The organism is Verrucosispora sp. WMMA2044, assembly GCF_027497155.1.
Lineage (GTDB): Bacteria > Actinomycetota > Actinomycetes > Mycobacteriales > Micromonosporaceae > Micromonospora > Micromonospora palythoicola.
Genome location: NZ_CP114913.1, coordinates 6,028,966 through 6,085,923 on the forward strand (window position 1 = coordinate 6,028,966; position 56,958 = coordinate 6,085,923).

51 protein-coding genes and 1 pseudogene (2 of these 52 cut by a window edge) are annotated in these 56,958 nt (G+C 71.9%); 33 read left to right on the forward strand and 19 right to left on the reverse strand.

The window, feature by feature from the left end; all coding sequences use genetic code 11:
* From dacB to O3597_RS27315, 4 genes and pseudogenes are all read left to right on the forward strand, one after another.
* Positions 1–1,078, forward strand: the 3' portion of a protein-coding gene (gene dacB / locus O3597_RS27300) for a D-alanyl-D-alanine carboxypeptidase/D-alanyl-D-alanine-endopeptidase (protein ID WP_281604648.1). It extends 344 nt beyond the left edge of the window; the window shows 1,078 of its 1,422 coding nt (coding positions 345–1,422); the start codon falls outside the window, past its left edge; its stop codon occupies positions 1,076–1,078.
* A 147-nt stretch (positions 1,079–1,225) separates the two neighbouring features.
* On the forward strand, positions 1,226–2,293 hold the full coding sequence (locus O3597_RS27305) for a zinc-dependent metalloprotease (RefSeq protein WP_164448638.1): 1,068 nt from the start codon (positions 1,226–1,228) through the stop codon (positions 2,291–2,293).
* A gap of 16 nt (positions 2,294–2,309) precedes the next feature.
* Positions 2,310–3,284 (forward strand): annotated as a pseudogene (gene tilS / locus O3597_RS27310) (tRNA lysidine(34) synthetase TilS); the annotation flags it as partial.
* Positions 3,285–3,364: 80 nt separating this feature from the next.
* Positions 3,365–4,999 carry a gamma-glutamyltransferase family protein gene (locus O3597_RS27315; RefSeq protein WP_281602826.1) on the forward strand — a complete coding sequence of 545 codons (1,635 nt, stop codon included), beginning with the start codon at positions 3,365–3,367 and terminating at the stop codon, positions 4,997–4,999.
* Positions 5,000–5,023: 24 nt separating this feature from the next.
* Here the strand turns inward: O3597_RS27315 and O3597_RS27320 are convergent, their stop codons facing one another.
* Positions 5,024–5,986, reverse strand: a complete 963-nt coding sequence (locus O3597_RS27320; protein ID WP_164448637.1) for a helix-turn-helix domain-containing protein — start codon at positions 5,984–5,986, stop codon at positions 5,024–5,026.
* A 389-nt stretch (positions 5,987–6,375) separates the two neighbouring features.
* Here O3597_RS27320 and hpt point away from each other — a divergent pair, with 389 nt between their 5' ends.
* The 3 genes from hpt to folE all read left to right on the forward strand — a co-directional run bounded on the left by hpt (position 6,376) and on the right by folE (position 9,996).
* Entirely contained in the window at positions 6,376–6,951 is a 576-nt protein-coding gene (gene hpt, locus O3597_RS27325) for a hypoxanthine phosphoribosyltransferase (protein ID WP_164448636.1), read from the forward strand.
* Positions 6,952–7,276: 325 nt separating this feature from the next.
* Positions 7,277–9,295, forward strand: coding sequence for an ATP-dependent zinc metalloprotease FtsH (gene ftsH / locus O3597_RS27330; protein ID WP_281602827.1), 2,019 nt, complete (start codon positions 7,277–7,279; stop codon positions 9,293–9,295).
* A gap of 38 nt (positions 9,296–9,333) precedes the next feature.
* On the forward strand, positions 9,334–9,996 hold the full coding sequence (gene folE, locus O3597_RS27335; protein WP_281604649.1) for a GTP cyclohydrolase I FolE: 663 nt from the start codon (positions 9,334–9,336) through the stop codon (positions 9,994–9,996).
* Positions 9,997–10,007: 11 nt separating this feature from the next.
* On the opposite strand, the gene O3597_RS27340 is transcribed toward folE, so the two are convergent.
* Complete coding sequence (locus tag O3597_RS27340) at positions 10,008–10,718, reverse strand: hypothetical protein (protein ID WP_281602828.1); 711 nt, start codon at positions 10,716–10,718, stop codon at positions 10,008–10,010.
* Positions 10,715–13,267 (reverse strand): FtsK/SpoIIIE domain-containing protein, encoded by a 2,553-nt coding sequence (locus O3597_RS27345; RefSeq protein ID WP_281602829.1) that lies wholly within the window; start codon positions 13,265–13,267, stop codon positions 10,715–10,717. Before O3597_RS27345 ends, O3597_RS27340 begins: the two co-directional genes overlap by 4 nt.
* A gap of 198 nt (positions 13,268–13,465) precedes the next feature.
* Here O3597_RS27345 and O3597_RS27350 point away from each other — a divergent pair, with 198 nt between their 5' ends.
* On the forward strand, positions 13,466–14,020 hold the full coding sequence (locus tag O3597_RS27350) for a hypothetical protein (protein WP_281604650.1): 555 nt from the start codon (positions 13,466–13,468) through the stop codon (positions 14,018–14,020).
* Positions 14,021–14,022: 2 nt separating this feature from the next.
* Here O3597_RS27350 and O3597_RS27355 read toward each other — a convergent pair whose 3' ends face one another.
* The 7 genes from O3597_RS27355 to O3597_RS27385 are packed head-to-tail and all read right to left on the reverse strand — an operon-like array spanning position 14,023 to position 22,343.
* Positions 14,023–14,616, reverse strand: coding sequence for a hypothetical protein (locus O3597_RS27355; protein ID WP_164448633.1), 594 nt, complete (start codon positions 14,614–14,616; stop codon positions 14,023–14,025).
* A gap of 13 nt (positions 14,617–14,629) precedes the next feature.
* Positions 14,630–15,796 carry a M23 family metallopeptidase gene (locus O3597_RS27360; RefSeq protein ID WP_164448632.1) on the reverse strand — a complete coding sequence of 389 codons (1,167 nt, stop codon included), beginning with the start codon at positions 15,794–15,796 and terminating at the stop codon, positions 14,630–14,632.
* Positions 15,789–16,349, reverse strand: coding sequence for a hypothetical protein (locus O3597_RS27365; protein ID WP_164448631.1), 561 nt, complete (start codon positions 16,347–16,349; stop codon positions 15,789–15,791). Before O3597_RS27365 ends, O3597_RS27360 begins: the two co-directional genes overlap by 8 nt.
* Complete coding sequence (locus tag O3597_RS27370; protein ID WP_281602830.1) at positions 16,346–18,286, reverse strand: MFS transporter; 1,941 nt, start codon at positions 18,284–18,286, stop codon at positions 16,346–16,348. The genes O3597_RS27365 and O3597_RS27370 overlap by 4 nt, the downstream gene beginning before the upstream one ends.
* Before the next feature lie 2 nt (positions 18,287–18,288).
* Complete coding sequence (locus tag O3597_RS27375; RefSeq protein ID WP_281602831.1) at positions 18,289–21,600, reverse strand: ATP-binding protein; 3,312 nt, start codon at positions 21,598–21,600, stop codon at positions 18,289–18,291.
* Between the two features lie 49 nt (positions 21,601–21,649).
* A complete protein-coding gene (locus tag O3597_RS27380) occupies positions 21,650–22,012 on the reverse strand; it encodes a hypothetical protein (RefSeq protein WP_164448629.1) in 363 nt (120 codons plus the stop codon).
* A 13-nt stretch (positions 22,013–22,025) separates the two neighbouring features.
* The gene (locus O3597_RS27385) at positions 22,026–22,343 is read right to left on the reverse strand and encodes a hypothetical protein (protein ID WP_164448628.1); all 318 of its coding nucleotides are present in this window, start codon (positions 22,341–22,343) and stop codon (positions 22,026–22,028) included.
* A 343-nt stretch (positions 22,344–22,686) separates the two neighbouring features.
* Here O3597_RS27385 and folP point away from each other — a divergent pair, with 343 nt between their 5' ends.
* From folP to O3597_RS27420, 7 genes are all read left to right on the forward strand, one after another.
* The gene (gene folP / locus O3597_RS27390; RefSeq protein WP_281602832.1) at positions 22,687–23,628 is read left to right on the forward strand and encodes a dihydropteroate synthase; all 942 of its coding nucleotides are present in this window, start codon (positions 22,687–22,689) and stop codon (positions 23,626–23,628) included.
* Positions 23,625–23,990: a dihydroneopterin aldolase gene (folB, locus tag O3597_RS27395; protein ID WP_164448627.1), complete on the forward strand. Its 366-nt coding sequence runs from the start codon at positions 23,625–23,627 to the stop codon at positions 23,988–23,990. Before folP ends, folB begins: the two co-directional genes overlap by 4 nt.
* Positions 23,987–24,514 (forward strand): 2-amino-4-hydroxy-6-hydroxymethyldihydropteridine diphosphokinase, encoded by a 528-nt coding sequence (folK, locus tag O3597_RS27400; RefSeq protein WP_164448626.1) that lies wholly within the window; start codon positions 23,987–23,989, stop codon positions 24,512–24,514. The genes folB and folK overlap by 4 nt, the downstream gene beginning before the upstream one ends.
* A 109-nt stretch (positions 24,515–24,623) precedes the next feature.
* A complete protein-coding gene (locus tag O3597_RS27405) occupies positions 24,624–25,109 on the forward strand; it encodes a DUF3180 domain-containing protein (RefSeq protein ID WP_208020961.1) in 486 nt (161 codons plus the stop codon).
* Positions 25,110–25,308: 199 nt separating this feature from the next.
* A complete protein-coding gene (locus O3597_RS27410) occupies positions 25,309–26,517 on the forward strand; it encodes an ABC transporter permease (RefSeq protein ID WP_281602833.1) in 1,209 nt (402 codons plus the stop codon).
* A 55-nt stretch (positions 26,518–26,572) separates the two neighbouring features.
* Positions 26,573–26,878 carry a hypothetical protein gene (locus O3597_RS27415; protein ID WP_093409856.1) on the forward strand — a complete coding sequence of 102 codons (306 nt, stop codon included), beginning with the start codon at positions 26,573–26,575 and terminating at the stop codon, positions 26,876–26,878.
* Between the two features lie 75 nt (positions 26,879–26,953).
* Positions 26,954–27,445: a hypothetical protein gene (locus O3597_RS27420; protein ID WP_164448623.1), complete on the forward strand. Its 492-nt coding sequence runs from the start codon at positions 26,954–26,956 to the stop codon at positions 27,443–27,445.
* 108 nt (positions 27,446–27,553) lie between these two features.
* Here O3597_RS27420 and O3597_RS27425 read toward each other — a convergent pair whose 3' ends face one another.
* Complete coding sequence (locus O3597_RS27425; protein ID WP_281602834.1) at positions 27,554–28,549, reverse strand: ABC transporter ATP-binding protein; 996 nt, start codon at positions 28,547–28,549, stop codon at positions 27,554–27,556.
* 2 nt (positions 28,550–28,551) lie between these two features.
* On the opposite strand from O3597_RS27425, the gene O3597_RS27430 reads away from it, so the two are divergent.
* The 4 genes from O3597_RS27430 (at position 28,552) to O3597_RS27445 (ending at position 33,001) form a co-directional block, all read left to right on the forward strand.
* On the forward strand, positions 28,552–29,238 hold the full coding sequence (locus tag O3597_RS27430; RefSeq protein ID WP_164448621.1) for an ABC transporter permease: 687 nt from the start codon (positions 28,552–28,554) through the stop codon (positions 29,236–29,238).
* Complete coding sequence (locus tag O3597_RS27435) at positions 29,235–29,969, forward strand: ABC transporter permease (protein ID WP_281602835.1); 735 nt, start codon at positions 29,235–29,237, stop codon at positions 29,967–29,969. The genes O3597_RS27430 and O3597_RS27435 overlap by 4 nt, the downstream gene beginning before the upstream one ends.
* A gap of 244 nt (positions 29,970–30,213) precedes the next feature.
* Positions 30,214–31,215 (forward strand): glycine betaine ABC transporter substrate-binding protein, encoded by a 1,002-nt coding sequence (locus O3597_RS27440; protein ID WP_281602836.1) that lies wholly within the window; start codon positions 30,214–30,216, stop codon positions 31,213–31,215.
* Between the two features lie 160 nt (positions 31,216–31,375).
* The gene (locus O3597_RS27445) at positions 31,376–33,001 is read left to right on the forward strand and encodes a hypothetical protein (protein ID WP_281602837.1); all 1,626 of its coding nucleotides are present in this window, start codon (positions 31,376–31,378) and stop codon (positions 32,999–33,001) included.
* A 44-nt stretch (positions 33,002–33,045) separates the two neighbouring features.
* On the opposite strand, the gene O3597_RS27450 is transcribed toward O3597_RS27445, so the two are convergent.
* Together O3597_RS27450 and O3597_RS27455 are read right to left on the reverse strand one after the other, a co-directional pair.
* On the reverse strand, positions 33,046–34,227 hold the full coding sequence (locus O3597_RS27450) for an NADH-quinone oxidoreductase subunit D (protein WP_281602838.1): 1,182 nt from the start codon (positions 34,225–34,227) through the stop codon (positions 33,046–33,048).
* A gap of 37 nt (positions 34,228–34,264) precedes the next feature.
* Positions 34,265–35,641 (reverse strand): SAM-dependent methyltransferase, encoded by a 1,377-nt coding sequence (locus O3597_RS27455; protein WP_281602839.1) that lies wholly within the window; start codon positions 35,639–35,641, stop codon positions 34,265–34,267.
* A gap of 109 nt (positions 35,642–35,750) precedes the next feature.
* Between O3597_RS27455 and O3597_RS27460 the strand changes: the two genes are divergently transcribed.
* From O3597_RS27460 to O3597_RS27490, 7 genes are all read left to right on the forward strand, one after another.
* On the forward strand, positions 35,751–36,713 hold the full coding sequence (locus O3597_RS27460; RefSeq protein ID WP_281602840.1) for a Rossmann-like and DUF2520 domain-containing protein: 963 nt from the start codon (positions 35,751–35,753) through the stop codon (positions 36,711–36,713).
* A gap of 38 nt (positions 36,714–36,751) precedes the next feature.
* The gene (gene panC, locus O3597_RS27465; protein WP_281604651.1) at positions 36,752–37,600 is read left to right on the forward strand and encodes a pantoate--beta-alanine ligase; all 849 of its coding nucleotides are present in this window, start codon (positions 36,752–36,754) and stop codon (positions 37,598–37,600) included.
* Positions 37,601–37,628: 28 nt separating this feature from the next.
* On the forward strand, positions 37,629–38,048 hold the full coding sequence (gene panD, locus O3597_RS27470) for an aspartate 1-decarboxylase (protein WP_164448617.1): 420 nt from the start codon (positions 37,629–37,631) through the stop codon (positions 38,046–38,048).
* Positions 38,049–38,234: 186 nt separating this feature from the next.
* The gene (locus O3597_RS27475; RefSeq protein ID WP_164448616.1) at positions 38,235–39,131 is read left to right on the forward strand and encodes a septum formation family protein; all 897 of its coding nucleotides are present in this window, start codon (positions 38,235–38,237) and stop codon (positions 39,129–39,131) included.
* Positions 39,132–39,192: 61 nt separating this feature from the next.
* Entirely contained in the window at positions 39,193–40,887 is a 1,695-nt protein-coding gene (locus tag O3597_RS27480) for an L-aspartate oxidase (protein WP_281602841.1), read from the forward strand.
* Positions 40,884–41,780, forward strand: coding sequence for a carboxylating nicotinate-nucleotide diphosphorylase (gene nadC / locus O3597_RS27485; RefSeq protein ID WP_281602842.1), 897 nt, complete (start codon positions 40,884–40,886; stop codon positions 41,778–41,780). Before O3597_RS27480 ends, nadC begins: the two co-directional genes overlap by 4 nt.
* Before the next feature lie 19 nt (positions 41,781–41,799).
* Positions 41,800–42,558 (forward strand): type III pantothenate kinase, encoded by a 759-nt coding sequence (locus O3597_RS27490; protein WP_164448613.1) that lies wholly within the window; start codon positions 41,800–41,802, stop codon positions 42,556–42,558.
* A gap of 200 nt (positions 42,559–42,758) precedes the next feature.
* On the opposite strand, the gene O3597_RS27495 is transcribed toward O3597_RS27490, so the two are convergent.
* Entirely contained in the window at positions 42,759–43,499 is a 741-nt protein-coding gene (locus O3597_RS27495) for a class I SAM-dependent methyltransferase (protein WP_281602843.1), read from the reverse strand.
* A 90-nt stretch (positions 43,500–43,589) separates the two neighbouring features.
* Between O3597_RS27495 and lysS the strand changes: the two genes are divergently transcribed.
* The 4 genes from lysS (at position 43,590) to O3597_RS27515 (ending at position 49,518) form a co-directional block, all read left to right on the forward strand.
* The gene (lysS, locus tag O3597_RS27500; RefSeq protein ID WP_164448611.1) at positions 43,590–45,098 is read left to right on the forward strand and encodes a lysine--tRNA ligase; all 1,509 of its coding nucleotides are present in this window, start codon (positions 43,590–43,592) and stop codon (positions 45,096–45,098) included.
* 112 nt (positions 45,099–45,210) lie between these two features.
* Positions 45,211–45,561 carry an Lsr2 family protein gene (locus O3597_RS27505; protein ID WP_093409819.1) on the forward strand — a complete coding sequence of 117 codons (351 nt, stop codon included), beginning with the start codon at positions 45,211–45,213 and terminating at the stop codon, positions 45,559–45,561.
* Positions 45,562–45,989: 428 nt separating this feature from the next.
* On the forward strand, positions 45,990–48,524 hold the full coding sequence (locus tag O3597_RS27510) for an ATP-dependent Clp protease ATP-binding subunit (RefSeq protein WP_164448681.1): 2,535 nt from the start codon (positions 45,990–45,992) through the stop codon (positions 48,522–48,524).
* A gap of 340 nt (positions 48,525–48,864) precedes the next feature.
* A complete protein-coding gene (locus O3597_RS27515; protein ID WP_281604652.1) occupies positions 48,865–49,518 on the forward strand; it encodes a C39 family peptidase in 654 nt (217 codons plus the stop codon).
* Between the two features lie 49 nt (positions 49,519–49,567).
* On the opposite strand, the gene O3597_RS27520 is transcribed toward O3597_RS27515, so the two are convergent.
* The gene (locus O3597_RS27520; RefSeq protein ID WP_164448610.1) at positions 49,568–50,470 is read right to left on the reverse strand and encodes an A/G-specific adenine glycosylase; all 903 of its coding nucleotides are present in this window, start codon (positions 50,468–50,470) and stop codon (positions 49,568–49,570) included.
* 95 nt (positions 50,471–50,565) lie between these two features.
* Between O3597_RS27520 and O3597_RS27525 the strand changes: the two genes are divergently transcribed.
* The 3 genes from O3597_RS27525 (at position 50,566) to O3597_RS27535 (ending at position 52,543) form a co-directional block, all read left to right on the forward strand.
* Positions 50,566–51,078 carry an ACT domain-containing protein gene (locus O3597_RS27525; RefSeq protein ID WP_164448609.1) on the forward strand — a complete coding sequence of 171 codons (513 nt, stop codon included), beginning with the start codon at positions 50,566–50,568 and terminating at the stop codon, positions 51,076–51,078.
* Positions 51,075–51,668: a peptide deformylase gene (locus O3597_RS27530; protein WP_281602844.1), complete on the forward strand. Its 594-nt coding sequence runs from the start codon at positions 51,075–51,077 to the stop codon at positions 51,666–51,668. Before O3597_RS27525 ends, O3597_RS27530 begins: the two co-directional genes overlap by 4 nt.
* A gap of 137 nt (positions 51,669–51,805) precedes the next feature.
* Entirely contained in the window at positions 51,806–52,543 is a 738-nt protein-coding gene (locus O3597_RS27535) for a hypothetical protein (protein WP_164448607.1), read from the forward strand.
* Positions 52,544–52,606: 63 nt separating this feature from the next.
* On the opposite strand, the gene disA is transcribed toward O3597_RS27535, so the two are convergent.
* The 4 genes from disA to O3597_RS27555 form a co-directional block, all read right to left on the reverse strand.
* Positions 52,607–53,785 carry a DNA integrity scanning diadenylate cyclase DisA gene (gene disA / locus O3597_RS27540; RefSeq protein ID WP_164448606.1) on the reverse strand — a complete coding sequence of 393 codons (1,179 nt, stop codon included), beginning with the start codon at positions 53,783–53,785 and terminating at the stop codon, positions 52,607–52,609.
* Positions 53,786–53,882: 97 nt separating this feature from the next.
* Positions 53,883–55,334, reverse strand: a complete 1,452-nt coding sequence (radA, locus tag O3597_RS27545) for a DNA repair protein RadA (protein ID WP_281602845.1) — start codon at positions 55,332–55,334, stop codon at positions 53,883–53,885.
* Positions 55,335–55,451: 117 nt separating this feature from the next.
* Positions 55,452–56,189 (reverse strand): hypothetical protein, encoded by a 738-nt coding sequence (locus tag O3597_RS27550; RefSeq protein ID WP_281602846.1) that lies wholly within the window; start codon positions 56,187–56,189, stop codon positions 55,452–55,454.
* A gap of 138 nt (positions 56,190–56,327) precedes the next feature.
* Positions 56,328–56,958, reverse strand: partial view of a UbiA family prenyltransferase gene (locus O3597_RS27555; RefSeq protein WP_281602847.1) — the 3' portion only. It continues 257 nt past the right edge of the window; the window shows 631 of its 888 coding nt (coding positions 258–888); its start codon lies off the right edge, out of view; it ends in the stop codon at positions 56,328–56,330.

The following is a 56,958-nucleotide window of genomic DNA, read 5'->3' on the forward strand; positions in this document are numbered from 1 at the left end:
CGCCGTGACGGTGTTGACCGCCCGCGGCCCCGGGCATCGGATCCCGACCCGGGCGGTGGCCGGTAAGCAGCCCGGCGAGGTGGTTCTGGTCGGTGGCGGGGACCCGACGTTGGCAGCCGACGCGAAGGGCTTCTACCCCGGGGCGGCCAGTCTCACCGAACTCGCCGAGCAGGTCCGTGCAGCGCTGGGCGGAGTCACCCCCACCAGAGTCGTCGTCGACTCCTCGCGCTACCCCGGTCCGGTCTACGGACCCGGCTGGGACGACGACATCCCCACCGGCGGCTACGGCGGGGCGATCACCGCGCTGATGCTCGACGGAGCCCGCAAGAGTCCGAAGGCCGGCCGGGGCTGGGCCGAACGCGTCGCCGAACCGGACCTGGTCGCCGGCCGGGCCTTCGCCGAACTGCTCGGAGTACCGGTCGACACCGTACGCAAGGGCACTGCCCCGGCGTCGACCGCGACGACCGGAGCCACCGACCCGGTCGGCGGCGCCGGACCCGGTGCCGAGCTCGGCGTGGTGTACTCGCCGCCGCTGATCCGGCTGGTCGACATCATGATCAGCGAGAGTGACAACATCGTCGCCGAGGCGCTGGCCCGCCAGGTCGCCCTGGCCCGGGACCGGCCGGCCTCCTTCGACGGTGCGGCGACGGCGATGGCCGAGGTGGTGTCCGAGCTGGGTCTGCCGACCGGCGCACTCGACCTGGCGGACGGCAGCGGACTGTCCCGCAAGAACCTGATCAGCCCGGTCCTGCTGACCGAGCTGTTGGCGCTCGCGGCGAGCCCGGACCGACCCGAGCTTGCCGGCATCTTCGGCGGGCTGCCGGTCGCGGGCTGGTCCGGCACTCTGCGCGACCGGTACGGTGCGGCACCCGGCACGGCCGCCGGTGCCGGTGTGGTCCGCGCCAAGACCGGCACGTTGACCCGGGTGCACGCCATCGCGGGAGTGGTGACCACCACCGAAGGTCGCCTGCTCACCTTCGCGGTGCTCACCGACGACGTGCCGCCGGACGGGATGGAGCCGGCCCGGGCTGCGCTGGACCGGATCGCCGCCGCGCTGGCCGGCTGCGGCTGCCGCTGAGCGGCTCGACGGCCACCGGTCCGGCGTTACGCCGCGGCGGAGCGGGTCGCGGCCCTGGCCCCGCGACGGCCCGTCGTCCCCCGACCGGCGGACCGGCACCGGGTCGGCCGGCGGGTGGGGTGTCGTGACGCGGGTACGGTGGGTCGCATGGCGCAGTTCGTGGACTGGGATCTGGCTACCGCGACGGCGGGGGCTCTGGGCAAGTCGGGCCCCCGGGTGACGTACGCCGAGGCCACCGAGGTGGTTTCCGAGCTGCGCCGGCTGACCGACGAGGCGGCCGGGCACGTCGCCGACTACACCGGGCTGACCTCGCAGGTCCCCCATCCGCCGGTACGGGTGGTCGATCGGCGGGACTGGGCGGCGACGAACATCGCCGGCCTCCGCGAGGTGATCACCCCGCTGGTCGGCCGGCTCACCGAGGACAAGCAACCCGGTGCCCTCACCGAGGCGATCGGTTCCCGGGTGACCGGGGTGCAGGCCGGCACCGTGCTGGCCTACCTCTCCGGCCGGGTCCTCGGGCAGTACGAGGTCTTCTCCGCCGACCCCGGACAACTGCTCCTGGTCGCGCCGAACATCGTCGAGGTGGAGCGCAAGCTCGGCGCGGATCCACGCGACTTCCGGCTCTGGGTCTGCCTGCACGAGGTGACCCACCGGACGCAGTTCACCGCCGTGCCCTGGATGCGGGCCTACTTCCTCGGTGAGGTGCAGGCGTTCGTCGACGCCGCCCAAGGCGGCGAGCACCTGCTGGAGCGGCTGCGTCGGGGGGTGAGCACCCTCGCTGACGCGGTCCGCGACCCGCAGAGCCGGTCCAGTGTGCTGGACATCGTGCAGACGCCGGGGCAGCGTGCCGTGCTGGACCGGCTGACCGCCCTGATGACGCTGCTGGAGGGGCACGCCGAGTTCGTGATGGACGGCGTCGGACCGCAGGTGATCCCGAGTGTGGAGCGGATTCGGGCCGGCTTCAACCGGCGGCGCGAGGCCGGCAACCCGGTGGAGAAGGCGATCCGGCGGTTGATCGGCATCGACGTCAAGATGCGGCAGTACGCCGAGGGCCGCAGGTTCGTGCACGCCGTGGTGGACCGGGTCGGCATGGCCGGCTTCAACCGGGTCTTCGAGTCGCCGCTGACCCTGCCCCGGCTGTCCGAGCTGAGCGAACCGGATGCCTGGGTGGCACGGGTGCACGGGCCGGTCGGCCCGGTGCCGACGGCCGGCTGAGCGCGTCGCCGCGCCGATGGCCCCGCTCGCCCCGCCGGTGGCCGCGATCCGGATCGCGGTCCGGCGTGCGTTGGTCGATCTGCCGACGGACGGTCCGGTGCTGGTCGCCTGCTCGGGCGGGGCCGACTCGCTGGCCCTGGCCGCGGCCACCGCGTTCGTGGCACCCCGGGCCGGCCGTACCGCTGGACTGGTCACCGTCGATCACGGCTTGCAGGTCGGGTCGCGGGGCCGGGCCGAGGCGGTGGCGCGCTGGGCGGAGGCTGCCGGTCTGTCGCCGGTGGAGATGGTCCGCGTCGAGGTCGCCGGTCGGCCGGGTGGCCCCGAGGCGGCGGCCCGCGACGCCCGCTACCAGGCGCTGGCGGAGATCGCCGAGAGGCACGGCGCCTCGGCCCTGCTGACCGGTCACACCCGGGACGACCAGGCGGAGACGGTGCTGCTCGCGCTGGCCCGGGGCGCCGGCCCGCGCGGACTCGCCGGCATGCCGGCCCGCCGGGATCTCGCCGGCACTCCCCTCGTACGGCCGCTGTTGGAGATCGGGCGGGCGGAGACCCGCGCGGCCTGCACGGCCCTCGGGCTGGTGCCCTGGGACGATCCGCACAACAGTGACCCGGCGTACGCCCGTTCCCGGGTCCGGTCCGACGTGTTGCCCGTGTTGGTCCGGGCCCTCGGCCCGGGTGTGCTGGACAACCTCGCCCGTACCGCCGCGCTGGTGGCGGCGGACAACGCGGTGCTGGACGAACTCGCCGCCGCGGCGCTGAGTGAGGCCCGGCACCCCGACGGTGGCCTGGCCACCCGGGACCTGGCGGCGCTGGCACCCGCGGTGCGCGCTCGGGTGCTGCGGGCCTGGGCTCACGAGTTGGGCGCGCCGCCGGCCGCACTGTCGCACCGCCACGTCGCCGCACTCGACGCCCTGGTCACCGCATGGCGGGGCCAGCGAGCCAGCTACCTGCCGGGTGGGTTGCGGGTGCTCCGCCGCGGCGATCGGCTGCTGTCTGCGTCACCCTCGGCTGCGTCGGCCGACCGAACGTCGACGCCTCGGGTGGCCGGGTCCGGCGAGGCGGTCGTCGAAGCATGATCCATCCCCGGCAACCGCTCTACGCGCCGCGCGGTGCCGTGGCCACCAGCCAGCCGCTGGCCGTGGCCGCCGGCCTGGCCGTGCTGCGCCGTGGTGGCAACGCCGTGGACGCGGCGCTGGCCACCGCCAGCACGCTCACCGTGGTGCAACCCCCCGCCAACGACATCGGTGGTGACCTCTTCGCCATCGTCTGGGACGGCGAGCGGCTGCACGGACTGAACGCCTCCGGCCGCTCACCCGTCGGGCTGACCCGGGGCCTGGTCCTCGCGGCGACCGGCGGTCGAGGCACCGAGCCGCCCGACGCGTTGGGCGGGGCACAGGCGGTCGGCCCGGCGATGCCGGCCCGGGGCTGGTTGCCGGTGACCGTACCGGGCGTGCCGGCGGGCTGGCGCGACCTGCACGAGCGATTCGGCTCGCTGCCGTTCGCGGAGCTGTTCGCCGACGCCATCGGCTACGCGGAGCGGGGACACCCCGTCTCCACCGCGACCGCGTCGGCCTGGTCCCGTGCGGTCGCCGGGCACGCCGGGCTGTCCGGTCCCGAGTACGCGGAGTTCGGGCGGGTCTTCGCGCCGGACGGGCGGGCTCCCCGCGCGGGTGAGCGGTGGCGCAACCCGGACGCGGCACTGACGCTGCGACTGATCGCCGACAGCCGGGCGGAGGAGTTCTACCGGGGACGGATCGCGGCGGCACTCACCGATCACGCCGCCCGTACCGGCGGGCTGCTCACGGCGGCAGACCTGGCACAGCACGCCAGCGTCTGGGTCGACCCGGTGTCCGTGCCCTACCGGGACCACGAGGTCTGGGAACTGCCGCCGAACGGGCAGGGACTGGCCGCCCTGCTCGCCCTGGGCATCCTTAACGGATTCGACCCGGCGGAGGGGTCGCGGTGGCCGCACCGGCAGATCGAGGCGGTCAAGTTGGGCTTCGCCGACGCGCACGCCCACGTCGCCGACCCCGACCATGCCCCGGTCCCGCCCGGGCTGCTCAGCCCGGACCAGCTGGCCCGGCGCCGCGCGAGGATCACCGAGGCGGCGGCCGAGCGGGTGACCGACGCACCGGAGCGCGGTGGGACGGTCTACCTCTGCACCGCCGACGAGAGCGGCATGATGGTCAGCCTGATCCAGTCCACCTACCTCGCCTTCGGCTCCCACGTGGTGTTGCCCGGATACGGTTTCGCGCTGCAGAATCGCGGTCTCGGCTTCCGGCTCGACGTGGGGCACCCCAACGTGGTTGGCCCGGCGAAGCGGCCGTATCACACGATCATTCCCGGCTTCCTGACCCGGCAGGGCGTGCCGGTGGGGCCGTTCGGGGTGATGGGTGGGCACATGCAGCCCCAGGGCCACGTCCAACTGGTCTCGGCGACCGTGGACGCGGGCCTCGACCCGCAGGCGGCGCTGGACGCGCCACGCTGGTACTGGCACGCGGGTCGCTCGCTGCTGGTCGAGGAGCAGCTGACCACCGGGCCCGGTGGCGCCGCACTCGTGGCCGACCTGCGGGATCGGGGCCACCAGGTGACCGTCGCGTCCGATCCCACCGTCTTCGGCTACGGGCAGGCGATCTGGCGACGCGCCGACGGCGGCTTCGTGGTCGGCTCCGAATCCCGGGTGGACGGCGCGGCCGCCGGATTCTGACCAGCACGATCGTCAGGGGGCCGGTCAACCGGTAGGAGCGCGATCCCGGAACGTGCTGCGGTAGGCCTGCGGCGTGGCACCGACCCGGCGGGTGAAGTGGTGCCGTAGGACGGCGGCGTCGCCGAACCCGGCCCGTTCGGCGACCCCTTCCACCGTGAGTGGGGTGTCCTCCAACAGCCGGCGGGCCAGCAGGACGCGTTGGTTGGTCAGCCAGTCGTGCGGGGTGGTGCCGGTCTCCGCGCGGAAGCGGCGGGCGAACGTCCGTGGGGCCATCCCGGCCCGCGCGGCCAACTCGTCGACCGTGGTCTGCCGGTCCAGATGGCCCATCAGCCACTCCAGCACCGGTTCCAGGGTGGGCGCCTCCGGTGCCTTCGGAATCGGTGCCTCGATGTACTGGGCCTGCCCGCCGTCGCGGTGCGGAGGCACCACCATCCGGCGGGCCAGTCGGGTGGCGGTGGCCGAGCCGTGCGCCTGGCGTACCAGGTGCAGGCAGGCGTCGATGCCGGCGGCGGTGCCCGCGCTGGTGAGCAGCCGGCCGTCCTGCACGTAGAGCGAGTTGCAGCGCACCCGGGCGCTCGGGTGGCGGCGCTGCAACTCGTCGACGTGTCGCCAGTGGGTGGTGCACTCCCGCCCGTCGAGCAGTCCCGCCTCGCCCAGCAGGTACGCGCCGGCACACACGCTGAACAGGTACGCGCCCCGATCGGCGGCCCGACGCAGCGCCTCGTGGACCTCGACCGGCGCGGTGGTGGTCGGATCGTGTGCGGGAACGGCCACCAGGTCCGCCTGCTCCAGCGGAGCCAGATCGGCGTTCGGCACCAGGTGGAAACCGGCGGAGGTGCGTACCGGGGCCTGTCGAGGGCCACATACGTCGAACCGGTAACCCGGCAGCCCGTCGTCGGTGCGGTCGGTACCGAACACCTCGGCGAGCACGCCGAGTTCGAACGGCGCTACGCCGTCCAGGACGAGTACGGCCACTGAACGAAGCATGTGACGAGGGTAACCGCATGGGTGGCAGAAAATCGAGCAGGAGTGGCATTCCTGCCACTGTCGGCAGGGAGGCACGACGCCCAAACTGGCAGATGTCCGGTGCGCACCGGCGGCGACACGACAACCGCAGACGTCAGAAAGCGAGCGCCGCCATGGGTTTCCTGCTCTTTCTACTGTTCTTTCTCTCCCTCGCCCTGCTGTCCGCCCTCGGGCTGACCGCCGACAGTCGTGACTCGGCGGACTGGAAGCCCTCCGACGGGGGGCACAGGTGGCGATCACGCCACTGCTGAGCTGAATGTTCCACTTATCCAGAAAATCCCTGGGCGGGGCCGCCCCGAAACGGGCGGCCCCGCCGACGGCGAACCCGGGGCGTACGGCAGGCTAGAGTCATGGCTGACGGCTCCTGGTACGACGCCGACATCGACCACGTGATCATCTCCGAGGCACAGATCCGCGAGAAGACCGCTGAGCTGGCCAAACAGGTCTCCGCAGACTACGCGCACGTCTCCGACGGGCTGCTGCTCGTCTGCGTACTCAAGGGCGCGGTCATGTTCATGGCCGACTTCGCCCGGGCGCTGGGTCGGCACGGCCCCCCGGCCGAGCTGGACTTCATGGCCATCTCCTCGTACGGGCAGGGCACCACCTCCTCGGGAGTGGTCCGGATTCTCAAGGACCTCGACCGGGACATCGCCGGTCGGCACGTCGTCGTCGTGGAGGACATCGTCGACTCCGGGCTGACCCTGTCCTGGTTGCTGCGCTACCTGGAATCGCGTTCGGCCGCGAGCGTCGAGGTGGTCGCGCTGTTCCGTAAGCCGGACGCGGTGAAGGTGACGGTGCCGGTCAGGTATGTGGGCTTCGACATCCCGACCGAGTTCGTCGTCGGGTACGGCCTCGACTTCGGTGAGCGCTACCGGGAGCTGCCGTACGTGGGGGTGCTCAAGCCGGAGGTCTACGCCCGCTCCTGACCAGGTGGGTACCGGCGCGTCGGCACCTCCCGCCCGGCGTACAGCCGCCTTTCAGCTGATCGGACTACCGTTGACGACGGTGCCCCGGAGATCCGACTTCGGGCCACGCCGGCTGACATCCGGTTCGCCGTACGCGTAAGTGCTGGGCTCGCCAGCTCATATCGGTCTCGCACGGTGTACCGTCGAATGACCGTGGCGCGGCAATCGCGCCCCGGGGTCGAGGCCGGCCCGCACGGCGGCTCCGGCAGCCGCCCAGGCGGCGACACCCACAGTCGGTCAGGACGTCGATCAGGAGGATGCGGGCGTCTCGGCGCTCGACAACAGCATGGAACGTACGCGTTTCTTCCGCCGACCGGTGTTCTGGGTCATCCTGGTCATCCTCGGCGCCGTCGTGCTCAGTCAGTTGTTCACCGGTGGACCCAGCTACCACCGGGTGGACACGTCCGTCGCGCTCGACCAGCTCAACAAGGGCGGCATCGAGAAGGTCGTCTTCCAGGACAAGGAACAGACGATCCAGCTCGAGCTGGCCGAGGAGACCGAGTTCGGCGACACCACCACGAAGCTGATCGAGGCTCAGTTCCCGTACGAGGTTGGCGACGAGGTCTGGAACGAGATTCTCGAGGCCAAGGCGAACAACCGGATCACCGGACCGGCCGATGTCGAGGTGTCGTCCGACAGCATCTGGGTCAGCCTGCTGGTCAACCTGCTTCCCATCGTGCTGCTCGTGCTGCTGCTGCTGTTCTTCATGTCGCAGATGCAGGGCGGCGGCTCCCGGGTGCTCAACTTCGGCAAGTCCAAGGCAAAGATGATCACCAAGGACACGCCGAAGACGACGTTCGCCGACGTGGCGGGCTCCGAGGAGGCCGTCGAGGAGCTGCACGAGATCAAGGACTTCCTGCAGAACCCGGCGAAGTACCAGGCACTCGGTGCGAAGATCCCGAAGGGCGTGCTGCTCTTCGGTCCGCCCGGTACCGGTAAGACGCTGCTCGCCCGAGCGGTGGCCGGCGAGGCCGGGGTGCCGTTCTACTCGATCTCCGGCTCGGACTTCGTGGAGATGTTCGTCGGTGTCGGCGCCAGCCGGGTCCGTGACCTGTTCGAGCAGGCCAAGGCGAACGCGCCCGCGATCGTCTTCGTCGACGAGATCGACGCGGTCGGCCGGCACCGTGGCGCCGGCATGGGCGGTGGCCACGACGAGCGCGAGCAGACGCTGAACCAGCTTCTGGTCGAGATGGACGGCTTCGACGTCAAGGGCGGCGTGATCCTGATCGCCGCCACCAACCGGCCGGACATCCTCGACCCGGCGCTGCTGCGGCCGGGCCGGTTCGACCGGCAGATCCCGGTCGACGCCCCCGACATGGAGGGCCGCAAGGCCATCCTGCGGGTGCACGCCAAGGGCAAGCCGTTCACGCCCGACGTCGACCTCGACTCGGTGGCCAAGCGGACGCCGGGCTTCAGCGGTGCCGACCTCGCCAACGTGATCAACGAGGCCGCCCTGCTGACCGCCCGGAAGGACCAGCGGGCCATCTCCAACGACTCGCTCGAGGAGTCGATCGACCGCGTGATCGCCGGTCCGCAGCGCCGTACCCGGGTGATGAGCGACCAGGAAAAGAAGATCACCGCGTACCACGAGGGTGGGCACGCGCTTGTCGCCTGGGCGCTGCCACACGCTGCACCGGTGCACAAGGTGACCATCCTGTCCCGAGGTCGTTCCCTGGGCCACACCCTGGTGCTGCCCACGGAGGACAAGTACACCCAGACCCGCGCCGAGATGGTCGACACCCTGGCGTACGCGCTGGGCGGCCGGGCCGCCGAGGAACTGGTCTTCCACGAGCCCACCACCGGTGCCGGCAACGACATCGAGAAGGCCACCCAGCTGGCCCGCGCGATGATCACCCAGTACGGGATGAGCTCCAAGCTCGGTGCGATCAAGTACGGCACCAGCGGCGACGAGCCGTTCCTCGGCCGCAACATGGGCCACGAGCGGGACTACTCCGACGCCGTCGCCGCCGAGATCGACGGCGAGATGCGGGCCCTGATCGAACTGGCCCACGACGAGGCCTGGGAGATCCTGGTCGAGTACCGGGACGTCCTGGACAACATCGTGCTCGAGCTGATGGAGAAGGAAACCCTCTCCACCGCCGACATGGCCCGGATCTGCGCCCGGGTGGTCAAGCGACCGCCGATGGCACCGTACAACGGCTTCGGCAAGCGGCAGCCCTCCACCGAACCGCCCGTACTCACCCCGGCCGAGAAGGACGCGCTGAAGGTGCAGGCCGAGGCCGACGGCGCGGAGGCGACGGTCGGTGGCGTCAGCTCGAACAACTCCTCGGACGGTTCGCACTGAGCACCGACGAGCCGGCGGCCAGTTCCCCACAGCGGGGACTGGCCGCCTCCGCCACCGAACCCGACACCGACCGCCTCGACTACATCGCCGCCCGGTTGATCAACGGCCGCCTGACCGGGCGTCCCGTCGAGGACACCATGGACCTCGGCCGGATCGAGAAGGCGGTCCGCGAGATCCTCATCGCGGTCGGGGAGGACCCGGACCGCGACGGCCTCCAGCAGACCCCGGCCCGGGTCGCCCGGGCGTACGCGGAACTCTTCGCCGGTCTGCGCGTCGACCCGGCCACGGTGCTCACCACCACCTTCGAGGCCAACCACGAGGAACTGGTGCTGGTCCGGGACATCGACGTGATGAGCCTCTGCGAGCATCACCTGCTGCCCTTCCGGGGCAGCGCCCACATCGGCTACATCCCCGGTCCCGACGGCCGGATCACCGGACTGTCCAAGCTGGCCCGGCTGGTCGAGGTCTTCGCCCGGCGTCCCCAGGTGCAGGAGCGGCTCACCTCGCAGATCGCGAACCTGCTGATGACGCGGCTGGAGCCGCGAGGCGTGATCGTCGTGCTCGAGTGCGAACACATGTGCATGGCGATGCGGGGCATCCAGAAGTCCGGTGCCAAGACGATCACGTCTGCGGTGCGTGGCACGCTGCAACACGACGCCAAGTCCCGGGCCGAGGCGATGGCTCTGATCATCCCGCGCTGACCGGCGGGCGGTCAGGACGACAGCATCCCCAGCACGATCCCCGCGTTGACCACCACGGCCGGGACCAGGCAGGCCAGCGCGCCGAACCGTGGCGTGCGGTCCACCCGCTCTCCCGGACCCGGCGGAAAGCAGCGGCCCACCGCGAGCCAGCCCAGGCCGAACGCGACCGCCGGTGCCGGCAGCGCCACCAGCACCGTGAACGCGGTCAGCGCGCCGGTACCCGCCAGCAGGTACACCACCACCAGCAGCACCGGAACGAACAGCCCCAGCGGCCCGTACACCAGCAGATTGCGCGCACGGGCCGGCCAGTGCGCCACCCGGGACAGGCCACGGGCGGCCAGCGTGTCGTCCGCGCCGACAGCCCACCGACGGGCGTCCCGCAGGGCGGTCAACACGGCCGCCGGACCACCGCTCATCGACCGGGTCGCCTCGGCCAGTTCGGGAGGGGTCGGCGCCAGCGAGATCGGTGGTACCTCCAGCTCACGCAGCCGACTCTCCTGCGACACCAGCCGGGTGCGTACCCCGGTCAGTTCCTCCCGGGCGGCCTGGACCGCGCGGGCCTGCTCGCCCGCGGCGGTCGCCGCGCCCCGACGTACCCCGTCGAGCTGCCGGGCCGCGGCCAGGTAGTCGGCCCACGCGGCTCGCACCGGGTCCCCCGGCGTACCGGCAGCCCGCTGCCGGACCGGCCCGGCGGCGGTGGCCGGCGAGTGGTCGAGAGTCATCCGGGTTCCCCCTGCTCGCTGCCGGGCACCTCGTACGGAACCAGCACCACACCGCGCTCCGCCGGCCCGTCCCAGAGCACCACCCGGTCGGGCCGAGGCCGCCACTCCACCGGACGACCGAAGACCGGAGTGAGTTGCGCCCCCGGCACACCCGCCACCGCCACAGCGGTCAGCTTGTCCACCGTCTCGTCCGGCTGCACGAGCGTCGCGAACGACGGCACCGTACGCCACCAGCCGAGCAGGTGCTGCCCGGCCGGAGGCCCGTCGCGCAGCAGAGCCCGCAGTCGAGCCGGCGGCAACTGCTCGGCCGGCGCCATGTCCAGCCCGAAGACGACCAGGTACGCCGGCTCGCCGGCGTCCGCCACGGCGACCAGCCCGGCGAGGTCCACCCGGTCAACCTGGTGACGCTCCGCCAACTCCGCGACCAGAGTGTCCGCCAACTGCGCTGCCTCGGCATCCGCCACGGCGACCACGAACCGCGCCGTACCGGCCGGATGGTGGGCCGCGGTGGTGTGGGCGGCCGTCGCCAGCAGGCGGCATGCGGCAGGTCGTGGACCGAGAACCGCGAGGTTGCGCCCCGCCGCCGGTCCGAACGACACCGTCGCGGTGCTGCGCGAGACATCCACCACCCGCCCGAGCAACGCGGCCGGTACCGTCGACTGCCCCGCAACGGCTGCCCGATAGCGGGGATCGTTGCCCAGCAGCGGACGTGCGTACCCGGCGAAGACGACGGGCGGCGTCGCGTTCGGCGGGCGGGCCGACCAGAGGCGATGGCGCAGCCCGGTGACCGCCTCCGGCTCGTCTGCCGGGTCGGGGAACCGGACCATCCGCTCATGACCTCGGATCGCCCCCCGAGGGCCGCCGAGCCCGCCCGCGGTGTTGACCACCGCGCTGCCCACCGGCAGACCGGCCGCGGCGTCGTTGGTGGGTGCCAGCACCGCACCGCCGCCAGGCAGCGCCACCCGCACCGGGAACTGGCCCGGCAGGGAGTCCCGCTGCCCGCCGTCGGAACGGGTGCCCAGGCCCAGGTCACCCTCGCCGGCCAGCACCAGGTGAACACCGTACGCCCGCCCGGTCCTCGCCAGTGCGTCCAGCCGGGCGGCCACCTCGGCGGAGAGCCGGTCCCGTTCGGTGAGCAGCACCTGCAGGTTCTCCACCACACAGACGACCCGAGGAAGTGGGCGATGTTTCCGCAACTCGGCGAAGCGCTGCCCACCCGCGCGGGCGGACGCCTCGGCGCGCCGCTGCACCTCCGCCGTCAACTGATCCAGCAGATCCAGCACGTACTCCCGGTCGGCGGCCATCGCGGCCGCCCGGACCTGCGGGATCCAGGACCTGTCCCGCTCGGTCTGCAGGAATTCCGCGAAGGACTCACCGGCACCGAGGTCCACCAGGTACAGCGACAGCTCGTCCGGGCCGTACCGCGCGACGAGTCCGAGCAGCGCCGTGGTCAGGAAGGTGGACCGGCAGGCCCGTGACCGGCCGCTCACCAACCAGTGCGGGGTCAGCTCGGTGAAGCCGAGCGAGACCGGGCGCCCGCCCGCGTCGCCGACGGTGCTGGTCAGCCCGTCCGTCCCGGCCGCCTGCCACAGCTCGTCCGCTGGCGGCAGCAGGTGCGACAGGGCGAGCCGGCTGCCGGCCTCGACCTGGGCGGCGATCCGCCGGCACACGGTCTCGACCAACTCGGTCGGCGGATCCGGGTCGACGAACACCGGTGAGTTCAGACCTCCGTCGGTGCCGGCGAACGCCGCACCCGGCGGATTGCCGAGCAGCGCATAGGCCGTCCGCATCGCCAGCGACGTAGCCCTGGGCAGCGCGGCTCGGCCGGCTACCGGCCACCCCGCCACCACCAGGTGCAATCCGGCCGCGGGTCCCTGCTCGGCGAGGGCCTCGATCCGCGCCAGGTCACCAGGTAGCTGCGGTTCGGGCAGCGCGGCCAGCACCAACAGCAGAGAACGGTCGTGCCGGCGAGGACCGGAGGCGTCCGGCGCCACCCACCGCTCCGCCTCCGCCAGCACGGTCCGCAGACCGTCGGTGTCCGTGGCCGGCGGGGCCAGCACCCCGGCGTCGCCGAGCGCCGCGAACGGTGCCAACGCGACGCCCGTCGCGTCCACCACCCGCACCAGCAGTGCCCCCGCCGGTGTCGCCGCCAGCAGGCGCAGCAGTACGGCCCGCAGCAACCCGGCGACCCGAGGGTCGCGCGCGTCGGCGTCCATCGCGAGGTGTCCACTGCCGAACATCGGCACCAGCGCCGGGAAACGTGCGTCGTCCAGCGGCGCGGCCGTGCCCACCCGGACGAACGGCGGTGAGCCCTCCCCGGCGGGGTGGGCCGGAGCGACCGCGTCCAACGCGGACCCGGCCCAACCCGGGGCGAGGATGCCGGCCGCGTCGCGCAGCCGCTCGGCCAGCGCGTACTGGCGGCGCTGGTCAGCCGGGACGGGACGGGTCTCGTCGAGGATCGTCGTCGCCGCCGCGACCGTCGCAGCGGCCCGGCGGTGCAGCGCGGCGGCGCGGAGCGTCCGTGCCTTCGGACCGCCCACCGTGTCCACCCCCTCCGCCCGAGGTCGGCACCCACTCGCCGGGCAGAAGTGACGGTATCCCAGCGAGGGCGTCACCTCCGGGATCCGGCGCGGCGCTGCGCCGTTGTTGTCAGGGATCTCACCGATCGGCAGCGTTCGGTCACGATCCGCCAAATCTCGGGCATTGGGTCCCGAGCCTTCAGCGGATAGCCTCAGGGGGTGGAATCAGTGCCGCCCTCCGCCGGTTCCCAGGTCTCCCGCGTACCGGCGCAGAGGACCCCGCCGGAGGAGTTGGCACCGCCTGCGGTCGCGCCGGCGCCGCGCCAGCCCCGGCGACGCCTGCGTACGGTGCTGATTGTGGTGGCGGGGGTGGTCGCGGCGCTCTGTCTGACCGGCGGGGTGGTCGGCTATTTCGTCTACGACCGAGCCACCACCCCCGACCGCAGCGCCCCAGATGTGGTGGTGGACAACTACCTGCGTGCGTTCCTAGTCGACCGCAATGACGTACGCGCCTCGATCTTCATCTGCGAGGGCAGCACGGATCTGGGTCAGCTACAAAGACTTAGGGACGACTTGGCAGACCGAGAGGTGCGATTCGGAACGACAATGTCCACCGTTTGGGGGGAACTTCAAGTGGATCGAGATGGCGACAACGCCGAGGTGCGCGTGAATCTGACCTTTGCGGCGCAGGTTGACGGGATCCGACAAAGTGACCGGCAGGCATGGACGTTCACCACGCGGCTGAACGAGGACTGGCGGGTCTGCTCAGCGACGGCCGGCTGACCTCACTCCACCCACAGCATGTGGACCGGTACCTCCAGGGTGGTCGGTGACTGGCCGCGCCAGGCCCAGCGGTACCACTCCATCTCGGGAGTCACCCGCACACAGATGTCGCCCTCGGCGCCCGAGTAGGTCTCGGTCACCGCACGCAGGTCACGGTGCTCGACGGCGCCGACCATGTGCACGACCCGTCGCCCGGTGACCGAGTCCGCCTCGAAGACCGGCGTCGGTGCTGGGTGGGCCGGGGCGTCCAACGAGACGAGCCGCAGGCGTCCGTCCGTCGTCGGCGTGGTCGCTGCGCCGACCGTCTCGACCCAGACCCGTTCGACCGGCACCAGCGGCGCGAACACCTCGACCTGGTCGGACTCGGCGCGGTACCACTCGTGTTCCGGGATGACCGGGACGTAGGTGCGGCTGTTCTGCACGACCCGTTCGTCGGCCCGCAGGTCGGCACGCCAGCCCAGACCGGGCAGACCGACAAGTACCCGTCGTCCGCGTAGTTCGACGCTTCCCGCGGCGGGGACGATCTCGATCGGACGGGGCGGTTGGGGAGCCCAGTCGGGCTGGTCGGCGAACGGGTCCGGAAGCGGTTCGGTCATGACGGCCCGTGGTTCACCCGACGCCCTTCAACGGCGCACCCTTCGACCGCATGAACGGGACCGGGTCGATGGCACCCCGGCTGCTGCGATCGCCGTCGACGTGCACCTCGAAGTGCAGGTGTGGTCCGGAGGAGTTGCCGCTGCTGCCGACATCGCCGATCACGTCACCGGCCTGCACCGTGTCGCCGACGGCGACCAGGGGACGACTCACCAGATGACAGTAGCGGGTGATGATGCCTTGGGCGTGCAGCACGTCGACGAACCAACCGCAGCCTCCCTTGCCAGGCCAGCCGTCCTCGTCGCAGCTGAGCCGTCCTCTCCGGTCGGGGTCGCAGCGGGAGACCAGTACCCGGCCGGTCGCCGCGACCCTGATATCGGTGCCCCTTATCGCGGAGATGTCCACACCGTTGTGTCCGGGCCGGCTGGCGGTCCGGAATCCGGAGCCGACCCCGCCCGGAATCGGTGCGGTCCAACCGGAGGCGGCGATCTCACCGCCCGCCGCGGCGTCACACACCTGCTGTCCGGCGATCAGCGCGGTTCGTGCCGCGCCACCGGCCAGCGCGTCCACGATCCGTGCGGCCAGTTCCTCGTGTTTGGCGTACGCGTCCGGGAAGGCGCTGATCTGCACCCGCTGTGCGGCCACGGTCAGTGGCAGTTTCTCCCAGTCGGGTAGGTCGACCAGCTTCTCGTAGAACTTGCGGGACGCGTACGCGGGATCCATCCGCTGGGCGACCGTGCCCCACGAGGCCCGTTGCTGGAAGAGACCGACGGAGTCGTGGTCGGCGCCGACTCCCTCGTTCGGGATGTCCCGCGACTCGCCGACCGTGCTGTTGGCCAGGTTGAGCAGCCGCGACTCCTGCATGGCGGTCGCCACCGCGATCACCCAGCCCCGTGGCGCCACCTTCATCTCCTGGCCGACCTTGATGATCACTGCCGCGTTCCGCAGCTGACGTTCCCCGTACTCGGCGAAGCGCGGCATCTTGCCGGTGACATTCACCTCGAAGTCGCCGGTGCACTCCATGCTGGCCGGGCTCAGCTGCTCGGCGGCGTCGCCACCCAGCTCGGTTAGGAAGAAGGCACCAGCGCCACCCGTACAGCAGAGCAGTGTCAGCGTCGCGGTGAGCGCGGCGGCGAGGGCGCCGATCCGGACCGGCCGACGGGGATGGCTCTGCTCACTCATCCCTGCTCCAGTCCACCGCATCCACCAGCCATCGCCCGTCGGGTGCCAGCAGTTCGAGCCGGAGTTGCCCGTCGTCGAGCGGGATCGTCGCCTCCACGAAGGTCTCACCGCGTGGGCGGAGTGTCACGTCGCCGGTGACCGCGCTGGCGGGCACTTCGGTCGGATCGGCGCCGGAAAGCTTCTCGACGAGACCGGTGGTCGAGAACGGGCGTAGCGCGTGGTGCCACTCCTCGGCGGTCTGGCCCGGACGGCCGAGCCAGGCGGCGGCGAAGCGGGCGGCCACCACTTCCGGGGCCGGCTGGCCGGGCCGGGTGACCGGGGACGGAGTGGTCGTCGTGGAGATCGCACCGTCGTCCCCGGTGGTCGGGTGCACAGTGGTGATCGGTTCGGGCGGGCGATTGCTCAGCCCGGCCGCCGGATCGGTCGGGCCGGCCACCAACCTGGCCGCCCCCACCACCCCGAGCACCAGTACGGCGATGCCGAGTGCGGCACCCAGTCGGGACCGTAGCAACCGTCGGAAGAGGAACTCGACCGCCCGCCGCACGATGGTCACCGGGCCTCGGAGCGGACCCGTGGTGCCGGCTTCTCGGGCGTCCGTTCGGCCGAACCGGGACGGTAGATGGCGTAGGAGGGGTTCTCGTCCGGCACGTCCGGCTCGGTCCAGGAGGCCGGCTGCCGACGACGCGGCCTGGGGGCCACCGGAGCGGCCTTGGTGCGCTGTTCCTGGGCGGAGCTGTCGGCACCGTCCGTTCTCGGATCGTCCGGCCGCTTCGCGGCCGCCGGTGCCCCCGCCGGCACCGGATCCGGCCGAGCCTCCGGACGCATCCTCGGCTGCTCGGGTGCGATCGCCCGACGCCGTCCCACGCTTGGCTCGGCGGTGCCGCCGGGCTCGGCGACGTCGAGCCGGGCCGCGGTACGCATGTCCCGGAAGAACCGGCGGTGCCAGGAGCCCGCCGAGCTGACCGCCTCGCTGTTGTCCTTCCCGCCGAGCTGGGTGATCCGGCGGTAGGGGCGCAGCAGCAGCCAGCCGACCACCCCGCAGAGCCAGACCAGCACCACCTGAAGCCAGCCGGGAAGGGTGGCCGTGCTCATGATGAGGTCGACCGCGAAGAGGTAGATGGCGGCACCGGTGCCGAAGATCGCGATGTTGAACAGCGCCGCCACCACCGCGTTACCCAGCCGTCGCAGACCGGCGCTGGCCGGTCGGAGCAGACCGATGGTGCCGAGGATCGGCGCCGCGATGACCGCCCATCGGAAGATCAGGAAGCCGAGCAGCACCAGCAGTGACGCGGTCAGGTCGAACATCGCGAAGAGCAGGGCGGCGAGCACCGCGATGAACCCGGCGCCCACCCGATCCATGTCCCGGACGCCCTTCAGGTACTCGTAGGCCTCCGGATCCTCCCGTTCGATCTGCGCGGCGACCGTCATCCACTGCTGCTTCTTAGCGTTGATGGTGGCCTCACGCGTCTGCGGATTGGCCCGGATCTTCTCCGTCTCCTCCCAGGACAGCGACTTGGCGTCGTAGAGCGCCGCTCCGTACTTCCTGGCGGTCTCGCTGTCGGCCGAGCCGAGCACCCCGCGCAGCCAGTTCCGGTAAAGCATCGCCTCCGCGGCGGTGTCGCTGGCCCGGACCGCTGGTGGCCGCTTGTCCGTGCAGGCGTCCGGATTGGGCATCGCACACCGGTCCGGCGGCACGTCCTTGGCGGCGGGGCCCACCGCGTCGTGCACGACGCCGAGCGTGGAGACGAGGGCACCGTCGGCGAGGTTCGCCGACTTGACCGGCCAGGCGGCCAGTGCGGTGACCGCCACCATCACCACCAACGCCCAGCCCGCCGTGGTCATCGCGCTGCTCATGTCGGACTGGCGCGAGCGCCAGAGCAGGTAGAGCCCGACCACGCAGAGCGTGACGATGCCGAAGACACTGAACACCTTCTGGTAGATGGCCTTGGTGGCCTGGTCCACCAGGGGATCCGCCCAGCCCCACATGGTGCCCGGCTCCCACGCGCGTTCGCGCAGCGCGTTCGAGGCGCCGATGATCGCCGTGGCCATCATGAACTCGCCGTTGGCGATGGTGTTGGTGAACTTGTAGTCCGGGTGCAGCAGCGTGGTCGCACAGCCGGAATCGATGTCGTAGGTGCTGTAGCTGTAGCCGGCGTATCCGTAGTCGCTGTAGTAACCCTTCGGGCCGGGCAGCTTGGAGGCCTCGGGACGGGAAGCGAACCACCCGGCGATGCCAGAATCCGGCGCAGTCGGCGTCGGGGGATTACGGCACGTCGCCTCCGACTCCGCCACCTGCTGCAGCTTGGTGACGCAGGCGCGGAAATCGACCTGCCACTCCTCGGTGGTGCAGAGTTCGGCCGCCGCGGCCTGGTACCCGGCCGGAGCCGCGTACGCCGGTGTGGCGGTGAGCCCGGGCCAGCTGATCGTGGCTGCGGCGAGGACGCCGAGTGCCAGGAGGAGCGCCGTGATCCGTGCCCGGGCCCTCGCCATTGTCACGCCTCCATGTCAGGCAGCACGGTCGGCAGCACCCCTGCGGCGGCGGCGATGGCGGCGGGGGTGGTGTCGAGGTGGTCCAGCAGTCCATCCACGTAGGAGACGTCGACCCGGACCTTCTGGACCCGGCCGTCGACGTCGCGCATCACGAACTCCCGGAAGCCGAGCCGGTTGGCCGAGGTCGCATCGGCGGTGGAGAGCGAGGCGAGGGTGGCCTCGTAGCCGTCGTCCACCGGTACGCGTAGCAGTCGCAGCGCCTCGGAGGCGATCTCGGCGTCTTCGGCGATCCGGCCGACGAACACGGTGGAGACGAGGTTCTGTACGTCGAGACCGAGGATGTCCCGGGGGTTCTGCGAGGCGACGAGCGCGGCCAGGTTCCACTTGCGGGAGTCACGGGCGAGCCGGACGAGGAAGGATCGGCCGGAGCGCCACCCCTCCATGAAGTGCGCCTCGTCCAGGCCGACCAGCTTCCGGGAGGCCATCGAGCCGCCGTAGCAGCGGCGGACCGCCAGCCGATGCGCGGTGTGCAGCATCGGCAGGGCGAGTGCCTCCTCGGCCGACCAGTACTCGCGTTCGATCTTGAGGTCGGGCAGCCGCAGGCCGGCCATGGTGATCACGGTGAGTGCGGCGTCCGGGCCGAGCAGGCCCTCCGGCGGGCGACCGAAGAAGAGCATCGCCAGTGGCATCTCGGCGGTGTCCAGCAGCAGGTTGGCCAGTTCCCGGCCGGCGTCGTCGTCGAGCTGGCCGAGGCAGGTGACCACGTCGTCCAGAGTGGAGGTTTCCTCGGCGGGCACCTGGCGCACGGCGTGCCGGAACAGGGTGGCGGTGGAGGCCTCCCGAGCCACCTGCGGTGGCACCAGCATCATGCAGATGTCCTGTACCAGCATCCGCCGCTCGGCCCGCGCATTGGAGACGGCGATCTCGAACTCCCGGTCGCCGGCGGCTCCGGCGGCGAACTCGCTGCGCAGCGGGGTCGGGATCAGTGAGTACGGTGCCAGCGTGCCGTGCTCGGAGCCGGTCAGGTTCAGCACCCGCGAGTAGGGACGAAGCTCCGGCATCGCGCAGAGCCGGGCCAGCGGGCCGGAGGGGTCGAGCAGGGTCACCTGTACGCCGCGGCGGGCGGCCAGGTAGCCCAACGCGCCGAGCAGCGTGGACTTGCCGCCGCCCGGTTCGGCCACGAAGACCGCCAGGCCGGAGCGCTCCCGCACCTCCATGGGAAAGTGCAGGTCGAGGAAGACCGGGCGGCGGCAGGTCCCGGCGGTACGGCCGATCAGGTCGCCACGTCGGTCACCCACCGTGGAGGCGGCCTGCGGCAGCGCCGCCGCGAGCAGGTTGACGGGCATCCTGCGTACGTAACCGGTGTTGGCGATCGGCTCACCCGGAATGAACTCGCGGGCCAGCCAGTCCTGGTTCTTCGGATGCTGCAGGGAGATACGCAGCTCGCGCGAGTAGAGCTGGATGAGCCGGCGGGCCCGTTCCAGGCACTCCTCCCGGGTCCGACCGCCGACCGCGATGCGGTGCCAGCCATGGGCGCGGGCCGAGTCGACCGGCAGCCCCGTGGTCATCTCGTCGCCGATGACCAGGGCGCGCTTGGCGAGTCGCTCCAGTTCGGGCGGCGCGTCGATGCCGTGTTCGGCGTAGTCCAACTGCTGTGACCGGATCATCCGGAGCCGGTGTTCGAGGTTGCGGAAGGAGTCGCCGGAACCGAGGATGTCGACCCGGGTGGAGAGCTCCATCGGCCAGGGCAGCCGCTCGTGGAAGTGCAACCAGGGTTCGTGTCGCTCGGGGATCTCCAGCGGCTCCATCCGACCGACGGCGAGCACCGCCACGTGTCGTTCCTCGCCGGTCATCCGGTGGACCAGCTTGACGGTGGAGCCGTACGGCGTGCGGTAGCGCTCGACCTGTTCGGTGAGGGCGAGCAGGTCGCCGCGTTCCCAACGACCGTCGGTGATGGGTGAGAGCGTGCCGGGGGGCGCCATGCAGAGTGCCACCGACCGGTAGAGCAGCCACTCCAGCTCGTGCGCGGTGACGCGCCGTCCCCGCATGCCGAAGGCGCCGAGCACCTCGTCGAACTGCTCGACGGTGCGGCCGAGCTTGCGCCGCTCGCCCTCGGCGACGCCGCGGCCGAAGGTGCGCAGCAGCCGTTCGGTGAGCGAGTCACCGAGGGAACGGCGGGCGAAGGTGACGCCGAGGTAGGTCTGACCCTCGGCGTGATTCACCGACAGCAGGTGGCGTTGCGCGGCGACCAGGTGCTCGCCCCATCCGGGTGTGCCGGGGACGTCGGGCAGCGGTGCGGCGGTGTTGGCGTCGATGGTGCGGGCCCATTCGTCGGCCGGGAAGGGCCGGGTGGTGCGGCGCAGGTGCAGCCGGAAGCCGGCCAGGCCGGCGTACTGCTCGGAGATCGCCGAGAGCAGCGCCTCGCGTTCCGCGTCCGGCCGGAAGGCCCAGCGCACCTCGGGCAGCCAGTACCAGGCGGTGACCGTGTTGGGGCTGAAGGTCAGGTGCCCGGCGATCTCGGTGATGGCCAACTCGACGGCCGGATCACGATCGCCGAACTTGATCCTCGGTGGTCGGACACGGACCGGCTTGACCGGCCGGTCGCGGTGGTCGACGGACCGTTGCCGGGGGGCCGGACGGTTGGCCGGCGACGCTGACCGACGTGGCGTCTTCCCGGGATCGTCGGTCGGCGCCGGGTCGTTGTCGCGGGCGCGGCGGTCCTCCCGGAGCGGGCGGTCGTCGCCGGTGGGCCGGTCGTCGGCGGGCGGCCGGGCGGTCGGCAACCGGTCCGCCGGGTTGGGTGCCATCCGGGGCGGAGCCGGCGGCGTGTTCGTGGCCGGCGCCGGGCCCTCGACCAAGCGGCCGGGTGGCGTGGCCGGTGCCGGGTCGGGCGGTCGCGGTGGCGCGGGCGGCGCCGGTGGCGGAGCCGCTCGACGGGCTGCCGGTGCGGGCCCGACGGCGGGCGGCGGTGCGGGATGCGGCTGCTGCGGCAAGGCTCGTGCGGGGTGCCCGTTGCCCCGCTGGGCGGCACCGGGCCGGGGGTACGCGCCACCGAAGAGGTCGAGGAACGGTGAGTCGATGTCCGCGCCGTCCCGGCTGGCCGGGGCCGAATCGGCCGGAGCCGCTCGGCGTTGCGGCGGGCGGGGTGCCTGGAACACACCGACGCTGCCGTGCGCCGGGGTGGTGGCGAGTGCCGGGTCCAGCGTGGTCTCGTCCAGCCCATCGGCTTCCGGGTAGTCGAATGAACGCGCACGGTTACCGTGTGGTGCGGCCGGACGTCCGGCCGGGGATCCCGGCGTGGCGGAGCGGCTCATGCGATCGCCCTGCCCGTGTCCTCGTTCGGCCCGTACGGCGTGCAGCCGGTCATGCCAGTTCCTCCCGGATCCTGATCCTGCTGCCGACCAGGCGCGGATCGCGCTGCTCGGCGGCCGGCTCCCGGGTTCGTCGCCAGTCGGTCAGCGCGGTACGGATCACCATGCGCGCCGGACGGTCCGGGTCGACGTACCGGAAGACGAACGAGGTGGTCACGATCGCGAGGGCGATCTCCCAGGCGGGGAAGAGTTCGACCCGCAGCGTGAACAGCCAGTGGATGAACATGTAGAGGGGGACGAGCAGCATGAACAGCCCGTACTGGGCGTACGGCAGGTGGACCGGAAGGGTGTAGCCGGGCGGCCCGAGATAGACCAGGCGAGCCCGGTAGATGTCGTCGTCGGTGCGCAGCCGCATCTCGTGCCCGCGTCTATTCGAAGATCAGGTTGATCAGGAAGTCGCCGATGAAGAAGAGGGTGGCGGCTCCGGCGATGAAGGCCAACCCGACGATCGCGATGGCCGAGCTGGTCAGCACCTTCGAGATCTCGCCCCGGCTGGCGCGGCCGATGAAGATGACGCCCAGCACGGCGAGCAGGATCGGCGCGATCTTGCTGGCGAAGAAGGTGACGACGCCCTCGGTGTCGATCCCCTTTGGTTCCTCCGCGGCGAGCGGAATCGACGACACCAGGGTGGAGAGCAGGTGGAGGGCGCTTGTGGACGCCGTTTCCATCAGCTCGATGGCGATCACTGAAACCTCCCCAAGTCGCGGCCGGCGGCGCCGCGGTGGTGCAGTAGGCAAGCCTTGCGGGATCGGTGCTCACTGTGCGCAGTGCTCGGAACCCTGCGTACGACAACCGCCACGAAGGGTGGCGATTTTTGGGTGGGTTGTCCCGCTTCGGCCCTCCCTCCAACCGTCGCCATCTCGATGCTGGACAATTCCACAGCGTACGGGCCGCCCCTCTTTGCGACAAGCCGCGAAGATGCTGCCCGAACCGACCCGGACGACCGATCGTACACCTGTTCCAATTGGCATGTCAGGATGCTCGACCGGGCCGTCTGCGAGGGGCGGCCGGGCCGGTACCGTCCTACTCGTGACCGATCTGGTACGGGCTCCGGCCCCGGTGGTGATGGGCGTCCTCAACGTCACGCCCGACTCGTTCTCCGACGGCGGACGCTACGTCGACGTCGACGCCGCCGTCGCACACGGCGTCCGGCTGCGTGCCGACGGCGCGGAGTTGGTGGATGTCGGTGGAGAGTCGACCCGGCCGGGTGCCGACCGGGTGGACGCGGAGACCGAGGCCGCCCGCGTGGTGCCGGTCATCCGCGAGCTGGCCGCGGCAGGCGTTCCGGTCAGCATCGACACCACCCGGGCCCGGGTCGCCGTCGCGGCGCTACAGGCCGGCGCGATCGTGGTCAACGACGTCTCGGGGGGTCTCGCGGATCCCGACATGGTCGGGGTGGTCCGGGACGCCGGCTGTCCCTGGGTGCTGATGCACTGGCGCGGCCACTCCCGCCGGATGAGCGAGTTGGCCAGCTACGGTGACGTGGTCGCCGACGTCCGTGCCGAACTCGGCCAGCGCGTGGACGCGGCCCTCGCCGCCGGGATCGGCCCGGATCAGATCATCATCGATCCGGGCCTCGGCTTCGCCAAGAACGCCGCCCACAACTGGCAGCTCAGCGCCCGGCTGCCCGAACTGGTCGAACTCGGCTACCCGCTGCTGTTCGGCGCGAGCCGCAAGTCGTACCTGGGTCAACTGCTGGCCGGCCCCGACGGCGTGACCCGGGCGACCGACGGCCGGACGGCGGCCACCGTCGCCACCAGCCTGCTCGCGGTGGCCGCCGGCGCCTGGGGGGTACGCGTGCACGACGTGCGTGCCACCGTCGACGCGCTCGCCGTCTGGCGGGCCACCGGCCGTCCCCGGTTGGCCGCTCCGTCGGCTGCCGACACCGCGTCCGCCGGGTCGGCGGCCGGTCGGGTCGTGCCGTCGGACGCCGCCGAGTGGTCCGCGGTCGACGGGCGGGGGCGGCGATGACCGACCGGATCGAGCTGACCGGCCTGCGGGCGCGCGGCCGGCACGGGGTGTACGACTTCGAACGCGCGAACGGCCAGGAGTTCGTGGTGGACGCGGTGCTCGAACTCGATCTGGGACCGGCCGCCCGGTCCGACGACGTGCGGGACACGGTGCACTACGGCGAGTTGGCCGAGCGGTTGGTCGAGGTGGTCACCGGCGAGCCGGTCAACCTGATCGAGACCCTCGCCGATCGACTGATCGAGGTCTGCCTGGTGGATCCGCGGGTGTCCGGCGTGACGGTCACGGTGCACAAGCCCGAGGCCCCGGTGCCGCACGCCTTCACCGACGTGGCCGTGACGATGCGCCGGACGCGTACCCGATGACCCGCGCCGTGCTCTCCCTGGGCAGCAACCTCGGTGACCGACTCGCCCACCTGCGCACCGCCCTGACCGTCCTCGGTGACAGTGTCCTGCTGGTCTCCGGGGTCTACGAGACGCCGCCGTGGGGTGACACCGAGCAGCCGACGTACCTGAACGCCGTGCTGCTGGCCGCGGACCCGAACGCCGATCCCTACGACTGGTTGGCGCGGGCCCGGGCGGCGGAGGACGCCGCCGGTCGGGTCCGGGACCCGGAACGGCGCTTCGGTCCCCGCACGCTCGACGTCGACGTCGTCGCGGTGTGGACCGACGACGACCGCCCGGTGTTCAGCGCCGATCCCGAGTTGACCCTGCCGCATCCCCGGGCACATCTGCGGGCCTTCGTGCTGCGGCCGTGGATCGACATCCAGCCCTACGGCCAACTGCCCGGGCACGGTTGGCTCACCGACCTGCTCACCACCGGGCCGGTCGCCGTCGAGGTGCCGGAACTGAGCCCCCGGCCCGATCTGACGTTAGAGTCGACGGCATGAGCGAGCGCAGTGGGCGGACCATCAGGCTCAGCGCGACCGGGTCTCATGGCGGGGCGGCGCGCGGCGGGGTACCGGCATGAGCGTGTCCCCGCCACCCGACGGGTCGCGGATGGGCCCCACCCGCATCTCGACCCTGGTGGTGACCGCCCTCGCCGCCGCCGCGGTGGCCTGGCTGCTGATCAGCGGCATCTACTACGAGCGGCTGCCGCCGCTGCCCTGGTTGCCGGTGGTGACCCTCGCCGGACTGGCGGTGCTGGAGGCGTACGCCGCGATCAACACCCGGGGTCGGATCGACCGCCGACCGGGCCGGGATCCGGTCAATCCGTTGATGGTGGCTCGGTTCGTCGTGCTGGCCAAGGCATCCGCGCTGGTCGGTGCCATCTTCACCGGCGGGTACGCGGGGCTGACCGGTTGGTTGTTCGTGCAGCCGACGCGGGCTGCCACCGATGACCGCCCGGCGGCCATCGCCGGCCTGCTGGCCTCGGCCGCCCTGGTGGCCGCCGCACTCTGGTTGGAGCGGGCGTGCCGGGTCCCGGAGCGGCCCGACGACGAGCATGAGCCGGACGACTGGGAGAGCCACCCGGATCGTCGCTAGTGCGACCGCCCCGAGGCTCACCCCGGTGGCCTCGACGTGGCCGGACACCGGACACCGCCCGGGCCGCCGGCCCAGCCCCAGCAGGGGGTTCCGCCCGGCTCGGACGCGCGGGTACGGTGCCTCCGACCGAAAGGCAACGCCCGCCGCCGGTCCGCCCGTGCGTCGGTGGAGTCCGGGCGGCCGCTGGGAGGCAGGAATCATGGGGTACGACGAACCGGGCCGTGACGGACCGCCGGAGCCCGCCTCGGCCGGTCCCGCGACCGGGACGGAGGCCGTCCTCGACGATCCCGACGCCGAGTCGGGCCGGGACCGTTTCGGCGTCTACATCGTCTGGGAGACGTTCCTGCTGCTCGGCTTCGGCGCACTTGTCTACCTGGTGTGGCGTGAGGATTCGGCGGTGCTGCGCGGCAGCGGGTTGCGGGATCTCATCGTCGACGTGATCGGTCTGGGTCTGCTGGCCCTGGCCGTCGGGCTGACCCTGCGTACCGCCGCGGTCAACCTCGCTGTCGGACCGGTGGCGGTCGCGGCCGGGCTGCACTTCGCCGAACAGAGTGACCGCGGGGTGCTCGGCGCCGTCGGCACGGCCACCGCGGTGGCGGCGATCGGTGGGCTGGTGCTCGGCCTGGTGGTCGTGCTGCTGCACGTGCCCGGTTGGGCGGCGAGCCTCGGTGGTGCCGCCGGCGTCATCGTCTACATCGAGCAGCGCTCCGCGCCGGTGCTGGTGCAGGGCGATTACGACCCGCGGGGCACCGCCGGACAACTCTTCGTCGGCTTCGCCGCGATCGCGGTGTTCGGCGGGCTCCTCGGAGCGGTGAGCCCGATCCGTCGGCTGGTCGGCCGGTTCCGTCCGATCGGCGACCCGGCCCGTCGGCGGGGTACGGCTGCCGCTGTGGTGGCCACCACCGGGTACGTCTGCTCCACCGTGCTCGCGACCCTCGCCGGGGTGCTGATCGCCTCGATGGGCGGGACGGTGACCCCGGCGGCGGGACTGGACTGGACGGTGCTGGCGGTGGGCGCGACGCTGCTCGCCGGCACCAGTGCGTTCGGGCTGCGTGGCGGGGTCTTCGGCACGCTGCTGACGGCCGGTGCGATCGGGCTGTTCCTGGCGTACGCGCAGGCCCGTGGCTGGACGGTCAGCCGGTGGGCGGTCGGCGGCGCGGCGCTGGCCGGCGGGCTCGTCGTCACCCGCCTGGTGGAGACGTACGGACGTCCGGTGCCGGTGCTCGGGGCACCGCCCCCGCCGCCGCCGGAGCCGGCCGCCGAGAGCGGGTGGAGTGTGACGCAGCCGCAGCCGGTCGGTGACTGGCCGCCCGTGCTGCCGGCCCAACCCCCCGTCGGCGGCACGGACCCGTGGGGAGCCCGGCGCTGGGAGACCGGCTCGCGTACCTGGGAGGCCGACGACCGGTGACCGGTCGGCAGCTTGTCGGCGCGCCGAGCGTGATCTCGACGGTTAGGCTCGGCACATGACCGACACATCATCGATCTCCGGCGGCCGGTCGTTCGAGGAGTTGGACGTCCTCTCCACCGAGGAACTGCGGGAACGGGCGTTCACCCTCGCCCGGGAGCGCCGGGACGTACGGTTCTTCTGGTCGGTGCTGCGGCACCTGCCGAACGCGGACGAGGCCGCCGCGCTGGACGGCGCGCCGAACTCGGTGGGGCCGACGGTCGACGAGGCGGTGGCCCTCTGGCGCGAGATGACCGGGCACGGCTATGAGGAGTCCGCGCCGCTGCTGCGCGCCGCGTTCATCGACTACCTCATGAAGCACTAGCGGGCCAAACGCGCGTACCACCATAAATGACGCCTCGCGTTTGCCTGCGTCGATCCGCTGGGAAATAGCGGGGCCATGGCTCTCACCAATCGATACAAGTCCGCACCGGGCGCTGGTACGCTCGCCGCGCTCATTCTGGTCCTCGTCTTCGGTAGTCCCTGGTACGTCGACTGGGCCAGGGACAACACCGATCCCGACAGTGCCGGCGGGTGGTTCCTGAGACTGCTCGCCTGGCCGGCCTGGCGATTCGACTCCGACGACTCGATCCAGGAGATCTTCGCCGACGACCTGCGGGCGATCCTCGTGGTCGTCCTCACCTTCCTGTTCCTCTACCTGCTGCCGGGCTCCCAGCTCGCCCGTGCCCGCGGCACCATCAGTCAGTTCTTCGCCGGCTGGGCGGCGTTCGTCTTCGCCGGGGCCTTCGCGGCCCTGTTCACCACGCTGATCCGGACCAACCCGTCGCTGTTGGGCGCCTTCCAGGCGGCGGGGGACGGCGCGGAGTACGGCCTCTTCGTCGGCTGGATCATCGGCATCGCCACCCTGGGCGGCTACCGGGGCCGGCGCTGACCGTACGGCCGGGTCCGTCGTGCGCGACGGACCCGGCCGACCACTCGTGCCGGAGTCACCCGTGGCGTTCCGCCCGCCGACTCGGTCGGGCGACGCAGGCGGGGACACTCAGCCGGCCGACTCCGTGAGCGTCAGGAGGCGTTCCCGGCTGAGCGTCCCGACCGGCTGTCCGTCCTCGGTGACCACGGCCCGGCCACCGGCGGCGGTGAGCAGCACGGCCAGCGCGTCGTACGCCGACCCACCCAGCGGTAGCGACGGGAGGTCCGCGTCGCCGTCGACCGGCAGCGGATCGAGTACCTCCCGGGTCACCGGGGTGACGGCCAGCCGGCGGATGCCCCGATCGGCTCCGACGAACTCGCGGACGAACCCGGTGGCGGGAGCGCCGAGCAGCGTCGCCGGGGTGTCGTACTGCTCCAACCGGCCGCCCTCGGAGAGCACCGCGATCCGGTCACCGAGCCGGACGGCCTCGTCCAGGTCGTGGGTGACCAGGACGATGGTCTTGCGTACCTCCGCCTGCAACCGCAGGAACTCCTCCTGCAGCCGGGTACGCACGATCGGGTCGACGGCGGAGAAGGGCTCGTCCATCAGCAGCACCACCGGGTCGGCGGCGAGCGCCCGGGCCACCCCGACCCGCTGCCGCTGGCCGCCGGAGAGTTCGTGCGGGTACCGCCGGCCGAACTGCGCCGGGTCCAGGCCGACAAGTTCCAGCAGTTCCTCGACCCGACGCTTGACGGTGCCGGTTGCCCAGCCGAGCAGCCGGGGCACGGTGGCGACGTTGGCGGCCACCGTCTGGTGCGGGAAGAGTCCGACGTTCTGGATGACGTAGCCGATCTGGCGGCGCAGTTTGACCGGGTCGGCCCGGGTGACGTCGGAGTCGTTGAGCAGGATCCGACCGGCGGTCGGCTCGATCAGCCGGTTGATCATCCGCAGCACGGTCGACTTGCCGCAGCCGGACGGGCCGATGAGGACGACCAGTTCGCCCTCGTCGACGTGCAGGCTGAGCTCGCGGACCGCCTCGGTGCCGTCCGGGTAGCGCTTGCCGATGCCGTCGAGGGAGATCGACGCCGCGCGTCGATCACCGCCGGCCCCCGGGGTAACGTCCACGTATGTCCTTCCGCCTGAGCTACCGGGCTGATCCGGGTAACCCGTGGTTCTCCTGGCAGTACGTGCGGGACAACTCTGACACGGTGCTCGACGCCCTGCGTGAGCACGCCACGCTGACCCTCCGGGCGGTGCTCATCGCCGCGCTGATCGCCGTCCCGCTGGCCGTGCTGGCCTACTGGTTCCGGCCGCTCACCGGGCCGATTCTCGCACTGACCGGGGTGCTCTACACGGTCCCCTCCCTGGCCCTGTTCGCATTCGTCGCACCCTATCTGGGCATCGGCGTCGCGACCGTGTTGAGCGTGGTGGTGCTGTACGCGCTGCTGGTGATCGTCCGTAACACCGTCGCCGGGCTGAACCAGGTGCCGGCGGAGGTCCGGGAGGCCGCCGAGGGCATGGGTTACGGCCGCTGGGGGCGACTGGTGCGGATCGAGTTGCCGCTGGCCCTACCCGGCATCCTGACCGGCCTGCGGTTGGCCACGGTCTCCACGGTCGCCCTGGTCACCGTCGGTGTGGTGATCGGACGGGGCGGGCTCGGGCAGATCATCTTCGCCGGCTTCCAGAACAACCTCTACAAGGCTCAGATCATGACCGGGACGTTGCTCTGTGTCCTGCTGGCGCTGGTGCTCGACCTGCTGCTGGTGGGGGCCGGTCGGCTGCTCACCCCGTGGCTGCGCGGGAGGACCGGATGAGCGCCGCGACGAATCCGGTGTCCCAGGCGGTGGTCTGGCTCAACGATCCGCTGAACTGGACGAACCCGGGCGGCATCCTGGACCGCCTAGGCGAGCACGTCAGCATGTCGGCCGCCGCGGTGCTGCTGGGCTGCCTGGTGGCCTGGCCGCTGGGTCTCTGGCTGGGCCACACCGGCCGCGGCGGCGGGCTGGTGGTGCTGGTCTCGAACCTCACCCTGGCGGTGCCCACGCTCGCCCTGCTGACCATCCTCCCGTTGACCTTCCTCGGCTTCGGTCGGCCGGCGGTGGTGCTCGCGCTTGCGGTCTTCGCCGTGCCGCCGCTGCTGGCCAACGCGTACACCGGAGTGCGGCAGGTCGATCCGCAGACCCGGGAGGCGGCCCGTGGCATGGGCATGACCGGGGTGCAGGTGCTGCGCCGGGTGGAACTGCCGCTCGCGGTGCCCTATCTCGCGGCCGGTTTCCGGACCGCCGCCGTCCAGGTGGTCGCCACGGCGGCGCTGGCGACCTTCGTCAACGGTGGCGGCCTGGGGGAGATCATCCGGTTCGGTTTCGGCCTGAGCATCGCGGTCGGTGGTGGCCAGATCCTGGCCGGCGGGCTGCTGGTGGCCGGGCTGGCGGTAAGCGTCGAACTGCTCTTCGCACTCGTCGAACGGCTGGTCACCCCGCGTCCGCTGCGCCGCGCCCGGCGCCGTGCCGGGCGACGCGCGGCGGATGCCGTCGCCGGCTCCTGACAAGGGGACGACTCAGGACATCGAGCAACCCGGCGCGAGGGCTGGTCGTGCGATCCGCGTCACCGGTACGGCGTCAGTCGCATGCGACGACCCCGATGGGTGACGTTCCGGTGACGAATGCCTCCTCGGCTTGTCGGTGGGGCACGGCAGGATGTTGGGTGGACATCGCGGGCGGCAGGCGGGATCGCCCGTCGGACACGCGGCCGGCCCCTCCGGGCCGCGCCGGGACACGGAAGGCGGGCTCATGCGCGCAGGTAGAAGACTGTCCATCGCGGTCGTGGGGGCTGTCGCGGCGGCGACGGTCCTGGCGGGGTGCGGCGACGCCGGTTCCTCCGGCACTGAGGCACCCCAGCAGGGTGCCTCGGGCGAGGGTTGCGCGCCGGTGGCCGGTGAGCAGTTGATCGCACTCGAGGACGACAAGTCGCTGCAGAACGCCGACAACATCATCCCGGCGGTCAACAGCGAGGTGGCGAACCCGCAGTTGATCGCCGCGCTCGACAAGGTCTCCGCAGTGCTCGACACGCCGAAGCTGGTGCAGCTCAACAAGGCGGTCGACGTGGACCGCAAGAGCGCCCAGGCGGCGGCGCAGGAGTTCGCCGACGCCAACTCGCTGACCGACGGCGTGCAGCGCGGACCGGGCGGGCGGATCACGGTGGGGGCGGGCAACTTCACCGAGAGCGAGATCATCGCCGAGCTCTACAAGATCCAGCTGACCGCCGCCGGCTACCAGGTCTCCGTGCAGCAGATCGGCAACCGCGAGTTGTACGAGCCGGCGTTGGAGAAGGGCGAGATCCAGGTCGTCCCGGAGTACGCCGCCACCCTCGCCGAGTTCCTCAACGGCAAGGTGAACAGCGGTGGCCAGCCGGTCTCCTCGCCGGACGTCGACAAGACCGTCACCGCGCTGCGTGGCCTGGGTGAGCAGGTGGGTCTGACCTTCGGCGCGCCGGCGGCCGCGCAGACCCAGAACGCCTTCGCCGTGACCCAGGAGTTCGCCGACAAGTACGGCGTGCGGACCCTCTCCGAGCTCGCCGAGAAGTGCTCGGGTACGGCGACGGTGCTGGGTGGTCCGCCGGAGTGCCAGGAGCGCCCGTTCTGCAAGCCCGGTCTGGAGCAGACCTACGGGCTGTCGGTCGGCTCGTTCTCCTCGCTCGACGGCGGTGGCCCGTTGACCAAGACCGCGTTGCGCAACGGCACGATCAGCGTCGGCCTGGTCTTCTCGACCGACGCGGCGTACGCGCAGAACTGAGCAGCCGCGCCAACCACGTCGGCGCCCCGGTCGAGTCGGCCGGGGCGCCGTCGCGTCGCCAGCCCCGAAAGCGCCGCTGCGGAGCCCCTTCTACACTCGCGACGGACACCTGCCGTCGAGCCGTTCCCAGGTGACGCAACTCTCGGTAGGCTGCGGACCCATGCCCGCCCCGGTGCCCGCCGATCCCCGCAAGCTGCTCACCGTGCTCTTCTGGGGCGGTGTGGCCCTCGCTCCGGTCGCGGCGCTGATACTCCTGGTCGCTGACGGCAACGGGCCGCTGCGCTTTGCCGCGGTGCTGGCCATTCTGGCCGTGGTGCTGATCGGCCTGTCCATCGCACTGCGTAGCGACGGCGGTGGACAGCATGCCGAGGAACTCCGCGAGGAGGTCGACGAGCTGCGGCGGGAGCTGCGCGGTGAGATCGTGGCTGCCGCCCAGCGTGGCAACCAGGCGCTCGACGAGATCCAACGGGTCCAGCAGGCGCTGGCCGGGCTGCGTCAACGGGTCGACTCGGGTGGCGTCACCGCGGTCGCGAACGACGAGCCGCCCGGCCCGGGCCGGGCCCGGGTGTCGGCACCGGAGGCACCGCCGCGGCAGACCGAACGACCCGCCGCGTCGGCCGGGGTCTACGGCACCGCCCAGCCCGCCCCGGGCCGGACCGGCGGGTACGGCGCAGCGCGTTCCGGGCCCGGCAACGATCGTCCGGCCAGCGGCTCAGCAGGTGTCTACGGTTCGCCGGTCCCTCCCGAGCAGGACGATCGCCCGGGTGAGGCGGCAGGGCGGCCACTGGGGGTGGTCCGGCACACCGAGACGGTGCACGTGACCACCCGGCACACGATCGTCGGCGAGTCCGGTGGCCGGTACGGCGGCTACCCGGCGGCGTGGTCGGGATCGTCGCCCGGAGAGCGCCGGCGAGGGCACGGCATCGACGAGGACGACCACTCGTGGTCCGACGGCGATGATCGTTCCCGCCGGGACGACAGTCGTCGCTGGTCCGGTGCGGAGCGCCCGGACGAACGTTCCTGGTCCGGGACGGGCCAGGAGGAGGCGCGCGCGTGGTCCGGCCGTGACGAGGAACGTTCCTGGTCGGGGCGCTCCCACGAGGAGGACCGCCCGTGGTCGCCAGCGCCGGAGGAGAGCCGCTGGTCGACCGGGGACGACGACTGGTCCGCCGCCCGCGACGGCGGCTCGGGCTACCCGGGCGGGCCCGCCGGTGACCGCGACTGGGGCTCACGGGACGACCGGGGCTGGGACGCGGGTGGCCAGCAGTGGGAAACTCCCGCGGAGCCGACACCGGCGGCTCGGGGACATCGGGCGGACGACACCGGGGCGTACTGGGCGCAGCTGCGCGCCGGAGACCGGTGGGCGGCGGTACGTGACGACGATCGGGGCCGCGAGGTGCGCGTCGGCGAACGCCGAGCCGAACTGCACGCCGATCCGGTCGGCACCGAGTACCGGGTCGAGGACCGCTGGGCGAGCGTACGCCGCGACGAGCCACGCCGCGCTGCGGGCGACGACGCGTGGCGCGACGGCTGGGGCGAGCCGGAGGGTCGTCCGGCGTTACCCGCCGGTGGGGTGCCGGTGCCGCACGAGTGGCGCCCGCCCCGCGAGCGCGGCTACCAGCCGGAACCAGCGCGGGGCCACCAGCCGGAGCCGGCGTACGGGTACCAGTCCGAGTATCCGCGCGGCGAACGTCCCGGCGGGGAGTCGTACGGCCGCCGGCACCGCGTGGAGGAGCCCGGATACGGTCCGGCGGGGAGCGACGCCGGCGCTGGTCGCTGGCGCTGATCCGGCGACCGTGCGCCCTTCACGAGCCGCGCCGGATCGCGCCGTCACTTGTCGATGTCGCCCACCACGAAGAACATCGAGCCGAGGATGGCGATCAGGTCCGGCACCAGACAGCCGGGCAGCAGGGTGGCCAGGGCCTGCACGTTCGCGTACGAGGCGGTGCGCAACTTGAGCCGCCACGGCGTCTTCTCGCCGCGGGAGACCAGGTAGTACCCGTTGATGCCGAGCGGGTTCTCCGTCCAGGCGTACGTGTGTCCCTCCGGTGCCTTGAGCACCTTCGGCAACCGGGTGTTGATCGGACCGGTGAGCCGGTCGACCCGGTCCAGGCACTGCTCCGCCAGGTCGAGTGAGGTGTACACCTGGTCGAGCAGCACCTCGAAGCGGGCGTGACAGTCGCCGGCCGTCTTCGTCACCACCGGCACGTCGAGCTGGTCGTAGGCCAGGTACGGCTCGTCCCGGCGCAGGTCCAGATCGAGCCCGGACGCCCGGGCGACCGGGCCGGACGCACCGAACGCGGCCGCCTCGGCCGCCGACAGCACCCCCACGCCGACGGTACGGGCCAGGAAGATCTCGTTCCGGCGGATCAGGTTGTCCAGGTCCGGCATCCGGCGGCGTACCTCTCCGATGGCGGCCCGGGCCCGACCGGTCCAGCCGGCCGGCACCTCCTCCTTCAGACCGCCGACCCGGTTGAACATGTAGTGGATCCGTCCGCCGGAGACCTCCTCCAGCACCGCCTGGAGCGTCTCCCGTTCCCGGAAGGCGTAGAACATCGGGGTGATCGCCCCGATCTCCAGCGGATACGAACCAAGGAACATCAGGTGGTTGAGCACCCGGTTCAACTCGGCCAGCGCCATCCGTAGCCAGGTGGCCCGCTCGGGCACCTCCATGCCCATCAGCCGTTCCACCGCGAGCACCACGCCCAGTTCGTTGGCGAACGCCGACAGCCAGTCGTGCCGGTTGGCCAACACGATGATCTGCCGGTAGTCGCGCACCTCGAACAGCTTCTCGGCACCTCGGTGCATGTAACCGACGACCGGTTCGGCGGCGAGCACCCGCTCGCCGTCGAGCACCAGCTTGAGCCGCAGCACACCGTGCGTGGAGGGGTGCTGCGGTCCGATGTTCAGCACCATGTCCGCGCCGAGCTGCTCCCCGCCGGTGCCCGCCACCAGCCCGGCGCCGGTGCCGACGGTCAGCTCGCGCAGCTCGCCCGTGGTCATGCCCGCCATCGTGCCATGAACCGCCGGGCCTGGCGGTGATCGCCCGTCAGCCCTGCGGACCGTCAGCCCCGTCGGTGCGGGTCGCGAGGGGTGGCAGCCGGTCGGCCGGTAGTCCGACGGGCTGCCACAGCCACCAGTGGCCGCCGAGGCCGGCCGGGTCGGTCAGCTCGGCCGCCGCCGACGCGGTGGCCAGTGCCCGCAGGTAGCCGGCCGGGTCACTGGTGGCCAGACTCAGCGGCGGTCGGCCACCGTCGGCCCCGAGCGCTCGCAACGCCTCCCGCTGTGACGTCAGGACGTACGCACACTGGGCGACCCGCTCACCGGCGGCGGCGGCCGAGTCCATGGCCACGTGTGCGGTGACGTCGCAGGAGCCGTCCGGCACCGGCGGCACCTGCCGCCCAGCCCGGTACCCGGTGAGCGTCCCGTCGACCGGTCGCTCCGCGCGCAGGTGGCCGTAGTCCACGGCCAACGCCAGCCCCTGCTCGACGCACCCCACGGCGTGCGCCCACGCCTCGTCCCTGGTCCGCCCGATCTCCGCCCGCCCCATCGGCGGTATGCGCGTCGGGGTGCGGTCCGTGGGGGTGTGGTCCGTGGGGGTTTCCGGGCAGCCCGGCCGGCTCCGGGCGGTCAGGCTTGATCCCTGCGCCGGCCGGGCTGCCCGAAAACCCGACGTGGTCGGGCCCGACCCGTCCGTCGGGGTCTGCGGGGGGAGGTTCGGATCATCCGTGCGGGTCCGCGCCCCGGGGGGCTGGTGGGTCGGGGTGGGCCACCAGGTCGTCAGCCAGGTTGTGTCGTCTCGACTTACTGGTTCGCCTGTCGTCTCGGCTCCCGTGGTGGGGTCGACGAGCAGGTAGTGCCAGTTGTGGTCGGTGTGGACGGCGAGGTCGAGGGGGACGTTGTCGAGCCACTCGGTGGCCAGGAGCAGGCCGGTGATCTCGCCGGGGATCTGGTTTGTCCAGGTGATCTGGTCGGGAAGGTTCTCGGGGCGCGGGGCGAGTTCGACGGCGGTGAACCGTACCCGCCGAGCCAGCGGAACCGGCGTCGACGGCGACGAATCGACGGACCCGGACGAGACACCACCCGGGCCGGGGCGAACGGCGGCCGTGGTGGTCAGGGTTTCCGGGGAGCCCGCCCGCGCAGGGATCAAGCCTGACCGCCCGGAGCGGGCGGGCTCCCCGGAAACCCCCACGGCGAGTGAGTTGAGCAGTTCGCCACCCCCAGCCCCCACATCCACCACGTCGAACCGGTCGGGGAAGCCCAGGGCGGCGTCGAGGTGGTGGATCAGGCGGAGCAGCGCCGAGGTGAAGACCGGGGAGGCGTGCACGCTGGTCCGGAAATGGGCTGCGGGCCCGGCGCCGGAGACGAAGAAGCCCTCCGGCCCGTAGAGGGCATGCCGCATCGCCTCGCGCCAGCACATCGACATGGGGCCCTCCTCACACCGGTGAACGATTTCACACAACCTTGTTTCAGATCCGCTTCAGAGACGCATACTTGCCCCGACCGGTACCCCGTCTCGAGGACTGGATCGTGACATGAGCGCACGGCTGCGCACCCACTCGGCCGCCTACCGGCGGCCCGCGACCTTGGCGTCGGCCAAGGTCGGCACTCCTGCCCGGCTCACGGTCGGCGTCGTCGGCGCCGGACGGGTGGGCGCCACCCTGGGTGCCGCGCTGGCCGCCGCGGGTCATCGGGTGGTCGCCGCCAGCGGGACGTCCGGCGCTTCCCAGGCCCGACTGGCGCTGCTGCTGCCGACGGTTTCCCGCCGCCCGGCCATCGAGGTCGCCCGGGCCGCCACCGACCTGCTGCTGATCGCCGTACCGGACGACGCGCTGGCCGAGGTGGTGGCCGGTCTGGCCGCCGACGGCGCGTTGCGTCCCGGCCAGGTGGTCGCGCACACGTCGGGGGCACACGGCCTGGCCGTGCTGGCGCCGGCCAGCGCGGCCGGTGCCCGTCCACTGGCGTTGCATCCCGCGATGACCTTCGCCGGCACGCCCGACGACCTCGGCCGGCTGCCCGGCATCTCCTACGGGGTGACCGCGCCGGCCGACCTGCGCCCGCTCGCCGCCCGGCTGGTGGTCGACCTCGGTGGGGTGCCGGAGTGGATCGCCGAGGCCGACCGACCGCTGTACCACGCGGCGCTGGCGCACGGCGCGAACCACCTGGTGACCCTGGTCAACGAGGCGGCCGACCGGTTGCGCGACGCCGGGGTGGGCCAGCCCGAGAAGGTGCTCGCCCCGTTGCTGCGTGCCGCGCTGGAGAACGCGCTGCGCCTCGGCGACGACGCGCTTACCGGCCCGGTCTCCCGGGGCGACGCCGGCACGGTGCGGCGGCACCTGGCGCGGCTCGCCAGCACCGCACCCGAGGCGGTCGAGCCCTATCTCGTGCTGGCGCGGCGTACCGCCGATCGGGCCGTCGCGGCCGGCCGGCTGCGTCCGGCCGACGCGGCGGCACTGTTCGGCGTCCTGGACGACTACCGGAGCGGGGTGGTGGCGTGACCGTCGGCGGAGGACAGGTGTCGAGCGGGGTGGAGCACGTGACGGAGCTGGTGCACACGCGTGCCGACCTGGCCGAGGCACGAGCAGCCTGCACCGGGACGGTGGGGGTGGTGATGACCATGGGCGCGCTGCACGAGGGGCACGAGACGCTCCTGCGCGAGGCCCGGGCGCGTGCCGACCATGTGATCGTGACGATCTTCGTGAACCCGCTGCAGTTCGGGCCGAACGAGGACTTCGACCGCTACCCGCGTACCCTCGAAGCCGATCTCGACGTGTGCCGGCGAGCCGGGGCGGACCTGGTCTTCGCTCCCTCGGTGGGTGAGATGTACCCCGGCGGCGAGCCGGCGGTCCGGGTCAACCCGGGGCCGCTCGGCGAGGATCTGGAGGGGCTCAGCCGGCCGGGGTTCTTCCACGGCGTGCTCACCGTGGTGCTGAAGCTGCTTCAGCTCACCCGCGCGGACCTGACCTTCTTCGGTGAGAAGGACTACCAGCAGCTGACCCTGGTCCGGCGGATGTGTCGGGACCTGGACGTTCCGGTCGAGGTGGTCGGGGTGCCCACGGTCCGGGAACCGGACGGTCTGGCCCTCTCCAGCCGCAACCGTTACCTTTCGCCGGCCGAGCGCTCGATGGCGCTGAACCTGTCCCGGGCGTTGCGGGCCGGTGCCGAGGCCGCCTCGGCCGGTGGCGACGCCGCAGCGGTCCTGACGGCGGCACACGTCGCCTTCGGGGTCGGCGAATCCGGCGCGCGGCTCGACTACCTGGTGCTCACCGATTCGGATCTGGAGCCCGGGCCGGTCCGTGGCCCCGCCCGGCTGCTCGTGGCGGCCTGGGTGGGCAACACCCGGCTGATCGACAACACTCCGCTCCGGCTCGACCCGGCTTCCTGACCACACGTACCCCGCGAAAGGCGTCCCGATGTTCCGCACGATGCTCAAGTCCAAGATCCACCGGGCCACGGTGACCCAGGCGGACCTGCACTACGTTGGCTCGGTGACCGTCGACGAGGATCTGCTCGACGCCGCGGACCTGCTCCCCGGCGAACAGGTGGCGATCGTCGACATCACGAACGGCGCCCGCCTGGAGACGTACGTGATCCCGGGTCGGCGGGGCAGCGGTGTGATCGGCATCAACGGTGCCGCTGCCCGCCTGGTCCAGCCGGGCGACCTGGTCATCCTCATCTCGTACGGGCAGATGGACGATGCCGAGGCCCGCGCGTACCGCCCCCGGGTGGTGCACGTCGACGCGGACAACAAGGTCGTCGACCTCGGCGCCGACCCGTCGACCGCCGCGCCCGGCACGGCCGGTGCTCCGGTGCCCAACCCGCTGTCGGTGTAGCGGGACCGCCTGTTGGCCATGTCGCCGAGCGAGACGTACGAGTAGTTGGTGGATTCGCCGCTCAAGTGAACCTTTTGTGCCGGCCGTGAGCGTCGCGCCGCGATTCCGGTCTGTCACCGGAAGGTCATTTCTGGTTACCCTGGAGGCGCCGTCGGGGGACGGCCGCTGACTGGGGGAGGCGGCGCCATGCAGCGTGCGACGAGGACCCTGGTCACGGCCTTCATCGTGGCGGCGCTGCTGGCCGGCTGTGGGTCGACCGGCGGGCTGGACGGCGACCTGGTCGACGACTGGGCCGCGTTGCCGCCGCCCGGGCCCTTCATCCCGGCCGTCGGGGTCTGTCACGAGGCCGACTTCGCCGAGGTGGTGCCGCTCGGGGCGTACGCGCCGGTGGACTGCGCCGCACCGCACCGGGTGGAGACGGTGCACGTCGGCGCCTTCCCCGCCGCACGGAAGCAACCGCCGCCCACCGGTTCCGCCGAGCTGCGGACCGCCTTCGCCGAGTGTGACAACCGGGCCAACGGCCACGTCGGTGACAACTGGCGGGCCGGGCGGCTCCGGTTGGCGGTCGCGGTGCCGTCCGGGCCGGGCTGGGCCGCCGGGTCGCGCTGGTACCGCTGTGACCTGATGGAGGTCAGCACGGTGGAGGCCGGTGCCAAGGTCGTGTTGCGTACCGGCTCGCTGCGCGACGCGCTCCGTACGGCGTCGGCGCTGCGGCTCAGCTGCCAGCAGACGCGTACCGGCGGGGGCGGGGTGGTGCAGACCCTGGTGCCGGTGGCGTGCACCGACCGCCACGACGCCGAGTTCGCCGGGGTCTGGTCGGCTCCGGACCGCCCGTACCCGACCAGCAGTGTGCAGTGGGCACCCTTCTACGCCGGGTGCCGCTCGGTCCTCGCCCGCTTCGCCGGTGTGCCGGACGACGACGATCTGATCTTCCGTACCGACGTGGTGGTGCGGCCGCCCAGCGCCGGTCGGTGGCGGGTCGGCGACCGGGGGATCCGCTGCTATCTGTGGCTCAGCGACCGTCGGGTGACCGGAACGCTCAAGGACGCCGGCCCGGCGGCACTGCCGGTGCGGACGAAGTAGCCGGAACCACTCGTCCCGCCCCCGCCGCCCGAGGCGAAGGGCATTCGGGTTGACTGGGGGCATGGATCTACCGACCGTCGGCCTGCCGGCGTTGCCGACCCGACTGGCCGCCCCGGCGCCCGGCTGGGTGGAGACCACCGACGTGATCGTGGTCGGCTCCGGGGTGGCCGGGCTGACCGCCGCATTGCATCTGCGTGAGGCGGGACTACACGTCACTGTGGTCACCAAGGTCGACATCGACGAGGGATCGACCAGGTGGGCGCAGGGCGGCATCGCCGCGGTCCTCGACCCGACCGACACCCCGGCCATGCACGCCTCCGACACCGAGATCGCCGGCGTCGGTCTGTGCGACCCGGCCGCGGTCCGCGTACTCGTGGAGGAGGGGCCGACCCGGCTGCGGGAACTGATGCGTCTCGGTGCCGAGTTCGACCGCAACGCCGACGGGTCGTTGATGCTCACCCGCGAGGGCGGGCACCGGGCCGACCGCATCGTGCACGCGGGCGGCGACGCGACGGGCGCCGAGGTGCAGCGGGCGCTACACGCGGCGGTACGCCGCGACCCGTGGATCAGGCTCGTCGAGCACGCGTTGGTGCTGGATCTGCTCCGGGCCCCCGGCGACGGTCCGGGTGGGCTCGGTGCGGCGTGCGGGATCACCCTGCACGTGCTCGGCGAGGGCAGTGAGGACGGTGTCGGCGCGCTGCTGGCCCGCGCGGTGGTGCTGGCCACCGGCGGTATGGGGCAGATCTTCGCGGCCACCACGAACCCGGCGGTCTCCACCGGCGACGGGGTCGCCCTGGCCATGCGGGCCGGTGCGGCGGTCACCGACGTGGAGTTCGTGCAGTTCCACCCGACCGCGCTGATCGTGCCGGAGCACTCCCGGGTGCCCGGCGCCGGGCACGCCCAGCAGCCGCTGGTCTCCGAGGCGCTGCGGGGCGAGGGCGCGTACCTGGTGGACACCGACGGCAAACGCTTCATGCTCGGCCAGCACGAACTGGCCGAGCTGGCCCCCCGGGACGTGGTCGCCAAGGGGATCCACCGGGTGCTGCTGGCCACCGGTGCCGACCACGTCCACCTCGACGCCCGTCACCTCGGCGGTGAGTTCCTGGCCCGCCGGTTCCCCACAATCGTCGCGTCGTGCCTGGCCATCGGGGTCGACCCGGGAACCGACCTGATCCCGGTGGCGCCGGCCGCGCACTACGCCTCCGGCGGGGTGCGCACCGACCTGCGCGGCCGGACCTCGATCCCCGGTCTGTACGCCTGCGGCGAGGTCGCCTGCACGGGCGTGCACGGCGCGAACCGGCTGGCCAGCAACTCGCTGCTGGAGGGGCTGGTCTTCTCCCGGCGGATCGCCGACGACATCGCGTCCGGCCTGCCCGAGCAGGCCCGCCCGGCGGACACCGGGGCGTGGCGGGGTGCGGGCGGCTGGGTGCTGCCGGCCGAGACGACACCGGTGTTGCAACGGGCGATGACCAGGGGCGCCGGAGTCCTCCGCTCGGCCGCGACGCTCACCGCCACCGCCGCCGAACTGGTCGAGCTGGGCGTCGCTCGCGGCACCCCGCGCACCGCCGACTGGGAGGCGACGAACCTGCTCACGGTGGCCGCCACACTTGTCGCCGCGGCGTACGCCCGTCAGGAGACCCGGGGCTGCCACTGGCGGGAGGACTTCCCGGTGGCCGACGAGCGGTGGCACGGCCACCTGGTCGGTGCCGTCGGTGGAGCGGGACGGTTGACCACCCGGTGGGAGGAGACGCGATGACCAGCGAGACGGAGCGGATGCTGCGCGCGGCCGGGCTGGACCCGGACCAGGTACGCCGGATCATCGAGAACGCGCTGGTCGAGGACCTCGGCCCGGACGGGCTCGACGTGACAAGTACCGCCACCATCCCGGCGGCACAGACCGACACCGCCGACGTGGTGGCCCGCGCCGAGGGCGTGGTGGCCGGGCTGGCCGTCGCCGCCGCCGTGTTCGAGTCGGCCGCCGAGGCGATCGGGATCGGGCGTACCGTCGAGGTGTCGCTGGTGGCCCACGACGGCGAGCGGGTGGCCCGGGGGGACGTGCTGGCCACGGTGACCGGCCCGACCCGGGTGCTGCTCACCGCCGAACGGACCGCCCTCAACCTGCTCTGCCGGATGTCCGGGGTGGCCACCCACACCCGGGCCTGGGCGGACGCGTTGGCCGGCAGCAGGGCGATGGTGCTGGACACCCGCAAGACCACCCCGGGGTTGCGCGCCCTGGAGAAGTACGCGGTCCGGGCCGGTGGTGGCACGAACAAGCGGATGGGCCTGCACGACGTGGCCATGGTCAAGGACAACCACAAGTTCGCGGCGGGCGGTGTCGCCGCCGCGTACCGGCGGGTCCGGGAGGCGTTCCCGGACGTACCGGTGCAGGTGGAGGTGGACACCCTCGCCGAGGCTGTGGAGGCGGTCGAGGCCGGAGCCGACTTCCTGCTGCTGGACAACATGCCTCCGGCGGTGCTCGCCGAGGTGGTGGCCGCTGTGGGCGATCGGGCCGAGCTGGAGGCGACCGGCGGGCTGACCCTCGCCGACGCCGCGGCGGTGGGCGCCACCGGCGTCGACTACCTCTCCGTCGGCGCGCTCACCCACTCCTCACCGATCCTGGACATCGCCCTGGACCTGCGCACGGAGTGAACCCGTCTAGGCTGCGTGCGTGCTGCTCTGCATCGACATCGGGAACACCAACACCGTGCTGGCGACCTTCGACGGCGACAAGCTGGTGCACTCCTGGCGGATCAAGACCGACGCCCGTTCGACCGCCGACGAGCTGGGTCTGATGTTCCGGGGACTGCTCGCCGGCGACGCCGTCGAGATCACCGGCGTGGCCGCCTGCTCGACGGTCCCGGCCGCCCTGCGCTCGCTGCGGACCATGCTGACCCGCTATTACGGGGAACTGCCGAGCGTCATCGTCGAGCCCGGGGTGCGTACCGGGGTGCAGCTGGCCATCGACAACCCGAAGGAGGTCGGCGCGGACCGGGTGGTGAACACGCTGGCCGCGTACACCCTCTACGGTGGGCCGTCGATCGTCGTCGACTTCGGCACCACCACGAACTTCGACGTGATCAGTGGTCGGGGCGAGTTCCTCGGTGGCGCGTTCGCTCCGGGCATCGAGATCTCCTTCGACGCGCTCGCCGCCCGCGCCGCCCAGCTGCGCAAGGTCGAGGCGACGCGGCCCCGCTCGGTGATCGGCAAGAACACCGTCGAGTGCCTCCAGGCGGGCCTCTACTTCGGCTTCGCCGGTCAGGTGGACCGGATCGTCGAGCGGATGGCCGCCGAGCTGGGCGAGCTGAAGGCGGTGATCGCGACCGGTGGGCTGGCGTCGCTGGTGCTCAACGAGTGTCGGACGATCACGCATCACGAGCCCATGATCACGCTGATCGGGTTGCGCATGGTGTACGAGCGGAACGTCTGACGCTTCTGGTCTTGCGGTGGGGTTTCCGAGCAGCCCGACCGGCTCCTTCTTGCGGTGGGGTTTCCGGGCAGCCCGACCGGCTCCGGGCGGTCAGGCTTGATCCCTGCGCCGGTCGGGCTGCCCGGAAACCCTCGGTGGGGCAGCGTCATCCGTCCGTTGAGGGAGGGGTCTGGTGCGGAGTTGGGTCCGTGCGTCGGTGTTCAGGTTCTTCGGGCGCGGGCTACGAGGGTGGTGTACGGGAGGGTGATGGCCTGCTGGTCGGCCAGGTCGGGGTGGGTGTGTAGGAGGGTGCGGACCTGGTGGTCGACCTCGGCTCGGCGGGCGGGGGTGGCGGTGAGGTAGTGGGAGCGGGTGCGGACCAGGCCGAGCAGCTCGTCGGGGGTCAGCGTGGTGGCGTGGGTGAATTCGGCCCACTCGGGGGCGGTGAACAAGTCGCCGAAGTCGGTCACGCTCTGCCGTAGGTGTTCGACGGTGTCGCCGATCTCGGCGATCCGGCTCAGCTCGACCACCCAGCCGCACGAGTCGTCCCGCAGGTTCCACAGCGGCGCGAAGACCCCGCCGGGGCGCAGTACCCGGGCGATCTCCGCGTGTGCCCGTGGCCGGTCGAACCAGTGGTACGCCTGGCCGGTGAGGACGGCGTCGGCGAACCCGCCGGGCAGCGGCATCGCCTCGGCGCTACCGGCCAGCGCGCGCACGTCGGAGCCGACCGACGTCAGGTGGGTCCGCATGCCGGGGGCGGGCTCGACGGCGGTCACCCGGTGCCCCAGGGCGAGCAGTCCACGGGCCAGGATGCCGGTACCGGCAGCCAGATCGACAAGCCGCGCGGGGGCGTCGATGCCGTCGAGCGCCCACCGCAGCGCCGCCTGTGGATAGCGGGGACGGTAGCGGTCGTAGTCGGCGGCGGCGGTGCCGAAGGAGAGGGCCTGGGTGGGGTCGGTCATGACCGGCAGGCTATCCAGTAACGGTCGCCGGGGCGTTTGAGTACGCTCGGGCCTGACCCCGCCCGAATTCTCCCGCCGAGGAAGCGTGCCGTGACCCAACAGAGCCCCGTGCCAGTCGACCCCGCCGACGACCTTCCCGAGCAGATGAAGGTCCGCCGGGAGAAGCGGGACCGGATGCTCGCCGACGGTGTGCAGCCCTATCCGGTCGGCTACCCGCGTACCAGCACCCTGAGCCAACTGCGCGAGCGTTACCGGGAGCTGCCGACGGACACCGCCACCGGCGACCGGGTCTCGGTCACCGGCCGGGTGATCTTCGTGCGGAACACCGGCAAGCTCTGCTTCGCCACCCTGCGCGATGGTGACGGCACCGAACTGCAGGCGATGCTGTCGCTGGACCGGGTCGGCGCGGATCGGCTGGAAGCCTGGAAGCGCCTGGTGGACCTGGGCGACCACGTCGGGGTCACCGGTGAGGTGATCACCAGCCGCCGGGGTGAGTTGTCGGTGCTGGCCGAGGAGTGGGCGGTCACCGCCAAGGCGTTGCGCCCGCTGCCGGTGGCGCACAAGCCGCTCAGCGAGGAGGCCCGGGTCCGGCAGCGCTACGTCGACCTGGTCGTCCGTCCGCAGGCGCGGCAGATGGTCCGTACCCGGGCGACGGCGTTGCGGAGTCTGCGCGATTCGCTGCACGGCGAGGGTTACCTTGAGGTCGAGACCCCGATGTTGCAGTTGCTGCACGGGGGTGCGGCGGCCCGTCCTTTCGTGACCCACAGCAATGCGCTCAACACGGATCTGTATCTCCGAATCGCGCCGGAACTGTTTTTGAAGCGCGCTGTCGTCGGCGGCGTCGAGCGGGTCTTCGAGATCAACCGCAACTTCCGTAATGAGGGCATCGACTCTTCGCACTCGCCCGAGTTCGCCATGCTGGAGGCGTACGAGGCGTACGGCGACTACGACACGATGGCCGAGTTGACCCGTAATCTCGTCCAGCGGGCGGCGATCGCGGTCTCCGGATCGACGGTGGTCACCCACGCCGACGGTCGGGAGTTCGACCTCGGCGGTGAGTGGCGTTCGGTCACCCTCTTCGGTGTGCTTTCCGAGGCGCTGGGCGAGGAGGTCACGGTCCACACCGAGCAGGCGCGCCTGGTCGAGTACGCCGACAAGGTGGGCCTGGCCGTCGACCCGAAGTGGGGGCCGGGCAAACTGGCCGAGGAGCTGTTCGAGGAACTTGTCGTACCCGGCCTTGAGGCGCCGACCTTCGTGCGGGACTACCCGGAGGAGACGAGCCCGCTGACCCGGGCGCACCGCAGCGAGCCGGGCCTGGCCGAGAAGTGGGACCTGTACGTGCTCGGGTTCGAGCTGGGGACCGCGTACTCCGAGCTGGTCGACCCGGTGGTGCAGCGGGAACGGCTGGTGGCTCAGGCCCAACTGGCCGCCCGGGGCGACGACGAGGCGATGCGACTGGACGAGGACTTTCTCCGGGCGATGGAGTACGGAATGCCGCCGGCCGGTGGCATGGGAATGGGAATCGACCGGCTCCTGATGGCGCTGACCGGCCTGGGAATTCGGGAAACCATCCTCTTCCCGTTGGTCCGCCCTGAGTAGTCGTACGAGAACTTACCGCCTCGTTACCGCATCCTATTGACGCGACAAGCATCTGGCGGGTTATTGTGCTTGTGCAGTTGGCAGGAGCAACCCTGCTCGAAAGGAATGTGGCGTGGCCAAGCAGATCATTCACAAGCTGGTCGATGACCTGGACGGCGGGGACGCGGACGAGACCGTCAAGTTCGCGCTCGACGGTGTTCAGTACGAGATCGACCTGTCAGGTTCGAACGCAGAGAAATTGCGCGAGGTATTCGCCCCGTACATCGCCCACGGCACGAAGGTCGGTCGCGGCGGTGTGGTCGTCGGTGGTCGGGCCGCCCGTGGTCGCGGTGGTGCCACCGCCGACCGTGAGCAGAACAAGGCCATTCGGGCCTGGGCGCGCAAGGCCGGCAAGGACATCTCGGACCGGGGCCGGATCCCGCAGGAGATCGTCGACGAATACCACTCGAAGGCCGGTCACTGAGACCAGGCACCACGAGCGGCCATGACGCCGGTCCGGAGAAGCTCTCCGGGCCGGCGTCGGCGTCGGCGGGACTAATCGGGGCATGCCGCGCGTTGTCCACAGCCGGTGGATGTCTTGTCCACAACCTGTGGATGGTGCCGTCCCCGGTCGGGGCGCCCCCGTGCGGCGTTCCCGGCGGTCCCGGCGACCGGGCCGAATTTCGCTCTGCGCGTACACAGACCATGCCCGGAACACCCGTTGAGCGTGGATGGTTGTGCAAAACGACGCGTACCGGGCCTACGACGCAGACACACGAGGTCAGCCGAGTCGGCTCGCGGCGATAGAGTAATGAGGCGCGGACGCCCGTCCCGGGCGCTCGCGTATCCGGCCCCGCCGAGAGTCTTGACCACCAAGATCGAGTGCGCACGGCACGTGAGGAGCACGAGGGCATGTTCGAGCGGTTCACCGACCGAGCGCGACGGGTTGTCGTCCTGGCCCAGGAAGAGGCCCGGATGCTCAACCACAACTACATCGGTACGGAACACATCCTGTTGGGCCTGATCCACGAGGGTGAGGGCGTCGCGGCCAAGGCCCTGGAGAGCCTCGGGATCTCCCTGGAGGGCGTCCGCCAGCAGGTGGAGGAGATCATCGGCCAGGGCCAGCAGGCGCCGAGCGGGCACATCCCGTTCACGCCGCGGGCCAAGAAGGTGCTGGAGCTGTCGCTGCGCGAGGCGCTGCAGCTCGGCCACAACTACATCGGCACGGAGCACATCCTGCTCGGGCTGATCCGTGAGGGCGAGGGCGTCGCCGCCCAGGTGCTGGTCAAGCTCGGTGCCGACCTGAACCGGGTCCGCCAGCAGGTGATCCAGCTGCTCTCCGGCTACCAGGGCAAGGAGCCTGCCGCGGCGGGTACCGCGCCGGGCGAGGCCGCGCCGTCGACCAGCCTGGTGTTGGACCAGTTCGGCCGGAACCTGACCCAGGCGGCCCGGGAGGGCAAGCTCGACCCGGTCATCGGGCGGGAGAAGGAGATCGAGCGGGTGATGCAGGTGCTCTCCCGCCGGACGAAGAACAACCCGGTCCTGATCGGTGAGCCCGGTGTCGGTAAGACCGCCGTGGTGGAGGGCCTGTCCCAGAAGATCATCAAGGGCGAGGTGCCCGAGACGCTGAAGGACAAGCAGCTCTACACGCTCGACCTGGGTGCGCTGGTGGCCGGTTCCCGCTACCGCGGTGACTTCGAGGAGCGCCTGAAGAAGGTGCTCAAGGAGATCCGCACCCGGGGCGACATCATCCTGTTCATCGACGAGATCCACACCCTGGTCGGCGCGGGTGCCGCCGAGGGCGCGATAGACGCGGCGAGCATCCTCAAGCCGATGCTGGCCCGTGGCGAGCTGCAGACCATCGGCGCGACCACGCTCGACGAGTACCGCAAGCACCTGGAGAAGGACGCCGCGTTGGAGCGGCGCTTCCAGCCGATCCAGGTCGGTGAGCCGTCGCTGGCGCACACCATCGAGATCCTGAAGGGTCTGCGGGACCGGTACGAGGCGCACCACCGTGTGTCGATCACCGACGCGGCGCTGGTGGCCGCGGCGACGCTTGCCGACCGGTACATCTCCGACCGCTTCCTGCCGGACAAGGCGATCGACCTCATCGACGAGGCCGGTGCCCGGATGCGGATCCGTCGGATGACCGCGCCGCCGGACCTGCGTGACTTCGACGAGCGGATCGCGCAGGTGCGCCGCGACAAGGAGTCCGCGATCGACGCGCAGGACTTCGAGCGCGCCGCGCAGCTGCGGGACAAGGAGAAGCAGCTGCTGGGCCAGAAGGCGCAGCGGGAGAAGGAGTGGAAGGCCGGTGACCTGGACGTCGTCAGCGAGGTCGACGACGAGCAGATCGCCGAGGTGCTGGGCAACTGGACGGGCATCCCGGTCTACAAGCTGACCGAGGAGGAGACCTCTCGCCTGCTGCGCATGGAGGACGAGCTGCACAAGCGCGTCATCGGCCAGGAGGACGCGGTCAAGGCGGTCTCGAAGGCGATCCGGCGTACCCGGGCCGGCCTGAAGGACCCGAAGCGTCCGTCGGGCTCGTTCATCTTCGCCGGCCCGTCCGGCGTGGGTAAGACCGAGCTGTCCAAGGCACTCGCGGAGTTCCTGTTCGGCAGCGAGGACGCCCTGATCCAGCTGGACATGTCCGAGTTCCACGACCGGTACACGGTCTCCCGGCTGGTGGGTGCCCCGCCCGGCTACGTCGGCTACGACGAGGGTGGGCAGCTGACCGAGAAGGTGCGGCGTCGGCCGTTCAGCGTGGTGCTCTTCGACGAGATCGAGAAGGCCCACCCGGACGTGTTCAACACGCTCCTGCAGATCCTGGAGGACGGTCGGCTCACCGATGGTCAGGGTCGGATCGTTGACTTCAAGAACACGGTCATCATCCTGACCACCAACCTGGGCACCCGGGACGTCGCGAAGGCGGTCTCCCTGGGCTTCCAGGCGTCGGAGGACTCGGAGTCCAACTACGACCGGATGAAGCAGAAGGTCAACGACGAGCTCAAGCAGCACTTCCGGCCCGAGTTCCTGAACCGGATCGACGACACCATCGTCTTCCACCAGCTGCGTCAGACCGAGATCCTGTCGATCGTCGACATCATGATCTCCCGCATCGAGACCCAGTTGCGGAACAAGGACATGGGCCTGGAGTTGACCGACAACGCCAAGAAGTACCTCGCGGCGAAGGGCTTCGACCCGGTGCTGGGGGCACGTCCGCTGCGTCGCACCATCCAGCGCGACATCGAGGACAACCTGTCCGAGCGGATCCTGTTCAACGAGCTGACCCCGGGTCAGATCGTGTTGGTGGACTGCGAGGGCGACCCGAACGACATCGACAAGTCCAAGCTCGTCTTCAAGGGGTCCGACCGCCCGGTGGAGGTGCCGGACGCCGTACCGGCCGACCTCGGCGGCAGGACGGCCGCTGCGGGCGCGGACGAGTAGGTTCGTCAGCCGAAGCGACGGCGGCCCGGTGGCGGATGCCACCGGGCCGCCGTCGTCTGTGCGGGTGCGGAGGCATCCGCCCATCCGGTCCGTTCATCCGTTTTGTGGGTGTTTGTCGTGACGGCGGTCACGGTTTGCCGGGGCATGGACCGGTCCGCTAGGCGGTTGTACGCAGGAGTAACCGCGACGACCGGCTGGTAGGGCCGACCCGGAAATGCCGGGCCTGCCCAGGTCGTTGCGAATCCGGAGCAGGCGTGTGCCGCGCCGCCTCCAGCCGACGCGGTACTCGCAACCTCCCATCTCCTGGTGTCGTGTCGATCCCCCGAGACGGAAGGCAACGATCATGACTGGTCCGATCCGTAAGGCTGCCCTGACCGCCGCCGGTGCCGTCTGCGCCGGTGGGATGATCGCCGGTCCGGTGGGCGCGAACGCCGCTCCGCCGAGTTCCGACCCACTGGCCGCCGTGACCGAGCGGGGACACGGCAAGGGTGAGCGGCAGTTGAAGGTGCGTTACGAGGCCCAGCCGAACTTCTACTACTGCGGTCCGGCCGCGGTGCGTAACACCCTGAGCATCCTGAACAAGGACGTCTCCCAGGACGACCTGGCCCGCGAGATGGGCACCACCGAGCGGGGCACCGACTCGGCCTTCCTGATCACCGAGGCGCTCAACCGGAAGGCCGGCAAGGATGTCTACCGCACGGTGGAGATCCCCGGTCAGGCCGCTGGCCGGGCCGAGACCGACCGGCTGCGGGAGGACGTCGTCCGCGCCGTCGACAGCGGGCGGGGCGTCGTGGCGAACGTCGTGGGCACCGCCACCGACCTCGACGGGGGCAGCCACACCTTCGACGGCGGCCACTACATCGCGGTGACCGGCTACCGCGACGACGGCGACCAGATGAAGATCGCTGACTCGGCCGACGCCAGCCGGCCCGAGTACTGGATCAGCACCGACGTGCTGGCCGACTGGATCGCCAGCCGAGGCTATTCCGCCTGATCCACCGCCGACACCGAGGGCCGGCCCCGATGGGGTCGGCCCTCGGTACTCAGCCAGCCACCGGTGCTGGAGGGCCGTCGCCGACCAACCGGAACGACGTCGCACCGATCGGCTCGACCAGGCCATCGTCGACAAGTCCGGCCAGTGCCCGCGCCCGCTGTACGTCGTCGGCCCACACCTGGTCCAGGCGTTGGTGCGGCACCGGCCCGCTGGCCTCCCGGAGCACGCCGAGTAGCAGGCCGCGTACCTGGCGGTCGGTCCCGGCGTACCGCTGTGGTCGGCGGGTCGGACCGGCTGGAGCGGGGCGGCCCGCAGCCCGCCACGCGCAGGTCGACTCGACCGGGCACACCCCGCAGCGAGGCGACCGGGCGGTGCAGACGACCGCCCCCAACTCCATGAAGGCGGCGCTGGCCAGGGCGGCTGCGGCCGGTTCGGCGGGCAGCAGTTCCTCGGTGGCGACCAGATCGGCCGGGCGGGTGGTCGGGCCGGCATCCGGTTCACCGGCCACCGCCCGGCAAACCACCCGGCGTACGTTGGTGTCGACCACCGGGTGACGCTGGCCGTACGCGAAGGCGGCGACCGCCCGGGCGGTGTACGTACCGACGCCGGGCAGGGCGAGCAGCTGTTCCAGCCGGTCCGGCACCGCACCGCCGTGCCGCTCCACGATGGCCACCGCGCACTCGTGCAGCCGGACCGCGCGACGGGGATAACCGAGCCGTCCCCACATCCGGATCGCCTCGGCCGGGCTCGACCCGGCCAGGGCGGCCGGTGTCGGCCAGCGCTCCAGCCACGCCTGCCAGGCGGGCACCACCCGGGCGACCGGGGTCTGCTGAAGCATGACCTCGCTCACCAGGATCGCCCAGGGGTCCGCCTCGGGCCTGCGCCAGGGCAGGTCCCGCGCGTGCTGCTCGTACCACCGGCTCACCCGGCCGGCGAAGGTGGGTTCTGTCATCGCGTCGCCGATGATGTCACGCGTTACGGTCCCGCCGTTCGGACGGTCGGGCGGGCCGACCACGACGACGGGTGCCGATCGGGCAGAATGCCCGGATGAACGAGCTTGCGATCACCGTCATCGGCCGGGACCGGCCCGGCATCGTGGCTGACGTCGCCGAGGTGCTCGCCCGGCTCGGAGCCAACCTCACCGACAGCACCATGACCCGTCTGCGGGGACATTTCGCGATGACCCTGATCTGCGTCGGCCCGGCCGCCGCCGAGGTCGAGACCGCGCTGGCGGCGCTGGCCGCCGACGGCCAACTGCTGGCGACGGTACGCGAAGTGACGCCGGACGGTGAGACCGCGCCCGCCGGCGAACCGTACGTGATGGCGGTGCACGGTGCCGACCGGATGGGCATCGTGGCCGCGATGACCCGGACGCTGGCCGAGGCCGGTGGCAACGTCACCGATCTGAGCACCCGCCTGGCGGGGACGCTCTACGTGGTGGTGGCCGAGGTGGAACTGCCCCCCGGTGTGGCCGACGCGCTCACCGGCCGGCTGGCGGAGGTGGCCGCCGGTCTCGGGGTCGAGGTGACTCTCCGACCTGCCGAACCGGACGTCCTGTGAGCGGCACATCGGACGCGCCGAACCGGGAGGCGCAGCCCGACGCGTACGTGGGCCTGGGTGACTGGGTTCCCGAGGCGGTCGGCACCGGCCGCGTCATCCCGGTGCTCTGCGCACCGGACCCGGTGCTCAGCCGGCCCGGAGGCGAGGTCGACCCGACCGCCGGTGAGACGGTGCGACTCGCCGCCGATCTGATCGCGACCATGCGGGTGTCGCCGGGCTGTGTGGGCCTGGCCGCCCCGCAGGTCGGGGTGAGCGCGCAGATCTTCGCGGTGGACGTCACCGGGCATCCCAAGACGGTCACCGGGCATGGCGTCTTCGTGCTCTGCAACGCCCGGGTGGTCGAGGCCACCCGCTGGAAGGCGGGTCGGGAAGGGTGCATGTCGGTGCCGGACCTGACCGGTGACGTGAAACGGGCGAGCCGGCTGGTCGTGGAGGGTGCGCTGCCCGGCAGTGGTGAGACCGTACGCCTGGTGACGGACGGTTTCGAGGCCCGCGCACTGCAGCACGAGATCGATCATTGCGCCGGCCTGCTGTTCCTGGATCGGGTGGCCGGCGCGCACGCGATCTACCAGCGCAAGGTCTACCTCTGAGTCGGGTCGGACGGTCGCCCTGAGTGACTGCCGCCGGTGCGAACCGTCGTGAATGGAGGGTCGGATCCGATGGCACGGGTGAGCCTCGGCGCGTCGCTGCCGTCCGCCGCACCGGCCGCCGCTACGGTGGGGTCATCATGCGTCTGACGGTCGGCCCCCTGCCTCCCACCGTGTACTGGCGGCGTCGCGCCGTCGTGCTCGGTGCGGTGCTGCTTTTCCTGATTGTCCTGTTCTACTCGTGCAACGGGCCCACCGGGGGCAACGACGCGACCGGTGACGGCAAGCCCGAGCCGGGCGTGGCGACCGGCACGCCGGATCCGACCGGGTCGGTGCTGACCCCGCAGACCGGGTCGCCGCCGTCCGGTGACGCCGGGGCCGACCCCGCCGATCCAGCGGGCGAGACCGCCGACGCGGGGGACGAGCCGGAGAACGAACCGAGCCTCAGCAATGACCCGCCGGCGGTTGATCCCGTCGTGGACGAGGGCAACTGTGCGGACACCGAACTTTCGGTGACCGCCGTGGCGCAGCCGGCGGAGGCCGCCTCGGGGGCGTCCGTCGCACTGAGTTTGAAGATCCGTAACCGGTCCGACCGGACGTGCAGCCGGGACGTCGGCGCGACCGCCCAGGAGTTGTACATCAAGGCCGGTGCCGAGGTGATCTGGTCCTCGGACACCTGTGGCACGGCCACCGGGTCGGACGTGCAGTCCTTCACCCCGGGCTTCGAACGCTCCTACCAGGTCAACTGGAACGGCAGGGACAGCAGCCGGTGCGCCAACGGCGTGGCGAACGGGCCGGTGGCGCAAGCCGGACGGTACGAGGTCTTCGCCCGGGTGGGCACCAAGCTGAGCCAACCCGCGAAGCTCGTCGTCAGCTAGCCGGCACTCGGGTCGACCTGCCGGTCCACCGGCGCTGCCTCGACTCGTTCGGGTGAGACGTGGCTAGACGTAGCGTTCCAGGATGGACGCCTCGGCCAGCCGCGACAGCCCTTCGCGTACGCCGCGGGCTCGTGCGTCACCGACGCCGTCGACCGCCTGCAGGTCCTCCACTGTGGCGCCCAGCAACCGTTGCAGGCTGCCGAAGTGCAGCACCAGTCGGTCGACCACGGCCACCGGAAGCCGGGGGACCTTGGCCAGCAGCCGGAAGCCGCGCGGGCTGACCGCGGCGTCCAGCGCGTCCGAGGCCGCCGGATAGCCGATCGCCTTGGCGACCGAGACCAGGTCGATCAGCTCGGTGGCACTCAGCAGGTCCAGCTCGACGAGCGCCTCGTCGAGGGTCCGGGGCTTGCGACCGGTGGGCAGGTAGTCCCGGATGACGAGGGTGCGATCGGCATCCACGCCGGCCATCAACTCGTCAAGCTGGAGGGCCAGCAACCGCCCGTCGGTGCCCAACTCGACCACGTAACCGGCGATCTCGTCGGCGATTCGGCGGACCATCTCCAGCCGCTGCATCACCGCCACCGCGTCACGCACGGTGACCAGATCCTCGATCTCCAGGGCGGAGAGTGTGCCGGACACCTCGTCGAGGCGGAGCTTGTACCGCTCAAGCGTGGCGAGTGCCTGATTCGCCCGGGAGAGGATCGCCGCCGAGTCGTCGAGCACGTGACGTTGACCGTTGACGTAGAGGCTGATGATGCGCATGGACTGGCTGACCGAGATCACCGGGTAGCCGGTCTGCCGGGCGACCCGTTCGGCGGTGCGGTGCCGGGTGCCGGACTCCTCGGTCGGGATGGTGGGATCGGGCATGAGGTGCACGGCCGCCCGCACGATCCTTGTGCCGTCGCTGGAGAGCACGACCGCGCCGTCCATCTTGCAGAGCTCCCGGACCCGGGTCGCGGAGAACTCGACGTCCAGCGGAAAGCCGCCCGTGCAGAGCCCCTCGACCACCTTGTCGTAGCCGAGGACGATCAGCGCGCCCGTACGACCCCGCAGGATCCGCTCCAACCCGTCGCGCAGCGCGGTGCCGGGTGCCATCAGGGCCAGGTTCGCGCGCAGTGGATCGCCGGCGACGCCGCCCCCCGTCACGCTCACGCTGATGGGTCGGGCGGGCGAGCCCACCGCAGCGGTGCGGGCGTGGGGCGTCGCGCCGGCTGGCTTGGTGGTATCGCGGTCGATCGGCACGGGCACAGTCTACGGACTGCCCTGCGGTGGGTGCTCTCGCGGTTACTGTGATGTGTCACGATTCCGCCCGCCCTGCCCGACCCGCCCGGTGGCCGGCTCACTCCGCCGACGCCCGCGCCGCGGCTTGCAACGCCGAACGGACGTCGGTGACCTCGATCACGCGCATCTGCTCCGGTCCGGCACCGGTGCTGGTGGGTCCGCAGCCGGGCGGCACGAGGGCCAGCCGGAAACCGAGCCGGGCCGCCTCCGCCAGTCGGCGCGGTACCGCGCCCACCCGCCGCACCTCGCCGGTGAGGCCGACCTCACCGATCGCCACCAGGTGCGGTGCGATCGCCAGGTTGAGCCCGCCGGAGGCGACGGCGAGGGCGACCGCGAGGTCGGCGGCGGGTTCCACCACCCGGATGCCGCCCACGGTGGCCGCGAAGACCTCCCGGTCGTGCAGGGTGAGCCGTTCGGTACGGCGCTGGAGCACCGCGAGCACCATCGCCAGCCGGGCGGAGTCCAGCCCGGAGACGGTACGCCGGGGTGAGCCGGCCACCGTGGCCCCGATCAGCGCCTGCACCTCGGTGAGCAGTGCCCGCCGTCCCTCCATCGCCACCGTCACGCAGGTGCCCGGGACCGGCTCGGAGTAACGGGTCAGGAACAGCCCGGAGGGATCGGCGAGGCTGCTGATGCCGCCCTCGTGCATCTCGAAGCAGCCGACCTCGTCAGCGGCACCGAACCGGTTCTTGACGCCGCGCACCATCCGCAGTGAGGAGTGCTTGTCGCCTTCGAAGTGCAGCACCACGTCGACCAGGTGCTCCAGCACCCGGGGTCCGGCGACCTGGCCGTCCTTGGTGACGTGCCCGACCAGCACGGTGGCGACCCCGCGTTCCTTGGCGACCGCGACCAGGGCGGCGGTGACCGCCCGGACCTGGGTCACCCCGCCCGGTACGCCCTCGGTGCCGGTGGTGGAGATGGTCTGCACCGAGTCGAGGACGAGCAGGCCCGGCTTGACCGCGTCGAGATGACCGAGCACCGCCGCGAGGTCGCTCTCGGCCGCCAGGAAGAGCTGGTCGTGCAGGGTGCCCATCCGCTCCGCCCGCAGCCGTACCTGGCTGACCGACTCCTCACCGCTGACCACCAGCGAGGGGCTGCCCGCTCCGGCGGCCCACTGTTGGGCGACGTCGAGCAGCAGGGTGGACTTGCCCACCCCCGGCTCCCCGGCGAGCAGCACCACGGCACCGGGCACCAGACCACCACCGAGGACCCGATCCAGCTCGCCGACCCCGGTCGGTCGGGCCCGGGCCGGTGCCGCGCTGATGGTGGCGATGGGCCGGGCCGGCTCGGCGGGCATCCGGGAACTCACCACGCGGCCCGAGACGGTCGGGCCGGTGACCGTGCACTCGACCACGGAGCCCCACTCGCCGCACTCGGGACAGCGTCCCACCCATTTCGGTGGCTGATGTCCGCAGGCGTCGCACTCGTACGCGGGCCGGGGCTCGCGAGCGGCGGCGCGGCTTCGCGAGCCGGTGCCCGCCCGGGACGGGGTCGATCGGGAGATGCTCACCCGAGCGACGCTAACCCCCGGGTACGACGACGGCACCGTCGGCATGGCCGCACCACGCCGACGGTGCCGTCGGGACGTACCTGGATCAGCTCGGTCGGCGTGACCGGCCCGCCGTGCTCAGTGGCCGCCTTCGCCCTCGTACTCGGTGTGCCGCTCGATGACCGGCGACGGCTGCGGCAGCGGCGAGAGCGGCACGGCGATCGGCGCCGGGCTGGTGACCGTCTCGCCGCCGAAGTCGAAGGTCAGCGTGACGCTCTGGCCGGCGAGCAGGGTCTCGTTCAGCCCGAGCAGTTGAAGCACCTGCTCACCCTCGGTGTTGAGCTGCACGTAGCTCAGCGGAGGAATCTCGATCCGGGCGGGCCCGGACGTGGGTGACCCGGTCGGGCTCGGCGACGGGGAGTCGTCCGGTGCGGGAGAGTTGTCCGGCGAGGCGGAGTTGTCCGGCGAGGGGGATCCCTCGGGAGACTGCTCCGGCGAGGGGGAGGCCGTCGGCGACGGCGAGCCGGTGGGCGACGGGTTGGTCGCGGCGGCGACCGTGGTGAGCACCACCTCCCGGGCGTCCGGCGAGGTGACCGTGACCGTGACCGGATCCGGCGAGTCGTTGTAGAGGACGACGTTGAGCAGAGCGTCGTCGCCGGCCTGATAGCCCTCGACACCGGGGTAGGCCAGCGCGGCGGCGCGAACGGCGTACCGCCCGTCGCCGGCCTCGAGGTTGACGCCCTGGATCGACGGGACCTTGTTGGCCGTCTCGGAGATCTGGCCGGCGCCGCATCCGGACAGCAGCAGCCCGGCTGCCGCCGCGATCCCGGGCAGCAGCACGGCAGCCCGCCGGGAACCCCTGATCGAGCGCCTCACGTCGGTCCTCCTCGTCACGATCACACCGGCTCGCCGGCCGGAACCGCTGGCCATGCCCGCGCAGACCGGGCTCCAGGGTAGTTGGCGCTGATCGTGGGCCGCACGCCGACCCGGTGCGGCCAGCCGTCGAGGCCGACCTCAGACCAACCGACCGTTCGTGACCAGCAGTACGACGTCGATCAGGGCGACCAGCAGCACCGCGCGGAAGGCAGCCACCGGCCGGGCTCCGGCGTGCTCGCCGGTCCGGCCGGCGTACCAGGCCACGATGAAGATCACGACGGTGACGGCGACCGCCGCGAGACCCACGCCGGTCGGCGGTCCGGGTGGCCCGAGCACGAGCGTGACGGTCGCCGCGATCAGCAGCCCCACAGCGGCCGCCCGGCTGCCCGTCGCGCCGAGCCGGTGCGGCAGCCCACGAACTCCGGTCCGGGCGTCGTCGGCGAAGTCGGGCAGCACGTTCGCGAAGTGGGCACCCGCGCCGAGCAGGGCCGCCGCGACGACCAGCCAGGCTGGGGGTGGCGGAGCGTCGGGCAGGGCCAGCACCACGAAGGCGGGCAGCGCGCCGAAGGAGACCGCGTACGGCAGCACCGAGATCGGGGTGGACTTCAGCGGCCAGTCGTAGAGCAGCGCCGAGACCAGGGCGACGACGGCGCAGAGCGCCGCCGCCGGGTTCGTGGTCAGGGCCAGTGCCACGGTCGCGGTGGCGGCCACGGCGGCGGCGACCGCGACGGTACGCCGGCCGAGCGCGCCGGAGGCCAACGGTTTGTCG

Coding starts and splice junctions, on each gene's coding strand:
- O3597_RS27305 (WP_164448638.1), top strand. CDS start 1,226: ATGGCGCAGTTCGTGGACTGGGATCTGGCTACCGCGACGGCGGGGGCT.
- O3597_RS27315 (WP_281602826.1), top strand. CDS start 3,365: ATGATCCATCCCCGGCAACCGCTCTACGCGCCGCGCGGTGCCGTGGCC.
- O3597_RS27320 (WP_164448637.1), bottom strand. CDS start 5,986: ATGCTTCGTTCAGTGGCCGTACTCGTCCTGGACGGCGTAGCGCCGTTC.
- hpt (WP_164448636.1), top strand. CDS start 6,376: ATGGCTGACGGCTCCTGGTACGACGCCGACATCGACCACGTGATCATC.
- ftsH (WP_281602827.1), top strand. CDS start 7,277: ATGGAACGTACGCGTTTCTTCCGCCGACCGGTGTTCTGGGTCATCCTG.
- O3597_RS27340 (WP_281602828.1), bottom strand. CDS start 10,718: ATGACTCTCGACCACTCGCCGGCCACCGCCGCCGGGCCGGTCCGGCAG.
- O3597_RS27355 (WP_164448633.1), bottom strand. CDS start 14,616: ATGACCGAACCGCTTCCGGACCCGTTCGCCGACCAGCCCGACTGGGCT.
- O3597_RS27360 (WP_164448632.1), bottom strand. CDS start 15,796: ATGAGTGAGCAGAGCCATCCCCGTCGGCCGGTCCGGATCGGCGCCCTC.
- O3597_RS27370 (WP_281602830.1), bottom strand. CDS start 18,286: ATGGCGAGGGCCCGGGCACGGATCACGGCGCTCCTCCTGGCACTCGGC.
- O3597_RS27375 (WP_281602831.1), bottom strand. CDS start 21,600: ATGAGCCGCTCCGCCACGCCGGGATCCCCGGCCGGACGTCCGGCCGCA.
- O3597_RS27380 (WP_164448629.1), bottom strand. CDS start 22,012: ATGCGGCTGCGCACCGACGACGACATCTACCGGGCTCGCCTGGTCTAT.
- folB (WP_164448627.1), top strand. CDS start 23,625: ATGACCGACCGGATCGAGCTGACCGGCCTGCGGGCGCGCGGCCGGCAC.
- folK (WP_164448626.1), top strand. CDS start 23,987: ATGACCCGCGCCGTGCTCTCCCTGGGCAGCAACCTCGGTGACCGACTC.
- O3597_RS27405 (WP_208020961.1), top strand. CDS start 24,624: ATGGGCCCCACCCGCATCTCGACCCTGGTGGTGACCGCCCTCGCCGCC.
- O3597_RS27410 (WP_281602833.1), top strand. CDS start 25,309: ATGGGGTACGACGAACCGGGCCGTGACGGACCGCCGGAGCCCGCCTCG.
- O3597_RS27415 (WP_093409856.1), top strand. CDS start 26,573: ATGACCGACACATCATCGATCTCCGGCGGCCGGTCGTTCGAGGAGTTG.
- O3597_RS27420 (WP_164448623.1), top strand. CDS start 26,954: ATGGCTCTCACCAATCGATACAAGTCCGCACCGGGCGCTGGTACGCTC.
- O3597_RS27430 (WP_164448621.1), top strand. CDS start 28,552: ATGTCCTTCCGCCTGAGCTACCGGGCTGATCCGGGTAACCCGTGGTTC.
- O3597_RS27435 (WP_281602835.1), top strand. CDS start 29,235: ATGAGCGCCGCGACGAATCCGGTGTCCCAGGCGGTGGTCTGGCTCAAC.
- O3597_RS27440 (WP_281602836.1), top strand. CDS start 30,214: ATGCGCGCAGGTAGAAGACTGTCCATCGCGGTCGTGGGGGCTGTCGCG.
- O3597_RS27445 (WP_281602837.1), top strand. CDS start 31,376: ATGCCCGCCCCGGTGCCCGCCGATCCCCGCAAGCTGCTCACCGTGCTC.
- O3597_RS27450 (WP_281602838.1), bottom strand. CDS start 34,227: ATGGCGGGCATGACCACGGGCGAGCTGCGCGAGCTGACCGTCGGCACC.
- O3597_RS27455 (WP_281602839.1), bottom strand. CDS start 35,641: ATGTCGATGTGCTGGCGCGAGGCGATGCGGCATGCCCTCTACGGGCCG.
- O3597_RS27460 (WP_281602840.1), top strand. CDS start 35,751: ATGAGCGCACGGCTGCGCACCCACTCGGCCGCCTACCGGCGGCCCGCG.
- panD (WP_164448617.1), top strand. CDS start 37,629: ATGTTCCGCACGATGCTCAAGTCCAAGATCCACCGGGCCACGGTGACC.
- O3597_RS27475 (WP_164448616.1), top strand. CDS start 38,235: ATGCAGCGTGCGACGAGGACCCTGGTCACGGCCTTCATCGTGGCGGCG.
- O3597_RS27480 (WP_281602841.1), top strand. CDS start 39,193: ATGGATCTACCGACCGTCGGCCTGCCGGCGTTGCCGACCCGACTGGCC.
- nadC (WP_281602842.1), top strand. CDS start 40,884: ATGACCAGCGAGACGGAGCGGATGCTGCGCGCGGCCGGGCTGGACCCG.
- O3597_RS27495 (WP_281602843.1), bottom strand. CDS start 43,499: ATGACCGACCCCACCCAGGCCCTCTCCTTCGGCACCGCCGCCGCCGAC.
- O3597_RS27510 (WP_164448681.1), top strand. CDS start 45,990: ATGTTCGAGCGGTTCACCGACCGAGCGCGACGGGTTGTCGTCCTGGCC.
- O3597_RS27520 (WP_164448610.1), bottom strand. CDS start 50,470: ATGACAGAACCCACCTTCGCCGGCCGGGTGAGCCGGTGGTACGAGCAG.
- O3597_RS27525 (WP_164448609.1), top strand. CDS start 50,566: ATGAACGAGCTTGCGATCACCGTCATCGGCCGGGACCGGCCCGGCATC.
- O3597_RS27535 (WP_164448607.1), top strand. CDS start 51,806: ATGCGTCTGACGGTCGGCCCCCTGCCTCCCACCGTGTACTGGCGGCGT.